General features: G+C 66.6%; 36 protein-coding genes. 16 read left to right on the top strand and 20 right to left on the bottom strand.

What is annotated here, in order from left to right; all coding sequences use genetic code 11:
* Positions 1-1,077: HD-GYP domain-containing protein (locus ZRA01_RS07010; protein ID WP_141350680.1), on the top strand; the 1,077-nt coding region annotated here is incomplete at its 5' end.
* Positions 1,078-1,180: 103 nt separating this feature from the next.
* Here the strand turns inward: ZRA01_RS07010 and ZRA01_RS07015 are convergent.
* The 4 genes from ZRA01_RS07015 to ZRA01_RS07030 all read right to left on the bottom strand — a co-directional run bounded on the left by ZRA01_RS07015 (position 1,181) and on the right by ZRA01_RS07030 (position 4,930).
* A complete protein-coding gene (locus ZRA01_RS07015; RefSeq protein WP_141350682.1) occupies positions 1,181-2,239 on the bottom strand; it encodes an amino acid ABC transporter permease in 1,059 nt (352 codons plus the stop codon).
* The gene (locus ZRA01_RS07020; protein ID WP_141350684.1) at positions 2,236-3,195 is read right to left on the bottom strand and encodes an ABC transporter permease subunit; all 960 of its coding nucleotides are present in this window, start codon (positions 3,193-3,195) and stop codon (positions 2,236-2,238) included. Before ZRA01_RS07020 ends, ZRA01_RS07015 begins: the two co-directional genes overlap by 4 nt.
* A gap of 3 nt (positions 3,196-3,198) precedes the next feature.
* Positions 3,199-4,245 carry an amino acid ABC transporter substrate-binding protein gene (locus ZRA01_RS07025; RefSeq protein ID WP_141350686.1) on the bottom strand — a complete coding sequence of 349 codons (1,047 nt, stop codon included), beginning with the start codon at positions 4,243-4,245 and terminating at the stop codon, positions 3,199-3,201.
* An 82-nt stretch (positions 4,246-4,327) separates the two neighbouring features.
* The gene (locus ZRA01_RS07030) at positions 4,328-4,930 is read right to left on the bottom strand and encodes a rhodanese-like domain-containing protein (RefSeq protein WP_218028669.1); all 603 of its coding nucleotides are present in this window, start codon (positions 4,928-4,930) and stop codon (positions 4,328-4,330) included.
* Positions 4,931-4,974: 44 nt separating this feature from the next.
* Between ZRA01_RS07030 and ZRA01_RS07035 the strand changes: the two genes are divergently transcribed.
* A complete protein-coding gene (locus ZRA01_RS07035) occupies positions 4,975-5,274 on the top strand; it encodes a cytochrome c (protein ID WP_218028670.1) in 300 nt (99 codons plus the stop codon).
* A gap of 23 nt (positions 5,275-5,297) precedes the next feature.
* Here ZRA01_RS07035 and ZRA01_RS07040 read toward each other — a convergent pair whose 3' ends face one another.
* From ZRA01_RS07040 to soxC, 9 genes are all read right to left on the bottom strand, one after another.
* Positions 5,298-5,783 (bottom strand): thioredoxin fold domain-containing protein, encoded by a 486-nt coding sequence (locus ZRA01_RS07040; protein WP_141350688.1) that lies wholly within the window; start codon positions 5,781-5,783, stop codon positions 5,298-5,300.
* 10 nt (positions 5,784-5,793) lie between these two features.
* Positions 5,794-6,765, bottom strand: a complete 972-nt coding sequence (locus ZRA01_RS07045; RefSeq protein ID WP_141350690.1) for an MBL fold metallo-hydrolase — start codon at positions 6,763-6,765, stop codon at positions 5,794-5,796.
* A gap of 11 nt (positions 6,766-6,776) precedes the next feature.
* Complete coding sequence (gene soxB, locus ZRA01_RS07050) at positions 6,777-8,501, bottom strand: thiosulfohydrolase SoxB (protein WP_141350692.1); 1,725 nt, start codon at positions 8,499-8,501, stop codon at positions 6,777-6,779.
* A gap of 14 nt (positions 8,502-8,515) precedes the next feature.
* Entirely contained in the window at positions 8,516-9,166 is a 651-nt protein-coding gene (gene soxX / locus ZRA01_RS07055; protein WP_141350694.1) for a sulfur oxidation c-type cytochrome SoxX, read from the bottom strand.
* A gap of 16 nt (positions 9,167-9,182) precedes the next feature.
* On the bottom strand, positions 9,183-9,989 hold the full coding sequence (gene soxA / locus ZRA01_RS07060) for a sulfur oxidation c-type cytochrome SoxA (RefSeq protein WP_141350696.1): 807 nt from the start codon (positions 9,987-9,989) through the stop codon (positions 9,183-9,185).
* A 98-nt stretch (positions 9,990-10,087) separates the two neighbouring features.
* The gene (gene soxZ, locus ZRA01_RS07065; protein WP_141350698.1) at positions 10,088-10,399 is read right to left on the bottom strand and encodes a thiosulfate oxidation carrier complex protein SoxZ; all 312 of its coding nucleotides are present in this window, start codon (positions 10,397-10,399) and stop codon (positions 10,088-10,090) included.
* 33 nt (positions 10,400-10,432) lie between these two features.
* Positions 10,433-10,900, bottom strand: a complete 468-nt coding sequence (gene soxY, locus ZRA01_RS07070; RefSeq protein ID WP_141350700.1) for a thiosulfate oxidation carrier protein SoxY — start codon at positions 10,898-10,900, stop codon at positions 10,433-10,435.
* 25 nt (positions 10,901-10,925) lie between these two features.
* On the bottom strand, positions 10,926-12,005 hold the full coding sequence (locus tag ZRA01_RS07075; protein ID WP_141350702.1) for a c-type cytochrome: 1,080 nt from the start codon (positions 12,003-12,005) through the stop codon (positions 10,926-10,928).
* Positions 11,989-13,335: a sulfite dehydrogenase gene (gene soxC / locus ZRA01_RS07080; protein WP_141350704.1), complete on the bottom strand. Its 1,347-nt coding sequence runs from the start codon at positions 13,333-13,335 to the stop codon at positions 11,989-11,991. The genes ZRA01_RS07075 and soxC overlap by 17 nt, the downstream gene beginning before the upstream one ends.
* Positions 13,336-13,629: 294 nt before the next feature.
* Here soxC and ZRA01_RS07085 point away from each other — a divergent pair, with 294 nt between their 5' ends.
* The gene (locus ZRA01_RS07085) at positions 13,630-13,944 is read left to right on the top strand and encodes a c-type cytochrome (RefSeq protein WP_141350706.1); all 315 of its coding nucleotides are present in this window, start codon (positions 13,630-13,632) and stop codon (positions 13,942-13,944) included.
* Between the two features lie 14 nt (positions 13,945-13,958).
* Positions 13,959-15,236, top strand: coding sequence for an FCSD flavin-binding domain-containing protein (locus ZRA01_RS07090; protein ID WP_141350708.1), 1,278 nt, complete (start codon positions 13,959-13,961; stop codon positions 15,234-15,236).
* A 74-nt stretch (positions 15,237-15,310) separates the two neighbouring features.
* Here the strand turns inward: ZRA01_RS07090 and ZRA01_RS07095 are convergent, their stop codons facing one another.
* Positions 15,311-16,114 carry an alpha/beta fold hydrolase gene (locus tag ZRA01_RS07095; protein WP_141350710.1) on the bottom strand — a complete coding sequence of 268 codons (804 nt, stop codon included), beginning with the start codon at positions 16,112-16,114 and terminating at the stop codon, positions 15,311-15,313.
* Between the two features lie 117 nt (positions 16,115-16,231).
* A complete protein-coding gene (locus ZRA01_RS07100; protein WP_141350712.1) occupies positions 16,232-17,158 on the bottom strand; it encodes a LysR substrate-binding domain-containing protein in 927 nt (308 codons plus the stop codon).
* Positions 17,159-17,254: 96 nt separating this feature from the next.
* On the opposite strand from ZRA01_RS07100, the gene ZRA01_RS07105 reads away from it, so the two are divergent.
* From ZRA01_RS07105 to ZRA01_RS07145, 9 genes are all read left to right on the top strand, one after another.
* Positions 17,255-17,698, top strand: a complete 444-nt coding sequence (locus tag ZRA01_RS07105; RefSeq protein WP_141350714.1) for a PaaI family thioesterase — start codon at positions 17,255-17,257, stop codon at positions 17,696-17,698.
* Between the two features lie 177 nt (positions 17,699-17,875).
* Positions 17,876-21,277 (top strand): type I restriction-modification system endonuclease, encoded by a 3,402-nt coding sequence (gene hsdR / locus ZRA01_RS07110; RefSeq protein WP_141350716.1) that lies wholly within the window; start codon positions 17,876-17,878, stop codon positions 21,275-21,277.
* Positions 21,278-21,294: 17 nt separating this feature from the next.
* On the top strand, positions 21,295-22,878 hold the full coding sequence (locus tag ZRA01_RS07115) for a class I SAM-dependent DNA methyltransferase (RefSeq protein WP_141350719.1): 1,584 nt from the start codon (positions 21,295-21,297) through the stop codon (positions 22,876-22,878).
* Positions 22,875-23,933, top strand: a complete 1,059-nt coding sequence (locus tag ZRA01_RS07120; RefSeq protein ID WP_141350721.1) for a PDDEXK nuclease domain-containing protein — start codon at positions 22,875-22,877, stop codon at positions 23,931-23,933. Before ZRA01_RS07115 ends, ZRA01_RS07120 begins: the two co-directional genes overlap by 4 nt.
* Positions 23,926-25,248, top strand: a complete 1,323-nt coding sequence (locus ZRA01_RS07125; RefSeq protein ID WP_141350723.1) for a restriction endonuclease subunit S — start codon at positions 23,926-23,928, stop codon at positions 25,246-25,248. The genes ZRA01_RS07120 and ZRA01_RS07125 overlap by 8 nt, the downstream gene beginning before the upstream one ends.
* 57 nt (positions 25,249-25,305) lie before the next feature.
* Positions 25,306-26,655: an AAA family ATPase gene (locus ZRA01_RS07130; RefSeq protein ID WP_141350725.1), complete on the top strand. Its 1,350-nt coding sequence runs from the start codon at positions 25,306-25,308 to the stop codon at positions 26,653-26,655.
* A complete protein-coding gene (locus tag ZRA01_RS07135; protein ID WP_141350727.1) occupies positions 26,652-27,179 on the top strand; it encodes a hypothetical protein in 528 nt (175 codons plus the stop codon). Before ZRA01_RS07130 ends, ZRA01_RS07135 begins: the two co-directional genes overlap by 4 nt.
* Entirely contained in the window at positions 27,176-27,904 is a 729-nt protein-coding gene (locus ZRA01_RS07140) for an RNA ligase family protein (RefSeq protein ID WP_141350729.1), read from the top strand. The genes ZRA01_RS07135 and ZRA01_RS07140 overlap by 4 nt, the downstream gene beginning before the upstream one ends.
* A gap of 13 nt (positions 27,905-27,917) precedes the next feature.
* A complete protein-coding gene (locus tag ZRA01_RS07145) occupies positions 27,918-28,883 on the top strand; it encodes a DUF5655 domain-containing protein (protein WP_141350731.1) in 966 nt (321 codons plus the stop codon).
* 275 nt (positions 28,884-29,158) lie between these two features.
* Here the strand turns inward: ZRA01_RS07145 and ZRA01_RS07150 are convergent, their stop codons facing one another.
* The 5 genes from ZRA01_RS07150 to ZRA01_RS07170 all read right to left on the bottom strand — a co-directional run bounded on the left by ZRA01_RS07150 (position 29,159) and on the right by ZRA01_RS07170 (position 36,950).
* Positions 29,159-31,951 carry an Hsp70 family protein gene (locus tag ZRA01_RS07150; protein ID WP_246093379.1) on the bottom strand — a complete coding sequence of 931 codons (2,793 nt, stop codon included), beginning with the start codon at positions 31,949-31,951 and terminating at the stop codon, positions 29,159-29,161.
* 9 nt (positions 31,952-31,960) lie between these two features.
* The gene (locus ZRA01_RS07155; RefSeq protein WP_141350733.1) at positions 31,961-33,799 is read right to left on the bottom strand and encodes an Hsp70 family protein; all 1,839 of its coding nucleotides are present in this window, start codon (positions 33,797-33,799) and stop codon (positions 31,961-31,963) included.
* Positions 33,796-34,344 (bottom strand): DUF2760 domain-containing protein, encoded by a 549-nt coding sequence (locus ZRA01_RS07160; protein WP_141350735.1) that lies wholly within the window; start codon positions 34,342-34,344, stop codon positions 33,796-33,798. Before ZRA01_RS07160 ends, ZRA01_RS07155 begins: the two co-directional genes overlap by 4 nt.
* 306 nt (positions 34,345-34,650) lie before the next feature.
* On the bottom strand, positions 34,651-36,015 hold the full coding sequence (gene chrA, locus ZRA01_RS07165) for a chromate efflux transporter (RefSeq protein ID WP_141350737.1): 1,365 nt from the start codon (positions 36,013-36,015) through the stop codon (positions 34,651-34,653).
* On the bottom strand, positions 36,012-36,950 hold the full coding sequence (locus tag ZRA01_RS07170; RefSeq protein ID WP_141350739.1) for a chromate resistance protein ChrB domain-containing protein: 939 nt from the start codon (positions 36,948-36,950) through the stop codon (positions 36,012-36,014). Before ZRA01_RS07170 ends, chrA begins: the two co-directional genes overlap by 4 nt.
* 101 nt (positions 36,951-37,051) lie before the next feature.
* Here ZRA01_RS07170 and ZRA01_RS07175 point away from each other — a divergent pair, with 101 nt between their 5' ends.
* The 3 genes from ZRA01_RS07175 (at position 37,052) to ZRA01_RS07185 (ending at position 43,128) form a co-directional block, all read left to right on the top strand.
* Entirely contained in the window at positions 37,052-38,116 is a 1,065-nt protein-coding gene (locus ZRA01_RS07175) for a DMT family transporter (protein ID WP_246093381.1), read from the top strand.
* Positions 38,117-38,592: 476 nt separating this feature from the next.
* Positions 38,593-39,852, top strand: a complete 1,260-nt coding sequence (locus ZRA01_RS07180; protein ID WP_141350741.1) for an MdtA/MuxA family multidrug efflux RND transporter periplasmic adaptor subunit — start codon at positions 38,593-38,595, stop codon at positions 39,850-39,852.
* A gap of 216 nt (positions 39,853-40,068) precedes the next feature.
* Positions 40,069-43,128, top strand: a complete 3,060-nt coding sequence (locus ZRA01_RS07185) for an MdtB/MuxB family multidrug efflux RND transporter permease subunit (protein WP_141350743.1) — start codon at positions 40,069-40,071, stop codon at positions 43,126-43,128.
* The last annotated feature ends 98 nt before the right edge of the window (positions 43,129-43,226 follow it).

The following is a 43,226-nucleotide window of genomic DNA, read 5'->3' on the forward strand; positions in this document are numbered from 1 at the left end:
TTGTCTGATGTCTATGACGTGCACCCGGCCGTCAACGGCCGAGAGGCGCTGCGTTACCTGAACGGGGGCGGGCGCGCCGACCTGATCCTGCTGGACGTGATGATGCCCGAGATCGACGGCTACGAGGTGTGCCGCCGCCTCAAGTCGTCCGAATCCACGCGCACCATTCCGGTTCTCTTCCTCACCGGGCTTGACCGCCCGGAGGACGAGGAGCGGGGGCTGGAGCTGGGCGCCGAAGACTTCATCCACAAGCCGATTTCGCCGCCGGTCGTGCGGGCACGGGTGCGCACCCACCTGGCCCTGTCCCGGGCCACTCGGGCGCTCGAGCGGCGCAACGCCGACCTCGAACTGCTGGTGGCCGAACGTACCGCCGAAATCAGCGCCCAGGCCCGCCGCCTGGTCAGCAGCAAGCAGGAGGTGATCGCCGCCCAGGCGGCTACCATCACCGCCTTCTGTGCCCTCGCCGAAGCCCGCGACAACGAGACCGGCAATCACATCCGCCGCACCCAGCACTATGTGCGCATTCTTGCCGAGGCCCTGCAGGATCACCCCCGCTTCCGCGACCAGCTCGACGACGAGGTGATTCAGCTGCTCTTCAAATCGGCGCCGCTCCACGATGTGGGCAAGGTGGCCACGCCGGACGCGATCCTCCTCAAGCCGGGCAAGCTCACGCCCGACGAGTGGGTCTTGATGAAGCAGCATTGCGAATACGGGCGTAACGCTATCCTGCAGGCCGAAAGCGCGCTCGGCGGCGTCACCGACGCATCCTTCCTGCAGTACGCCGCCGAGATCGCCTATGGCCACCATGAGCGTTGGGACGGCAGCGGCTATCCCCAGGGCTTCGCCGGCGACGCCATCCCGCTCTCGGCGCGCCTGATGGCGATTGCCGACGTCTACGATGCGCTGATCTCCCGCCGGGTTTACAAGCAGCCGATTCCCCACGAAGAGGCGATCCAGATGATGCTGGTCGAGCGTGGGCGGCATTTCGACCCGGACATCGTGGATGCCCTCGAGTCGGTTGCGGCCAAGTTTGCCGAGATCGCCCAGAACTTCCGGGACGAACCCGAAGGCGAGTAAGCCCGTTTTCCGCCCCGCAGCGTCCGGGCGGCCTCTCAAGGAAACTCAGGGCTGCCCCGCGTTTCCACGGGGGACGGGCTCGGAGCCCGGCCCTGGCGGGCGCTCAGAGGCGGGTTTGGTGGCCTTGCCGCCGGGGGTGGGCGTATTCCAGTTGACGGCTGAGCCGGGCCAGCAGCGCGCAGCCAACCCAGTACGTTGCCGCCAGAAATATCCACGCCTCCAGGTAGAACGGGCGCCACTGCGGGTCGCCGGCGAGGGCGAGGCCGAGCGAGCCGGTGAGCTCATAAAGGCTCACGATGGTGACCAGGGAGGTGTCCTTGAACAAGGCAATCGCACTGTTGGCCAGCGAAGGTGCGACGGCCCCCAGCACCTGGGGCAGCACCACATGCCGCTGGGCCTGCCAGGGCGTGAAGCCGAGGGCGGCGGCGGCGTCCAGCTGGCCGGGCGGAATCGCCTGCAGCCCGCCCCGGATGATTTCCGACAGATAGGCGGCGGCGAACAGCACAATGGCGATCAGCACCCGCCACAGCATGTCGAGCGCCATGCCGTCCGGAAAGAACAGCGGCAGCAGAAACGACGCCACGAAGAGCGCCGCAACCAGCGGGATGCCCCGGGCCAGCTCGACGTAGCCGGTGAGGATGCCCCGCAGCACCGGCAGCTGCGAGCGCCGCCCATTGGCCACGGCGACCCCGAGGGGCAACGCACCCGCCATGCCCGCCGTGGTCAGGAGCAGCGTGAGGGGCAGGCCGCCCCACAGTTCGGTGGGTACGCTATCGAGGCCGGCAAATCCGCCGCCGAGCAGCGCCAGCGCGGCCAGCGGAGCCAGGGCCAGCAAGCCCGCCAGCTTGCCGCCGGAGAGCCGGGCAAAGGCCGCCACGAGCCAGCTGCCGGCAATCAGCCCGGCGGCCAGTAGCGGGCGCCAAAGCGCCTCGGCCGGGTAGCGGCCGAGCAGGATGAAGCGGGCCTTTTCGGCCACCACCCCCCAGCACGCTCCCTGGCCCTGGGCGGCCTCGCAGGCGGCTGGGTCGGGCTGGAAGACGGCGTTCACCAGTCCCCAGCGGATGAGCGGTGGCAGGCACACCAGGGCGACGGCGAGCACGCCGAGGCTAAGCATGGCATTGAGCGGGTCGCCGAACAGCTGCCGCAGGCGGGAGCTGATCATCGTGGGGTGCCCCGCAGGCTGCGGGCCTCGAGGCGGTGGCTGAGCGCAGCCGCGGCAAGCGACAGCAGCAGATACACGGCGATCACGATCGACAGGCACTCGATGGCGCGGCCGGTCTGGTTGAGGCTGGTACCGGCCACCGAGACGAGATCCGGGTAGCCGATGGCGACCGCCAGCGAGGCGTTCTTGAACAGGTTGAGGAGCTGGCTCGTGACGGGCGGCAGCGCGGCACGCCAGGCCTGGGGCAGCAGCACTAGCAGGAAGGCCTGACGCGGCGTCATGCCCATCGCCAGCGCGGCGAGGCGCTGGCCCGGGGGCAGCGCCTCAACGGCGGCGCGCAGGGTTTCGGCGATGTAGGCCGCGCTGTAGAGCACCAGGCCGAGCAGCATCGCCAGGTATTCCGGGGTCAGGCGGGCCCCGCCCTCGATGCCGAAACCGGCAATCTCTGGGGGCTCGAAGCCCTGTTCACCCCACCACGGCAGGGCCAGCCCGGACTTGCTGAGATAAACGCCAGGGCCGAGCCGCAGCGCCGCGTCGGCCGCCGGCAGCAGGTCGGTGAGGATGAAATACCAGGCCAGCAACTGCAGCAACAGCGGCACATTGCGGAATACGTCGATGGCGGCGCTCGCCAGCCCGCGCACGAGCGGGTTGTCGCCCATCCGGGCGAAGCCGGTGAGGACGCCGACCGCGAGGGCCAGCAGCACGCCGGGCACCGCCACCCGCAGGGTGTTCGCCAGCCCGGCGGCGAAAGCGCGCAGCGTAGTGTCCTCGGGCTCGAAGGCGAGCAGGCTCTCACCCAGCGCAAAGCCGGCCGGCTCGAGCAAGAAGTCGAAGCCGCTGCGGATGCCGCGCTGGGCGAGGTGCTCGGCGGTCGTCACGGCCAGCAGCGCGGCCAGCCCGAGGAAGGCCGCCAGGATCAGCGCCTGGGCCAGCCTTGCGGTGTTGCGGGGCGTCATCGCTCAGCGCAGCGGCTGGGCGTACAGGATGCCGCCCTTGTTCCACAGGGCGTTGAGGCCGCGGGGCAGCTTGAGGGGCGAATCGGCCCCCACGTTGCGGTTGAAGATCTCGCCGTAGTTGCCCACCGCCTTGACGGCCCGGGCGGCCCACTCGCGGTCGAGGCCGAGGCTCTTGCCCAGGTCTTCGCCGACCCCCAGGAAGCGCTGGATGGCTGGGTCGGGCGAAGCCTTGAGGCCGTCGACGCGGGCCTGGGTGATGCCCAGCTCCTCGGCCTCGATCAGGGCATTCACCGTCCATTTGACGATCGCGAACCATTCGTCGTCACCGCGCCGCACGGCCGGCGCCAGAGGCTCCTTCGAGATGATCTCGGGCAGCACCGTGTAGTCGTCGGCGTTGGGGGCTTCCTTGGCGCGGATGAAAGCCAGCGCCGAGGCGTCGGTGGTGTAGGCCTGGCAGCGCCCGCTGAAGAAGGCCTTGATGGAAGGCTCGAACTTGTCGAAGACCACCGGCTTCACCTTGATGCCCTGGGCGCGGAAGTAGTCGGACATGTTCTTTTCGGTGGTGGTGCCCGACTGCACGCAGATCTCGGCGTTCTTCAGCTGTTTGGCGCTGCTCACCTTCGACTTTTTGGCGACCATGAAGCCCTGGCCATCGTAGTAGGTGACCCCGGCAAAGTGCAGCCCGAGGGCGGCGTCGCGGGTGAGGCTCCAGGTGGTGTTGCGGGACAGGATGTCCACCTCGCCCGACTGGAGGGCTGTGAAGCGCTGCTGGGCGCTGAGGGGCACCCAGCGCACCTTGTTGGCGTCGCCGAGCACGGCAGCGGCGATGGCGCGGCAGACGTCCACATCAAGCCCACGCCAGTGCCCCTGGCTGTCGGCGGCGGCGAAGCCGATCACGCCGGTGCTCACGCCGCAGGCCAGCTGGCCCCGGGACTTGATGCCGTCCAGCGTCTTGCCGGCGTGGGCCGGGGGCGCGAGGCAGGCGAGGGCGGCGATGGCCACGGCGCCCAGGCGGGCGCGGGCAGTCGGGGAAGGAACGAGTCGGTACATGATGGGCAGCAGGAAACACCAATGAGGGCTGTAGCTTAGCGGGCTTCGGCCCCTTGGTGCAAAGCAGCAGGGCGAGCGGGCTTCAGCGCGGGAAGTACATCTTTTGCTTTTCCAGCTTGTAGGTCCAGGGCAGGCCGGCGTTCTTCCAGCCGTTCACGATGCGCTGGCCGGCCTGGGGGCCGTCCTTGGCCGCGTCGCCTTCGAAGCCGTCGGTGATGCTGTACACCTGCGTGTAGCCGGCGTTGGCCAGCAGGTCGGCGGCGCGGGCGCTGCGGTCGCCGGAGCGGCAGATCAGGATCACCCGGTCGGCCTTGGTGAGGCCCTTGGCCTTCAGGCGGCTCTCGGCTTCGGGCAGGAAGTCGCTGTTGGCCATCAGCTGGTACATGTGGCGCCGCTCGTCCCAGTCGGTCATCAGCTCCTGGTGTTCCACGTAGGGCACCAGGCCGTCGGCCATGGTGGGCATGCCCACGTACATCGCCTCGGCCCGGGTGCGCACGTCGAGGAAGAGGGTGTGCGCGGCGTCCTTGCGCATGATCTCGTAGGCATCCTGGGGCGTGAGGTAGAGCTGGAGCTTCGAGCGCTTGATCTCGGGCACGCTGGCCGGGTCAACGTCTCCGGCCAAACCCTGTGCCGGTAGACCCAGCGCGAAGAGCGCGAGCATGGCGCCGGCGGCAAAATGTTTCATACTTCCTCCGTAAGACTCGTTCGGTTCAACCTTCAGAGAGGCTGATGATGAAAATGAAAACCCTGCTGCCCCTCGCCGTCGGCCTGCTGGCTGGCGCGGCCTGGGCGAGCGACCCGGCGCTCGGCGAAAAGATGGTCACCGAGAAGAACTGCTCCGCCTGCCACCAGCGCCTGGTGGGCGGCGATGGCTCGAAGATCTACCTGCGCGATTCGCGCCGGGTCAAGACGCTGCCGCAGCTCGGCGCCCAGGTGAGCTTCTGCAGCAGCCAGCTCAAGACCGGCTGGTTTCCCGAGGACGAGGAACACGTCGTGGCCTGGCTCAACCACCGCTACTACAAATTCTGACCGATCCGCCGGCTGGCCCGGCCTCAATCCCGGCGCGCCCTGGGGATCGCCTCGAGGGCCTGCATGACGCGCTTCTCCAGGTAGCCGCCGTAAAAGCCCACGCTGTCGCCGCCCAGCAGGGGCTCGGCGCGGGGCTGGCCGCCAGCGTCGAGAAACAGCACGGTGGGCGCAAACTTTACCTTCAGGCGCCGGGCCACGTCGGCGTGGCTGGCTTTCTGGCCGTCGAAATCGACGAGCTGTTTTGTGCTGCCGATGCCCACCTCGCGGATGCGCACCCGCTCGCCAAAGCGCGGGTCGTCGGGCAGGGCGGGCAGGTAGGCCTGGCGCACCGCGACACAATAGGGGCAGTCGGGCAGGCTGAACAGCACCACGTAGAGCAGGTCGGGCCGGCCGCCGGCTTCGTGGAGGCTGCTTTGCAGCGCTGCCGGCGGGCCCGCCGCCGCGGTGTGGGTGGCGAGCAGCAGCGCGGCAGTCAGCGCAACAATCCGGGCGCTCAGGCGGGCGAACATGGTGTTCAGCTTACTTGGCGAGGGACTCACGCTCCAGTGTGAGATAGGTGCCGTAGGCGTTGATGCGGTTGGCGGCCTCGAAGGCCGGCACCTTGCTGAAGCGGCGCCAGTCGGTGCGGGCGTAGGCTTCCTCGAAGGGCGTCATCTCGTCGACGGCCTTGCCCATCTGCTCGCGCAGGTACAGCAGGTAGTCGCGGGTGAGTGTGAGGTCGGCGCCGGCGTTGGTGGAGTGGGCGCCGTGGCCGGTGACCAGGATCTTCGGCTTGAGCCCGGCCAGCACGTCGATGGCGGCCAGCCAGCGTTTGCTGTCGGCGCTGCCCACGAAGGGGATGCGGCCGGCAAACAGGATGTCGCCGCAGAACACCACGCCGTCTTCGTCGACGCTCACCAGCAGGTCTTCGGACGAATGGGCGGGGCCGAGGAAGCTGACCCGGAAGTGCAGGCCGCCGGCCTCGAAGCGGGTGTCGCCGTCCAGCCAGCGGTCGGCCTCGATGAGGCGGGTGTGCTCGTCCACCCACGGGAAGAGGTCTGTGCGGCGCTGGGCGAGGCGGGCGGCGGCTTCGCCGCTGGTGAAGTATTCGCGGCCGGCCCGGTGGGCCCACACCTCGGCGCCGGCGGCCTTGAAGGCGGCCAGGCCGTAGAAGTGGTCGGCGTGGTAGTGGGTGAGAATCACCCGGCGGATCGGCTTGTCGCTCACCTGGCGGATCGCCACCACCAGTGCCTCGCCGAGGGGCGGCGTGCCGAGGGCGTCGATGACGATCACGCTGTCGCGGGTCACCACGAAGCCGGCATTCGAGTTGAAGCCCTGGTTGGCCGCCGAGGCCATGCCGCTGTCGCCCTGCACGTACCAGACGTGGTCGGAGACGCGGACGGGTTTGAGGTTCTGCTCCCCGGCCCGGGCCGTCGGCAACAGGGTTGCGAGGATGGCGAGGGTGGCGATGACCCGCAGCCAGGGAACAAATAAGAACTTGCCGCGGGTCATCGTAAGTCTCCTCAGACCATGCCGGGGTTGCCTGCCATGCCCTTCAGGGTGGGCAGGTTTAGGGCCCGCGGGCGGATCACCTTCTGGGCCTTGAGGTAGCGGGCGACAAGGTCCCACACCGGCTCGCCGCCGGCCTTGCTGGCCTCTTCGGACACCGGCGCCCAGCCGGCCACCTTGTAAGTCTTGCCGGCGTCCAGCGGTTTGCCGGCGAGGCGCATGTCGGTGATGCGGGCGCCCATCCGGGCGTTGGGATCGCACACGTACTGCAGGCCGCCCACCCGCACCATGTCGCCGCCCTGCTGGTAATACGGGTCGGGGTTGAAGAGGTTGTCGCAGACGTCCTCGAGCACGGTCTTGATCTGCTCGCCGGTCATCATCGATACCGTGGTCCACGGGTAGGTGATTGCGGTCTGGTCGAGCAGGTGTTCCATGCGGATCGTGTCGCCCGGCAGGAGCGACGTGCCCCAGCGGAAGCCCGGAGAGAAGGCGATCTCGGCGTTCTTCTCGGCCAGCAGCGCGTCGAGGAGCAGCTGGTCCCAGGCGCCGTTGAAGTTGCCGCGGCGATACAGCAGGCCCTCGGTGACGGCGAGCTTCTCGTTCAGCTTGTCCTCGAAGGGGTCGCGCATTTTTTTGATCAGCGCGTCCATCGCCGGGTCGGCGGGGATCAGGTTGGCGAAGACCGGCAGCAGCTTGTAGCGGAAGTCCACCACCTTGCCGCCCTTCACGTCCAGGTCGAGTACGCCGAGGTACTTGCCGTTGGAGCCGGCGTTGGTGACGAGCGTCTGGCCGCCGGCGTTCTTGACCACCACCGGCGCCGGCACGCCGTCGTGGGTGTGGCCGCCGAGGATGGCGTCCACGCCGCGCACGCGGCTGGCCATTTTCAGGTCCACGTCCATGCCGTTGTGGGACAGCACCACCACCACCTGGGCGCCGGCGGCGCGGGCTTCGTCGACGACTTTTTGCAGGTTGTCGTCCTGGATGCCGTAGCTCCAGTTGGGCACCTGCCAGCGCGGGTTGGCGATGGGCGTGTAGGGGAAGGCCTGGCCGACGATGGCCACCGGCACGCCGTTGATGTTGCGGATCACGTAGGGCTTGAACACCGGGTCGCCGAAGTCGGCGGTCTTGATGTTCTGGGCAACGATGTCGACGCTGCCCTTGAAGTCGTTCTCCTCGATCTCCTTGACCCGCGCCTCGCCGTAGGTGGCTTCCCAGTGCAGGGTCATCACGTCCACGCCCAGCAGCTTGCAGGCATCGACCATGTCCTGGGCCTTGGTCCACAGGCTGAGGCCGGAGCCCTGCCAGGTGTCGCCGCCATCCAGCAGCAGCGCGCCCGGCCGGCTGGCCTTGAGCTGCTTGACCAGCGTGGCCAGGTGGGCGAAGCCGCCGACCTTGCCGTAGGTCTTGGCGGCCTTCACGAAGTCGAGGTAGGTGAAGGCGTGGGCCTCGGGCGTGCCCGGGCGGATGCCGAAGTGGCGCAGCAGCTTCTCGCCCACCAGGTGCGGCACCTGGCCGGCCATGCTGCCGATGCCGAGGTTCACGTCCGGCTCGCGGAAGTGGATCGGCAGCAGCTGGGCGTGGCAGTCGGTCATGTGCAGCAGGCTGACCTGGCCGAAGCGCGGCAGCTCGTACATGCGCCCGGCGGCCCTGGCGGCCTCGGACGGGTTGCTGTGCAGCGACAGGCCGCCGGCCGCGGCGACGGCCAGCACCTGGAGGAAATCCCGGCGGTTCATGGACATGCGGAGCTCTCCGTTCAGTCTTTGTTCACGGGCGATTCGGGATCGACCAGGAAGGCGACGATGTGGGTGATCTGCTCCGGCGTCAGCCAGCTGTGCAGCCCGAAGCGGGGCATGTTGGTGCACGCGGTGAAGGCGTTGGAGTTGTAGATCTTGTCGTAGGTGTATTTGACGATCTCGTCACTGGTGCCGCGCAGCTTGCCGAAATGGTGCAGGCTGGGGCCGATGGTGCCGTAGGCGACCTCTTTTTTGGCCAGCTGATGGCAGGCGTAGCAGTTGCCGCCGCGCAGGCGGCCCGGCGGATCGGGCTGGATGAAGCCGATGTGGCCGCCGGTGCCGACGGCGGCGAGCTTCTCGCCTTCCTTCCAGTCGCCGATCAGCTTGCCTTCGACCGGATAGCGGATGGTGGCCATCTGGGCCTTCTCGATCTGCGCGCGCAGCTTGGCCGGCGGGTTGTCGCGGTACTGGCTGCACAGGCGCATGGCCTCGTCTTGGTCGAGGCGGGTCATCCAGTATTTGGGGTTGTCGGCGCGGAAGGAGCTGCGGAAGACCTGTTCGGCCTGGGCGGTGATGTCGTTGTTCGGGGCGTTCTTCTGGGCCTGAGCGAAGCCGGGGAGCAGGGCGAGGCCTGCGGCGGCCAGGGCGATGCGGGCGATGGTTCTGGTCATGGCGCTCGTCCTTTGGTCAGCGTTTGATGCCGGGGGTCTGCATCACCGTGCCGCTGGCGGTCTTCTGGAGGAAGACCTCGAGGGCGATGACGGAGTCGGACAGGTACTTGGGTTCGGGCCAGCGGGCCTGGCGCATGCAGTCGATCAGGCGGCGCTGCATCGTCCATACGGCGCCCTGGGAGACGCGGTACGACGGCCAGTTGCCCATCGCGGTGCCGGCGCCGGCCTGGGTGGTGAGGTTGCCGAGCTCCTGCAGGCGGATGCGCTTGCCCTCCTGGCCGTGGCAGATGGCGCAGGAGAAATCCTGCGGGCCGCTGCGGCGGTAGAAGATCTGCTCGCCGATCTTGGCCATGCGGGCTTCCTCGGGGTGGCGGGCCGGCACGTTGATCTTCTCGCCGTTCGACTTGGCGCCGATGTAGGTGACCAGGGCCTCGATGTCGGAATCACGGCCGGGCTTCGAGAACCAGTTTTTGGTGACGTCTTCTTCCTTGAAGCCCTGCAAGGTAACCATGCAGTGCACCACCCGCGATTCGGCGTCCATCACCTTTTTGGTGTCGGCGAAGTAGCGCGGCAGCTGGGCGTAGGCGCCTTCGAGCTTGCCGGGGCCGAGGCCCATGTCGCATTGCTCCAGGCTGGCGTTTTTCGGGCCGCGGGCTTTCTTCCAGAGATCCTCGCCCTTGGCTTCGAGCAGCTCGGCCGGGTTGCCGTCGGCCAGCATCTCGCGGTATTTGGCGATATCGTCCATCGTCGAGCCCTGGGCCAGCGCGGCGCCGGCCAGCCCGACCGTGGCGGCGGCCAGCGCCGCATGCACGATGCTATGCATGTATGTCTCCTCCTTTGTGGGGTGCTGCTGCCGTCTTCGCGGCGGTCTTGGGGGCAGCGGATTGCACGGGCGAGGGCAGGGCGCCCCCGCCGCGGGCGTCAGGCGATCTGGACTTCGTCGGTCCGCTTGTCGCCCTTGTTGTCCATCCAGGTCACCGCCAGCTTGTCGCCCTTGGCGCCGCCCTTGAACTTGAAGGCCAGGTAGGGGTTCTTCGACACCGCGGTGCCGAACTGCGCCGCCAGCACCTGTTTGCCGTTGTGCTCGGCGCTCACCTCGGTGATGAAGTGGGCCGGGATCAGGGCGCCGGCGGTGTCCTTGCGCTGGCCGGTCTCCATCTCGTGGCTCATCAGGATCTTCACTTCGGTGATGCCTTCTTTCGCGCTGGCGCGAATCTTCATCGGATCTGCCATTTTCTTTTCTCTCCTTGTTCGATTCGCGCGGGCTCAGCCGCCACAGCCGCCGAGGGTGACCTTGATTTCCTTCTTGGTCATCAGGAACTGGCCGCCAACCTTGACCAGCGCATAGACGTCGGAGGTCTGGCCCATCTTGACCCGGGTCTGCACCGCGGCCTCGGTGCCGGCGGGCAGCATGAAGCTGGCGGCCAGCGGGTTGGGGTTCTTCTCGATGAGGATCGCGATGGCCTCGACGCCGGCCAGCGCCGACACCACGCCCACCGGCACCACGGCGCCGTTTTCAGCGATGTCGGGGGCGGTGATCTGCACATCGGCCGAGTTGGCCGGCGCACTGGCGCCGAGGGCCTTGAGGGTCTCCTCGATGGTCTTGGCGTCGAAGGCCGACTTGTTCCATTCGGCGCGGGCCTGGCCCGGGGTGATCAGGCCGGCGGCGGCCAGGAGGCCGAAGAGGCCGAGGCCTCCGCCAGCCTTGAGTGCTTCACGGCGTTGCAGGTTCATGTGTCTCTCTCCTTGGGTGATCGGGTTACTGCGCCTTGGCGCCAGAAAGGATCCACTTGACGAGGCGGCGGGCGTCCTCGTCCTTCAGCTGGGTTTGCGCGGGCATCGGGATGGCGCCCCACACGCCCTGGCCGCCGGCCTTGAGCTTGGCGACGAGCTTCGATTCGGCGTCGGCCTGGCCCTTGTACTTGGCGGCGACCTCGTTGTAGCCGGGGCCGACGATCTTGTTGGCCGTGCCGTGGCAGGCCATGCAGCCGTTATCGGCGGCGAGCTTGGTGGCCGCGGCGTTTTCGCTCAGCGGTGCGGCGGCAGCCGGGGCCGCTGCCTTGCCGCTGGTGTCCTTGCCACGCACCGGGCCGACAGGCCGGTTCTGCTCGGCGATGTTGCCGTGGGCGGCCTCGGCATACACCGGCAGGAGCGAGGCGATCTTCACCTCGGTCTTGCAGTGGCTCATGCAGGCGGTGTTCTTGACGTCGGGCTTGCCGCCGTTGCCGATGCCGTCCCTGGCAGCCGAGGCGCCCGGCCACATGCCGTGGTCGGTGTTCATGCCGTTGCGGTTGGGCATGCGGGCCTGGGCCTCGGCGATGTTCTTGTCGCTGAGGGTGAAGTCGGCGGGCACCACCTCGGCCTGGTTGAGCAGGTAGGCCACCAGCCCGTACACCTCGTCGTTGCTGAGCGACTTCGGCGCGGTGAGCGGCATCGCCCGGTTGATGTAGTCGAACAGTGTGGACACCGTGGCCACCTTCATGATCGCGGTGCGCTGGGGTGCGTCGCCCTTGGCCAGCGAGGCGACGCGGCCGGTTTTGATGTCGTCCTTCGTGGTGCCGCCGATCAGCGGGGTGTGCACCTCGTTGGACTCGCCGAAGCTGCCGTGGCAGGAGGCGCACTTGGCCTCCCAGACTTCCTCGCCCTGGGCGACGCTGCCGCGGCCTGGGCGCAGGCCCTTGAAGTCGGGGCGCACGTCGATGTCCCAGGCGTGGATCTCGGCCGGTGTGGCCGCGCGGCCGACGCCGCTGTACTTGCCGTCGGCCAGCGCACCGGTGACGCCGCCCGCCAGCCCGATCGCCAGGGCGGCCGCCAGAGTGGCTTTAGAGAACCTGGACATTGCTCACCTCCCCGCTTTCGACGACCTTCCAAGACTGGATGGCGTTGTTGTGATAGATCGACTTGGTGCCGCGCACCGCGCGCAGCTGGCCGTAGGCGGGCTGCACGTAGCCGGTCTCGTCCACCGCGCGGGACTGCAGGACCGCCGGCTTGCCGTCCCACGCCCAGTCGATGTTGAAGCGGGTCAGGCACTTGGAGAGCACCGGGCCTTCGATGCGGGCGGGGCGCCAGTTGACGCCGCCGTCGGTGGATACATCCACCCGCTTGATCTTGCCGCGCCCGGACCAGGCCAGGCCGGAGATGTTGTAGAAGCCCTTGTCGAGGAGCAGCTGCCCGCCCGACGGGGTGGTGATCACCGACTTGCACTCCTGGGTGGAGGTGTACTGGCGGTGGCGGCCGTCGGGCATCAGGTCGATGTAGTGGATCGCCTCGTCCTTGGTGGCCCAGGGCTGGTCGCCCACCTCGATGCGGCGCAGCCACTTGACCCAGCTCACGCCCTGCACGCCGGGCACCACCAGGCGCAGCGGGTAGCCGTTTTCGGGGCGCAGCATCTCGCCGTTCTGGCCGTAGGCCACCAGCACCTCGTCGGACTGCACGAGTTCGATGGGGATCGTGCGGGTCATCGACGAGCCATCGGCGCCCTCGGCCAGCACGTATTTGGCCTTTTTCCAGTCGACGCCGCAGTCTTCCAGCAACAGGCGCAGGGGTACGCCGGTGAACTCGGAGCACGACAGCATGCCGTGGCTGTACTGCACGGTGGGCACCGCCACGTTGCCCCACTCCATGCCGGTGTTGGCGCCGCATTCGATGAAGTGCATCCGCGACACCGGCGGCAGGCGCAGGATGTCGTCCATGGTGTAAACCTTGGGCTGCTTCACGAAGCCTTCGTCGGTGCCATGCACCATCAGGCGGTGGCGCGACGGGTCGATGTCGCTCCAGCCCTGGTGGTGGCGCTCGAAGTGCAGGCCCGACGGGGTGATGATGCCGAACAGGCCCTGCAGCGGCGTGAACGCCACCGAAACCTGGGGCATCCGCGTGAGGCCCGGCGACTCGCGGCGCTGCAGGCCCTTTTCGTATTGTGACGGCAGGCCGTAGGGGTGGGCGGCGACGGCCTGGCCCAGGCTGGTCGTCCAGGGCGGCAGGGTGAGGATATTGGGGTCGCCTTCGGCGGCGCGGGCAAGGCCCGGTGCCGCCACCGCAGCGGAGGCGGTGATGAGTGCCTTGCGCAGGAAATCACGCCGGCCTTCCTTGACGGCAGCGATATCCGCCTCGCTCAGGAAGTTTTCGGGCGCAGGACGAATCCGCCCCCGGTGGGTCGGGTGCTCAGCCATCTGGGTTGTCTCCCTCGTTCCAGGTGTCGATATCGGCGGGGTTTTCGCTGCGTCTGTGCGCTTAGCCTGAAAGCTTTGTCGGCCCCCTTGATTTGAAGCAATTTATAACCATAGACTTATATAGTCAATTACTAATATTGGTGCAGTGCACGAAATGGGTAGTTGACACAGGTTATGACATAAAATTGCGTTCTTGATGCTTCGACCGGCTTGTCCAGGTAATCTTTGCCGGAAAACAATAAAAAAGAAGCCCCAGTTTGGTCACCGCCACGGCGGAACTCAGGAGGAGTAGGAATGAAAGTCTCGCAATGGATGGCCGGCATCTGCCTGCTCGGCACCCTCGGTGTGGCCCAGGCGGAAGCCCGGCCCGACCCCGATCTGGCCCGCAACCTGGCGGCCACCTGCGCCAACTGTCACGGCACCAATGGGCGGGCGGTGCAGAGTGCCGGCAACGAGGAGCTGGCCGGTGTCCCCAAGGACAAACTCATGCAGAAGCTCAGGGATTTCCGCTCCGGCGCCAAGCCCGCGACGATCATGCACCAGATCTCGAAGGGCTATACCGAAGCACAACTCGAACTCGTCGCGGCGTACTTCGCCGCTCAAAAGTGAGCGGAGACAACACCATGCTGAATCGACGCGATTTTCTCAAGACGGCCGGCCTGGCCGCCGGCACGCTGGCGCTGCCCAGCCTCACGGGCTGCGCCATGGGCTCGCGGCCCCGCGGCCACGTGGTGGTGGTGGGTGGCGGCTACGGCGGCGCCACGGTGGCCAAGTACCTGCGCATGTGGAGCGACCTGGGTGTGGATGTGACCCTCGTCGAGCGCAACCCGCAGTTCATCTCGTGCCCCATCTCCAACCTGGTGATTGGTGGCGACAAGACGATGGCCGACATCACCATGGGCTACGACGGCCTGCGCAACACCTGGGGCGTGAAGCTGCTGCAGGACACCGTGGTCGGCCTCGACGCCGGCGCCCGCAAGCTCACCCTGGCCTCGGGCGGCGTGCTGGGTTATGACCGGCTGGTGCTGTCGCCGGGCATCGAGTTCATGTTCGACCAGACCCCCGGCCTCGAGACCGACGACGCGCGCCACAGCGTGCTCCACGCCTGGAAGGCCGGCGAGCAGACGGTGGCGCTGCGCAAGCAGCTCGAGGACATGCCGGACGGCGGCGTGTATGCGCTGGCCATCCCCAAGGCGCCCTACCGCTGCCCGCCGGGGCCCTACGAGCGGGCCTGCCTGGTGGCCAACTACTTCAAGAAGGCCAAGCCGAAGTCCAAGGTGCTGGTGCTCGACGCCAACGAGGAGATCACCTCCAAGAAGGCGCTGTTCACCAAGGCCTTCGAGAAGTACGCCGGCATCCTCGAATACCGCCCCAACAGCGAGCTGCGCGAGGTCGACGCCGCCAACCGCACGGCGATCCTCGAGTTCGACAAGGTCAAGGCCGACGTGCTCAACGTGGTGCCGCCCCAGCGCGCCGGCGACATCGCTGCAAAATCGGGCCTCAAGCTCATCAACAACCGCTGGGTGGACATCGACTGGCTCACCTACGAGTCGGTGAACACCCCGGGCGTGCATGTGCTCGGCGACGCGATCTTCCCGGCGCCGACCATGCCCAAGTCGGGCCACATGGCCAACCAGCACGCCAAGGTGGCGGCGGCGGCCATCCTGCGCCTGCTGGCCGGCGAGGCGCCCAACCTGACGCCGGTGGTGATGAACACCTGCTACAGCTTCGTCGACTCGAAGAACGTCATCCACGTGGCCTCGGTGCACCAGTACGACGCAGCCAAGAAGGTCGTGCTGCCGGTGCCGGGGGCGGGCGGCGTGTCGATGGCGGCCAACGAGCTCGAAGCCAAGTTCGCCCTGGCCTGGGCGAAGAACATCTGGGCCGACATGCTGGTCTGATCCGGCAGCTTCTTGCAGCGCTTTGCCGCCAGCACACCGGGCCACCCGCGGGTGGCCCGATTATTTTGGGCGCTTCAGCCCAGCGTCGCCACGAAATCGCGGACGAGTTCGATCACTTCCGCCTCCTTCTCCCGGTGGGGGACGTGGCGGGTGTCGGCCATGATCTCGAGCCGGGCGCCGCCGCCGACGGCCTCGGCGATCTGCCGCGGATGCTTGGGCGAGCCGTACTCGTCGTCGATGCCGTGGATCACCAGGGCGGGGCACTGCACGCGGGGCAGGGCAGGGGCGAGGGACCACCCGGCGAAATCCGGGTGCAGCCACGAGCCGATCCAGGCGTCGAGCACCCAGCGCGTCCTGTCTCCGTGGTATCGCTTCAGGCGTTCGAACTGGCCCGCGTCCTTGAAGAGCTCCCGGGCCTCCTCGATGCCCTGCACCGTCCGGTCTTCAACGAAGGTCTGGGCGGATTCGGTGATCAGCGCCACGCAGGCGTCGCCGCAGTGGGCTGCGCAATTTACCGCCATGCCGCCGCCGACGCTGTGGCCGAACACCACGAAGCGCCCGATGCCCAGCTGTTGCCGGACGGCCGCAAAGTCGTGCTCGGCCTCGCTGGCCACGAAGCCCAGCGCCAGCTTGCCCGGGTGCGCGTCCGACTTGCCGAAGCCGAGGCGATCATAGGCCACCACCTGCCTGCCGGTGGCCGCGCACAGCGCCGCCGGAAACCCCCGCCACAGCTCGACGCTGCCGAGGGAATCGTGCAGCAGGATGATCGGCGCCCGGCCTGTGGCCGCCGCGGGCGACCAGACACGGGCAAAGAGACGGCCGCCGTGGCCGTCGACCCAGGCGTCTTGAACCGCTGGATGTTGGTTTTGTGTGTTCATGCGTGCAGGGGGGGCTTCCCGGATGGAGCGGGCTGCCCGCGGGGCGAATGATGTCGGCCCACATTCGACCGTGCGTTGACGTTCACGTCAATACCCCGCTGCGCCCGGGCGGCCGCCTCACGCCTCCAGCAGTGCGTCGGTGAGCTGCGCTTCGGCGATGATCCAGTCGATCAGCGCCTGTGTTTCGGCGGATGGCGCCGGGTCGCGCTGGAGCAGGCAGAACAGCTTGTTCGAGCTGGGGCCGGGCCGAGGCGTCGCCAGCCGCACCAGCCGGCCGTCGCTCAGCATCGGGCGGATGAACTGGCTCCGCCCGAGGGCGATGCCCTGGCCAGCGATGGCGGCGTGGATCATCTGGTCGAACAGGTTGAAGCGGATCACGCCCTTCGGCTTGACGCCGGCCCAGCCCTGCATCTCCAGCCAGGCGTCCCAGCGCCACCAGGGCGATGTGTCGCCCTCGAACTCGAGCAGCACCGAGCGCGCGATGATCTCCGGCGCATCGAGCCGGGCGATGCCGAGGCTGGGGTGGGCCACCGGGAAGACCGTCTCGCCGAACAGCCGCCGGGCACCGGCCGGCATGGCGTCGGCAGCGCAATAGCGGATCGCCATGTCGAGCCCCTCCTGGCGCAGGTCGACGATGTTGTTGTTGGCCGACAGGCGCACCTCGACCTCGGGGTGCTGCTGCTGGAAGCTCGGCAGGCGGGGCAGCAGCCACAGGCCGACGAACGAGATGCTGGCCGTCAGCGTGACGGGGCGGGGGCCGGCCCGGCTGGCCTGGAGCGCGCCGAGGGTGTCCTGCAGCTGCTGCATCGCGCTGTCAGCCACCAAAAACAGCCGCTCGCCTTCGGGGGTGAAGTGGATCGCGCGGTGGGCCCGCTCGAACAGCTTGATCCCCAGGGCCGACTCCAGCCCGTGGATCTGCCGGCTCACCGCCGACTGGGTGAGGAACAGATCCTGCGCGGCGAGGGTGATGCTCATGCGCCGCCCCACGGCGACAAAGCCACGCAGGAGCTCGATCGAGGGAATCCTGGCAAGCGGAACTGACATTCTTTGTGCTCATGTGAAGCGCCCGAAAACTCGCTTGAACGGCGCCGATCCATGAATTCTAATGCAGTCACCCACCCCACCCCGGAGACATCGAGCATGGCCCCCATTGCCGACCCCCATTTCGTCGAGCGCGTCCGTGCCAGCTTTGCGCGGCAGCACGCGATGCACCTCATCCAGGCCACCTTGCCCGTGGTCGAGCAGGGCCGTACCGAGATCCACCTGCCCCACTGGCAGGGCGTCGAGCAGCAGCACGGCTTCGTGCATGGCGGCGTGGTCGGCATGATCGCCGACTCGGCGGCCGGCTACGCCGCGATGACCACGGTACCGGCCAACGCCTCGGTGCTCACCGTCGAGTTCAAGATGAACCTGATGGCCCCGGCTGATGGCGAGAAGCTCATCGCCCGCGGCGAGGTGGTGCGCGCCGGCCGCACCCTGATCGTCACCCAGGCCCAGGTCTTCGCCGTCAAGGACGGCAAGGAAACCCTGTGCGCGCTGATGCAGCAGACCATCATGGTGATGCACGGCAAGGGCGAGAAGTAAAAGGCCGCGATCGACCGCTAAAGCTGGCTGGCACCCAACGGGCCCGCGAGGCGCTGGTGGCCCGTTGCCCGTGGATGCGTCACGCGTGCCGTGTTTGAGGGGTCGACCAGGTGAAATGGGTATCAATGGCTGTAGTATCGGTACCCCTGATCTCCTTGAATCCGGTAGTGGCCATCCATGCCCAGTGTTCGCTGTCAAAGCAATTTTTCCCAGCTCAAGGCTCACGACGAGCAGCTTGAGCGATTGGGTTTGCTCGCCGAGCGATACTTCGCCGATGACCCGAATACCTGTCTCATCAAGCTTCGCCAACTCGCCGAGGGCATGGCCCAGGCGGTGGCTTCACGAGTCGGCATGTATGCTTCGGCGAATGAAAAGCAGATCGATCTGCTGCGTCGCCTCCAAGACCACGGCATCTTGCCCCGTGAAGTCGGCGGGCTATTCCACGAAATTCGCAAAGCTGGCAACGACGCAAATCACAATCTTGCAGGAAACCATCGTGCCGCCCTGATGGCGATGCGCCTGGCCTGGCAGTTGGGTGTCTGGCTTCATCGTACCTTCAAGGATCCTGGGTTCAAGTCCGGCCCCTTCATTCCGCCGCAAGCATCGGCTGATCAAGGCTTCGGGCTCAAACCAGAACTTGAGGCCCTGCAGCAGGAGCTGGACGCTTTCCGTGCCGCCCATCAGGATGCAAGCCTGGCGTTGCAGGCACGTGTGCAGCAATCGGAAGAAGAGCGCGCCATCTGGGAAACGATGGCCGCCGAGGCCGAGACGGCCAAACATGAACTGGCGCAGCGTCTGGAGGCGATTCAGGCGCAGGCCAGTGCCCAGCCGCAGCAGGCTGCGGCGCGACTGGTCGAGGCAGCCAACCGCGCCGCGACCACGCTCGAATTGAGCGAAGCCGATACCCGCAAGATCATCGACGAACAGCTTGCTGCTGCCGGCTGGGCCGTTGATTCAACCCACCTGACCTTCAGCGCGGGCGCCCGGCCACAACGCGGCCAGGATATGGCGATCGCCGAGTGGCCAACCGAAACCGGGCTGGCAGACTACGTGCTGTTCATTGGTCTGCAGCCGGTCGCGGTTGTCGAAGCCAAGCGCAAACACCTCGATGTTTCCGCCGCCTTGCAACAGGCAAAGCGCTACAGCCGTGGTTTCAAACCATCGCCCGAAACCGAGCTGCCGCCGGGCAACTATGGCACCGATGGTGCTTTTCGCGTGCCATTCGCCTTTTCGTCCAACGGCCGTCCTTACCTGCGCCAGTTGGCGCAGCAAAGCGGTGTCTGGTTCTGTGACCTGCGCTGCCCGGAAAACCTGAGCCACGCCTTGGACGGCTGGTACACGCCCGAAGGTCTCAAGGCGCTGCTGCTGCAAAACCCGGCCCAGGCGCATGCCGAACTCGATCGCACCACCTTCGGCTATGGCTTCCCCTTGCGCCCCTATCAGGAGCGAGCCATCCGCGCTGCCGAGGCAGCCATCGGTGACGGCCAGCGCGCCATCCTGCTGGCCATGGCCACCGGTACCGGCAAAACGAAAACCTGCATCGCGCTCATCTACCGCCTGCTCAAGGCCCGGCGTTTTCGCCGCATCCTGTTCCTGGTCGATCGCTCTGCCCTCGGCGAACAGGCGGCCAACGCGTTCAAGGACACGCGCATGGAGAAGCTGCAGACCTTCGCCGACATCTTCGGCATCAAGGAGCTGGAGCATCCGCAACCGGACGGCGACACCGCCGTGCATATCGCCACCGTGCAGGGCATGGTGCAGCGTGTTCTTTATACGGCGGAAGATGGCACTCCGCCACCGATCGACCAATACGACTGCATCGTCGTCGATGAATGCCATCGCGGCTATCTGCTCGACCGCGAGCTATCGGAAACCGAACTGAGTTTCCGTGGCTACGACGACTACATTTCCAAGTACCGGCGCATTCTCGACTACTTCGACGCGGTCAAGATCGGCCTCACCGCAACCCCCGCGCTGCACACCACGCAGATTTTCGGCGCGCCGGCCTACACCTACGGCTACCGCGAAGCGGTGATCGACGGCTACCTGGTGGATTACGAACCGCCGGTGCAAATTTATACCGAGCTGTCCACCCAGGGCATGACCTGGCGGGTCGGCGAGCAGGTCAAGGTCTATGACACCGGTCGCCAGCAGATCGAGCTCTTCAAGGCGCCCGACGAGATCAGGCTCAAGGTCGAGGACTTCAACCGCAAGGTCATCACCCGGGCCTTCAACGAAGCCGTCTGTGACTATCTGGCCCAGGAGCTGGACCCGGCGTCACGCCGCAAGACACTGATCTACTGCGTCAGCGACAGCCATGCCGATCTGGTGGTTGACCTGCTCAAGCACGCCTTCAACAAGCAATACGGCAGCGTTGACGACGACGCAGTGATCAAGATCACCGGCGCTGCCGACAAGCCCCTGCAATTGATCCGTCGCTACAAGAACGAGCGCCAGCCCAATGTCGCGGTCACCGTGGACCTGCTGACCACCGGCGTCGACGTCCCCGAGATCTGCAACCTGGTCTTCCTGCGTCAGGTGAGCAGCCGCATCCTGTTCGACCAGATGCTCGGGCGTGCCACCCGCCTGTGCGACTTCGGCGGCGCCGAGGATAAAGAATCCTTCCGTGTCTTCGACGCCGTGCGCATCTTTGAGGCCCTTGGAAACATGACCGCCATGCAGCCGGTGGTCGTCAATCCCAAGATCGGCTTTGCCCAGCTCGCCCAGGAACTCGCCACCCTCAAGGACGCCGCAGCCGCCGCGTTGGCGCGCGACCAGTTTCTCGCCAAGCTGCAGCGCAAGAAGCGCCACCTGTCGGCGCAGGATTGCCAGGCTTTCGAAGCCATGGCGGGCATGGCGCCACAGGATCTCATCGTGAAGCTGAAAGCCTTGCCGCTGGCCGACGTGACCAACTGGTTCATCCGGCATCCCGGCCTGGGCGAACTGCTCGACCGTCAATCCGGCGGCACGCCCCGCACCATGTATGTCTCCGATCACCCGGACCGCTTCGAGCGTACCGAGCGCGGCTATGGCAAGGCGCACAAACCGGAAGACTACCTGCGCGAGTTCGGCGACTACCTCAAGAGCCACGGCAACGAAATCCCCGCCTTGCTTACCGTGCTCACCCGACCGCGTGACCTGACCCGCGCCCAGTTGCGCGAGCTGGTGCTGGCGCTCGACACCGCCGGCTTCACCGAAACCCGCCTCGCCACCGCCTGGCGCGAACTCACCAACCAGGACATCGCCGCCCGCATCGTCGGCTACATCCGCCAGGCCGCGATTGGCGACCCCTTGCTGCCCTACAGCGAGCGGGTCGACCGCGCGCTGCAGCACCTGCTGGCTCATCCGCCCGGCGGCATGCCCTGGAGCATACCGCAACGGGACTGGCTCAAGCGCATCGCAGCCCAAACCCGGGCCAACGTGCTGGTAGACTGCGCCGCGCTCGACGACCCCGACCTCATCTTCAAACGCGAGGGCGGCGGTTTCAATCGACTCGACAAGATCTTCAACGGCCAGCTCCAGCCCGTGCTGGCCGCATTCAATGACGCGCTTTGGGCCGCTCAACCCCAATCTGCGTAAGACCCGTCTTCAACGCCATGACCAACCGCACAGCCGCAATCGATATCGGCGCAAAACTCTGGTCGCTCTGCCACGTGCTGCGCGACGACGGGGTGACCTACCACCAGTACCTCAGCGAGCTCACTTACCTGCTGTTCCTCAAGATGATGAAGGAGACCGGCCGGGAGGATCGGCTCAAGGTCTGGAAGCGGCCGAAAAAAAACGAAGCCCCGGTCGAACAAGCCGGCACCCGCTGGGACGACCTGCTCAACGCCTCCGCCCCCGAGCGCCTGGACACCTACAAGGAAATGCTGCTGGATTACGGTTTGCACGGCCGCGGCGCGGTGCAGGAGGTGTACGCCAATGCCAACACCTTCATCACCAAGCCCGCCACACTCAGCAAGCTGGTGACAGACATTGACGCGCTGGACTGGTACAGCGTCGACCGCGACGATCTGGGCGACCTCTACGAAGACCTGCTGGAGCGCAACGCCGGCGAGAAGAAGAGCGGCGCAGGGCAGTACTTCACCCCCCGTCACCTGATCGACAGCATCGTTGCCGTGATGAAGCCGCAACTCACCGACGTGATCCAGGACCCGGCAGCTGGCACCTGCGGATTTCTGATCGCCGCCAACAATTACCTGCGCCGCCACAACGACTTCGACAGCCTCGACGACGCCACCCAGCGCCGCTATCGCCATGCCACCTTCCACGGCATGGAGCTGGTGCAGGACACCCACCGGCTGGCATTGATGAACATGATGCTGCACGGCATCGAGGGCGGCGTTGCCTACGGTGACACCCTGAGCGACGACTACAAGCAGCTCCCCCCGGCGACGCTGGTCCTGTCCAATCCCCCCTTCGGCACCAAGAAGGGCGGCGGCCTGCCCACCCGCGGCGACCTCACCCATGTCACCAGCAACAAGCAGTTTGCCTTCCTGCAGCACATCTACCGTGCCCTCAAACCCGGTGGCCGTGCGGCCGTGGTCCTGCCCGACAACGTGCTTTTTGAAAGCAACGTCGGCACCGACATCCGCCGCGACCTGATGGACAAGTGCAATCTGCACACCATCCTGCGCCTGCCCACCGGCATCTTCTACGCCCAGGGCGTCAAGACCAACGTGCTGTTCTTCACCCGCGGCGAGACGGACAAGGGCAACACCCGCGAAGTCTGGGTCTACGACATGCGCGCCAACATGCCCCAGTTCGGCAAGCGCACCCCCTTCAGCCGCGACTATTTCCGCACCCCGGCCGATGCCCCCGCCGATACCCCGCGCGACAAGTTCGAGGACGTCTTCGGCGACGACCCTCAGGGCGGCCCCAAGGCACTGGCCCGCCGCGTGGACACCGGCGAAACCGGCCGCTGGCGCAAATACACCCGCGAACAGATTGCCGCCCGCGGTGACAACCTGGACATCAGCTGGCTCAAGGACGACAGCGCCGAAACCGCCGAGGCCCAGCGCGACGAGCCCGCCCTGGTCGCCCGGCTCGCCCTGCGCGAACTGAACGCCGCCGTCTCCGAACTGCGTGCCCTGCTCGACGAACTGGGTGAAGACCCCGATCTGGCGCTGGACGACATCCTGCCCGGCGACGCCGAAAGCGACAGCGGAGCCGCAGCATGAGCGAGCAGGCATCAACCCTGGCACCTCCGCTCGACCCCCTGCATGGCGAGCTGCGCGACCTGATCGCCGCCAGCCGCCAACGCCTGGCGGCCACGGTCAATGCCGAACTCACGCGGCTCTACTGGCGCATCGGCCAGCGTCTGGCAAGCGAAGTGCTGCGCGGCGAGCGCGCCCGCTACGGCGCCCAGTTGATGGACCACCTCGGCGAACGCCTGGCCGGCGAGTTCGGCCGCGGCTTCGAAAGCAAGAACCTGCGCCGCATGGTGCAGTTTGCCCAGGCCTTTCCAGACACCGAAATTGTCGCATCACTGATGCGACAATTGAGCTGGACCCACTTCCTGCAGTTGCTGCCGCTCAAGACCGAGCCCGCCCGCCACTTCTACGCCCGCCAGTGCATGACAGAGCGCTGGAGCGTGCGCGAACTGCACCGGCAGATCGAACGCAAGGCCTTCGAGCGCAGTGAAATCGCCAGCGCACAAGGCCCCGCGCTCCCCGCCCCGAGCACAGCCGAAGCCAACCCGGCCGTCGTCTTCAAGGACCCGTACTTCCTCGACTTCCTCGGCCTGCGCCAGGGACACGACGAAGCAGACCTCGAAACCGCCATCCTGCGCCAGCTCGAAGCCTTCATCCTCGAACTCGGCCGCGGCTTCGCCTTTGTCGAGCGCCAGAAACGCATGGTCATCGACGGCGAGGATTTCTACCTCGACCTCCTCTTCTTCCACCGCCGCCTGCGCCGGCTGGTCGCCATCGAGCTCAAGCTCGGCCGCTTCAAGGCCGCCCACAAGGGCCAGATGGAGCTCTATCTCAAATGGCTGGACAAATTTGAGCGCCAGCCCGGCGAAGAAACTCCCATCGGCCTGATCCTCTGCGCCGAATCCAGCCGCGAACAGGTGGAGTTGCTGCAGATGCACAAGGACGGCATCACCGTCGCCGAATACTGGACCGAACTGCCGCCCAAGGCGGAACTGGAGCAGCGCCTGCACGCGGCACTGGTAGAGGCCCGGGAGCGGCTGGCGAGGCGGGGGGTTTTGTTGGAGGGGGGCGAGGATGATTGAAATTCCGACCTCGTGGTCGTGGTCAACCATAGGTGAATTGACCCAATACATTCAGCGAGGAAAGTCTCCCAAGTACGTCGAGCATAGCGAGCTGCCGGTTATCAACCAGAAATGCATTCGTTGGAACCAGCTCCAGCTCGAGCACCTGAAGTTCATTCACCCTGAGCAGTTCGCGGCCTGGGATGAGGCTCGTTACATTGAGCCTGGAGACATCCTTTGGAATAGCACGGGGACTGGCACGGTCGGGCGGGCCTATCTTGTGACCGAGAAAGACTGTGTGCCGCCCAAGGTGGTGGATTCGCACGTCACCATCGTAAGGCCCGCTCCCGGTCTTGACGCGCGCTACTTGTATAACTGGATAAAGGGGCCAGTAGTTCAAAGCAAAATCGAAGAGATGTGCGACGGCACAACGAATCAAATCGAATTGAGCCGAACCGCCATAGCGGCGACACGTATCCCTTTGGCACCTGTTGCCGAGCAAACCCGCATCGCCGACCAACTCGACAAACTGCTCGCCCGTGTCCGGGCCTGCAACGATCGCCTTGATGCCATTCCCGCTTTGCTCAAGCGGTTTCGGCAGGCGGTGCTGGCCGCAGCTACTTCAGGGAAATTGACTGATAGTGATGACCTCGGGGCCACTTCGGGAGAGACCACTATTGGCTCAATCGCCGTCGATCTACGCTACGGAACCTCCAAAAAATGCGGATACACATCCACCGGCACGGGTGTCTTGCGTATTCCAAACATCGCTGATCATGGCCGCATAGATATTGGTGATTTGAAGCGTGCAGAGTTCGATAGCAAGGAAATAGAAAAATTAGCGTTACGTGAGGGTGACCTGTTGGTGATTCGTTCCAACGGTAGTGTCGAATTAGTAGGCAAAACCAGTCTTGTCTCAACCACTGAGGCGGGTCTGCTCTTCGCGGGCTACCTCATGCGTCTGAGGGTTGACCAATCTCGGGCGTTGCCGGCTTTCATCCAGTTGTGTTTGTCTGCACCGGCTCAGCGTAGCCATATCGAGCGAACAGCAAAATCCACCAGCGGGGTCAACAATCTCAACGCAGAGGAATTGCGAGCTTTGTTGCTTCGACTTCCGTCGCTGGCGGAACAAGCTGAAATCGTCCGCCGCGTTGATGCCTTCTTCAAACTCGCCGACCGCATCGAAGCCCGCTACAAAGCCGCTTGTGCCCAGGCCCAGCGCCTTACCCCGCTACTGCTGGCCAAAGCCTTTCGCGGCGAGTTGGTACCGCAAGATCCCGATAATCATTTGGCCAATATGCTGCCAGAGTGCATCAATGCACTGAATACGCCGTGACAGGACAAAGAATACGTCTTTGCCGTAAGCTGTATTGCTAAAATTTTAGGAATATCTATGTTCACCCAATTGTCCCTAAAGAATTTCAAAGCTTGGAGAAACGTCGAAAAGGTAGATTCGTCCGGCCAGTCCCATTTTGGCAGAATAGATATCCCGTTGGCGCCGGTGACCATGCTTCTGGGTACAAATTCGTCAGGTAAGTCGTCACTGCTGCAGGCGTTGTTGTTGTTAAAGCAAACAGCTGTATCGCCAGATCGGAGCGTTCATCTCAATCTTGGTGGCAATGAGGCTAACGACTACTTTAATTTCGGGCACTTTGACGATGTATTGACTCATAACGCCTCGCCACGCTTGTTCGAACTTGGCTTCAAGTTTCGCCGCCCCGATTCCGCGTCGGCAAGTGAGACACGACGCCTGCAGTCGGGAGAGTTTCTCGCAACGTACAGCAAGACATCGGCAGGCGCTACCGTTGTTCAGGAGTTGGCCCTAAGAAGTGATGCTTCGTTCTATCGCGCTATTCGGCGTGACAAGGGCGCATATTCGATCATGGTCGGAGACGAAACTCAGCCACGAGGGAAAAGTCGGGCGTATGCGCCAGAGCGTTCGATTGCTCTCCCTGTCGAGGCAGTTCAGTTGCTGGCAGCTGATGGCCCCATGGTCGAAGACATTAGTTTGGCGGTCCGGCGCGAACTCGAAGGTATCGCATACTTGGGGCCGCTACGCCGCAAGCCAGAGCGGGATTACCCCTGGAACAAGAGTAGACCAGGAGAGTTAGGAATAGACGGATCCGGAGTCATCAATGCCCTGTTAGCAAGCGCTCTTTCTCGATCGAAAGACGACGATACAGCACAGATCATCCAGAAGGTCTCTGTTTGGCTTCAGCGGATGGGAGTTGCGGAAAAAATTGAGGTCAAGCAGTTGGGGCATTCCACCCGTTATGAGGTTGTCGTTCACAAGGATGGGATCTCAGCTAACTTGAGGGATGTTGGCATTGGAGTGTCACAGGTACTTCCGGTCATTACACTGGCTTTTTTTGCTCCACCCGGGGCTACCGTTATCCTTGAGGAGCCAGAGATTCATTTGCACCCGCTGGCACAGGCAGTTCTTGCTGAACTGTTCGTGGAGGTGAGTCGCGATCGACAAGTTCAGTTCATAGTGGAAACGCACTCCGAGCACCTTTTTCGTCGTTTGCAAACCCTGGTTGCACGAGACGCTGGTACGCGTGACCAGTGCTTGCTCTATTTTGTTGAGCGTGCGGGGGCTGACGCAAAATTAAAGCCATTGCTGCTGGACTCCTTTGGTCGCGTTAATGAATGGCCTCCTATGTTCTTCGGTGATGCGATGGGTGAAACTCGTGAGCAAGCTCGACTCATGTTCGAACGGCAGCGGAGTGGGAGTGGCAAATGAAAGAGCGTTATGTTGTTGATACTAATGTCTTGATTGCTGCCAGCGCCGTTGATGCCAATTCTCCGATTGAGCGTGAGGCGACGCCAGATGACCCAGACCTGCGACAGAAGATCTGGCAGTGGTTATATGACTTTCAGCAGTCGGGAAGTTTTCTTGTTCTAGACGGGCAGGGTGGAATTGAAAAAGAGTATGGTAAAAAACTCGGATTTAATGATTTCGGAAGACAAGTTGTGAAGTACAAGTGGGATACTTGCGCGGTGGATCAGGTGAGCGTTGATTATGATCAAAACGGCGACGGTATTTTGGAAGAGCCGCTGCAAACGGTCGTACATGATCGCCAAGATCGCAAAATGGTGGCCGCGGCACTCGATGCTTTGGCGACTTACGGAGAGTCTACTATCGCCTTCGCCGGTGACACAGATTGGCATGGGTGGAAACCTCAGTTAGAGGCAGTTGGGCTTTGCTTGGAGCCAATTATTGGGGAGTGGTCTGAGGCTAAATTTAAAGAGAAAAACCAGAAGTGAGCGAGTTTTTCCGATTTCCCCACACCCCGCATCTTGCCTGGCTTGGCAAAGGCGAGCCGCGTGACGACAAGGTGTTGAGTCAGGCGGAGGCCAAGGCTTTTCTGGCCGGCCCGGTTTTGCTCGAAGAAAAGGTCGATGGCGCGAATCTTGGGTTTTCCGTGGGACGTGACGGTCTGCTCCGGGCTCAGAATCGCGGCCAGTACCTGACCCGTCCCTTGACCGGGCAGTTCGCCCGGCTGAACGACTGGTTGGCGATGCACGAAGAGGATCTGTTTGATGTGTTGGGCGAGTCCTTGATCCTTTTCGGCGAATGGGTCGCGGCAGTACATAGCCTCGAGTATCCCGACCTGCCGGATTATTTTCTGGTTTTCGATGTGTACGACCGCAGTGAAAAGAAATTCTGGAGTTCGGCCCGGCGCGATGCGCTGGTCGCGAAGCTGGGGCTGTGTCGCATTCACGAGATCGGGAGAGGCCATTACCCGTTGGGCGTTATCGAGCAACTGCTGCGTTCTTCGACAAGTGCCTATCGCCACGGTGCTTGCGAAGGCGTCTATCTGCGACGGGAAGACGACAACTGGCTGATTGCCCGCGCCAAGCTTGTTCACCCGGATTTCGTGCAAAGCATCGGCGAGCATTGGCGTTCGCGCGCATTGCGTTGGAATGTTGTGAGGCCAGCGCCACCCTCATTCGGGGAATGTCATTCCAATGGTGGAGCAGGTAGCTGAACCGAGTTTATCCATGAGCGACATCAAACTTTTCCGCCTCTCTTCCGGCAAAGCCACCGAACTCCTGGGCGATGCTTCCGATCTCGAGAAGCCGCTGCAAACCCTGATCGAGGCCAACCTCGAACCCCTGCTCGGCATCCGCTTTCTGGCCACGGAATACTCCACCGGCAAGACGCACGGTGGGCGCATCGATTCCCTGGGGCTGGACGAGAACAATTGCCCGGTGATCCTGGAGTACAAGCGTTCGGTGGGGGAGAACGTCATCAACCAGGGCTTGTTTTATCTCGATTGGCTGATGGACCATCAGGCCGAGTTCAAGCTGCTGGTGATGGACAAGCTTGGCAATGCGGCGGCAGATGCCATCGACTGGAGTGCGCCGCGCCTGGTGTGCATTGCGGCCGACTTCACCAAGTACGACGGCCACGCGGTGCAGCAGATCAACCGCAATATCGAGCTGATACGCTACCGCCGTTTCGGCGACGAGTTGTTGTTGCTCGAGCTGGCCAATGCGACCAGCGGCGGTAACGGCAGGCCGACCGGCGGCAGGGCGCTAAAGGCGGCCGCAATCGAGGCCACCCCGCTCAAGCCGGCGGCCCGTGATCGTTCCTTTGCCGAGTGGTTGCCCTTGCTTCCGGCACATTTGGCCGAGCTGTTGTCGTCACTGGAGGACTATGTGATGTCCCTGGGTGACGATGTGCAGCGCAAGGAGCTGCGCCTTTACCTGGCTTTCAAGCGCCTCAAAAACTTCGCCACGGTGGTGGCGCAAAAGAACCGGCTGCTTCTGTACCTGCACCTGAACCCCGCCGACCTGGGGCCATTGCCTGCCATGGGCCGCGATGTCAGCCAGCAGGGGCATTGGGGTACGGGGGACGTGGAATTGTCTCTCACCAGCCAGGCAGACCTGGACACGGCAAAGCCGTTGATCTCCATGTCCTATCTGGGGCGCAGCACGACGGGCCAGGGCCGGTCGGATGCCTGAAGGTGTGCGGTGATCGCCCACTCGGCCCCCGAGGCAAAGCGCGCGGCCTTCTCGCGGATGCGATCGGCGGGCCGCCACGTCGGGCGCCGAGGCCACCACCACCAGCGCCGGTAGTGCGCCCCACACCGCACTGATCCGTCGCTTCACCGGTTTTCTCACCGGGTTGTTGATGGGGAGGCTTAGCGCCGCGGCGCATCCCGTGGGGATACCGCCGCCTCGGCTGCACGAGCACACTGCGGCGCCGGACAGGCCGGCCATCTGTCGGCAGGGTGTGCTCAGGCGACGTCGATCAGCCGCAGCCCGGGCGGCAGCGCTTCGCCGAAGCTGCGGCGCTGGTCGGCGTCATCCAGCCGGCCGCCGTCGCGCACCAGGGCGATCCAGCTTTCGGGGGCGCGGCTTGCGGCGAGGCGGCGCACCACGCTGTCGCGCAGGGCGTCGGGCAGGTCGAGGCTGCGGTCGCCGGTGAGGCGGGCGATCTGGGCGGCGGCGAAGGCGGCGGGCTCGATGCGCTTCCAGTCGAGGGCCAGCACGGCCTCCAGCCAGCCCGCGGCGATCTCGGCCGGCACCACCGTGTGGGCGCTGCCGTACAGCGGCCGGCGGGCGCCGACGCGGCCCAGCGCCCACCAGGTGTGGGGTTTCTCGGCGGGGCGCTGCAGGCGCTCCAGCAGCCACTTGCCAACCTCGATGCGGTGCAGCGCCGGCACCTGCTCGAGTGACGCGGCGAGGCGCACCATGTCGTCGTAGGCGTCGTGCACCGGCGCCCGGGCGCGCTTGCCGTCGGACAGCGTCTCGAGGTGGCCGGCCAGCACTTCGAGGATCTCCAGCTGGGCGGCCTCGGGCAGGCCGCCGGCGGCGCGACGCCACAGCGTCCACCACTCGGACCAGTTGCGCCCCTCCTGCTGGTACTGGATGCCCTGGCCGAAGAGCCCGAAGAGCCGCTCGATGCGCCACTCGTCGAGGGCCGCGCCGAGGCCCGGGCGCAGCGTGTAGCCGGCCAGGTTGAGCCAGGTCCGCTCGTGTTCGGCGGAGCGGCGGCGCCGGCCGGCGCGCTCCATCAGGGCGTCGAAGAGGGCCCGCAGCAGCGGCAGATCCCAGCCTTCCCGCGGGCCCAGCAGGCGTTCGAGGCGGGCGCGCAGGCCGCGCACCTCGCGGGCATCCACCTGTTTCGACTGCCCGCCGAAGACGCGCTCGATCTCGGCGAGCGCGGCGGGCAGGCGGGGGTGTTCGGCGGCGGCGGGCGGCTCGGGGCTGGCGGCAGCCTCGCCGCGCAGCTGGAAGGCCAGCAGCCAGCGCCGGCCTGGGTCGTCGGCGCTGACGCAGTGCATCTCGAGGGTGCCGACCTCGGTCATCGTGGCGGTGAGCTGCACCACCACGTCGCGGCGGCCGGCGCCCTCGGCGGCGGGCAGTACGGTGGCAATGGGCGGCAGCCAGACGCAGCCTTCGCCCAGCGCCTCGACCAGCTCGCCGGCCTGCCAGGGCGTGTCGCCCACCGACGAGACGAGCTGGAAACGCACCGCCTGCCCCAGCCGCAGCGCAAAGCTGCGGCCGGGCAGATGCACCTCGTGGCCGGCCTCGGTGCCGCGGGGCAGCACGCACACGCCGCGCCGGGCGTCGCCGCCCTCGTCGAGAAGCAGAAAGTAGCTGCGCGCCGAGCCGCCGCCGATCGCCGGCCCGCTGCCCCGCGTGCGCGCCAGCCCCCAGGCCACCGCGCCGCGGGCCACGGCGAGGTCGGGGGCGTCGTTGTGGAGCACCCGCAGCGGGGCGCCGCGCCAGCGGGCGAGGGTGGCCTCCAGCCGCTGGGCGATGGGCCTGGCGCGGAACACGCCACCGTTCAGCAGCAGGGTGTCGGGCAGCGGGAGGCTGCCGTCGGCCGGCGCCGCATCGCCCAGCGCGGCGCGGGCGGCGCCGGCGTGGCGCTGCAGGAAGGCCGCCAGATGGCGAGTGATCGCCGCATCGGACGGGTAGGGCAGGCCGAACTCGACGATGCCGGCGCGCCGCCGCTGGGGGAGTTCGTCGGCGCCGACCGCGGGCAGGAAGCCATCGACGACGAGCGCCTCGACCTCAACCCGGGTGAGCTCCACCGAGCGCGCCGCGCCGATCAGCTTCGAGCCGCCGCCGAGCAGCGTGAGCGTGACCCGCTCCGGCGCGCCGGGGGCCAGCAGTTGCTCCTTGGCCACGCGGCAGCGCTGCACGAGCTGGGAGAAGCGCGCCGCCGACAGGCGCTCGCCGCCGCCCAGGCGCTGCTCGGCCAGGTGGGCGAGGGCCAGGTCCATGTTGTCGCCGCCCAGCATCAGGTGGTCGCCCACGCCGATGCGGGTGAGTTTGGGCGGGCCGCCGTCGGCGTCAGGCTCGACCTGCACCAGCGTGAGGTCGGTGGTGCCGCCGCCCACGTCGCACACCAGCACCAGCCGGGCCGATGCCAGCTCGGCGGCGAGGGTGGCGCGGTGGCGGAAGATCCAGTCCTGGAAGGCGGCCTGGGGTTCTTCGATCAGGCGTAGCCGCGGCAGGCCGGCGAGGCGGGCGGCCTCGACGGTGAGGGCCCGGGCGCCTTCGTCGAAGGAGGCCGGGATGGTGAGCACGATGTCCTGCTCGGCCAGCGGGTGGCCGGCAAATTGCGCGTCCCAGGCGGCCCGCACGTGGGCCAGGTAGCTGGCGCTGGCGGCGAGGGGTGACACCTTGGCGACGTCGTCCGGGGCGCCCCAGGGCAGGATCGCCGCGCTGCGGTCGACGCCCGGGTGCGACAGCCAGCTCTTGGCGCTGGCCACCAGCCGGCCGGGCACCTGGGCGCCGAGGTCACGGGCGTAGCGGCCGATCACCGCTCCGGTGTCGCTGGGCCACGGTAGCGTGAGCGAGGCCGGGTCGAGCTCGCCCGGCGCCGGGTGGTAGCGCACCGAGGGCAGCAGCGGCTGCGGGGCGACCTCGCCGGGGCCGCTGAGCTGGGGGATCTCCAGCAGCTGGACGGCGTCGCTCCCCGCCGCCACCTCCGCCACGTAGGCGACGACGGTGTTGCTGGTGCCCAGGTCGATGCCGACGAGGTGGCGGCCCATGGCGGTGTTCGCGCTGCCCATGCCCGTCCGTCAGGCCTGGCCGCGCACGTCGAATTCCACCTTCCAGCGCTCACTGCCGCCCACGGGCAGGGCTTCGAGCTGGAGGGTGCCGGTCTCGGTGATGCGGGCGTGCAGGTGCACCGGCACGATGTCGCCGGCACGGCGGCCTTCGGCGGGCAGGCTGGCCTCGATCTCCTCGAGCTCCTGGAGTTCGTCCGGCGCCCAGAAGTCGAGCAGGGTGCCCACCTGGTCGTGGCGGCGCACCGACGAGCCGAAGAAGCGGAAGCGCACCGGCTCGCCCACCACCAGCCCGAACTGCTGGGGCGGCAGCGCGGCGTCGGAGCCTTCTTCCATGCCGAAGGGGGCGAGGCACAGGGCCTGCACCGGCGGCTCCATGCCGGGGATGGCCGGCATCGCCGACTCGACCGCCACGTAATAGGCCTGGGCCGTGCCGCCGCGGATGCGCACGCCGCGGCCGCGCCGCACGTAGCCGTAGTAGGCCGCGCCGCGGGCCACCGCTAGGTCGAGGTCGGTGCCGCCCAGGAGCCGCGCCGGGGCCGCGCCCTCGGCGGTCAGCCAGCGGTTGATGAGGCCCAGCAGGCGCTCGGCGATGAGGCCGGATTTGAGCACGCCGCCGTTGAAGAGCACCGCGGTGGGGTGCAGGAAGCTCGCCTCGCCGGCCGCTTCGGCAAAGCCTTCGAGCTCGGCGGTGGCGCCGCGCTGGCGGCTCAGGAAGGCGCCCAGGTGGCGGGTGATGGCGGCGTCCTGGGCGTAGGGCAGGCCGAGCTGGGTGAGGCCGCCGCGGGCCCGGCTGACCGGCGCATCCGACACGGCCACCTCGGGGAAGAAGCCGTCGAGCAGGCTGCGGGTGAGCTCGTCGCGGGTGACCTCGGTGCGGATGCTGCCGCCGATGAGCCGGGAGCCGCGGCTCGGCACGACCACCGGCACCGCGTCGATGCTGGCGTCGCCCAGCAGGGTCTCCTTGGCCACGCGGCAGGCGTGGGCGAGGGCGCGGGTCTGCCACGGGTCGAGGGTGGTGCCCTGGCCGGCGAGCTTCTTTGCCACGCCGTAGGCGAGGGCCAGGTCCATGTTGTCGCCACCGAGCAGGATGTGCTCGCCCACCGCCACCCGGTGCAGCTCGAGGTTGCCGTCGCGCTCGAGCACGGCGATCAGCGACAGGTCGGTGGTGCCGCCGCCGACGTCGACCACCAGGATGATGTCGCCCTTGCGAACCTCTTTGCGCCACGCGCCGGCGCTGTGCTGGATCCAGCTGTACAACGCGGCCTGGGGCTCTTCGAGCAGGGTGATGGGGCCGTAGCCGGCGGCCTTGGCAGCTTCGGCGGTGAGCTCGCGGGCGGCCGGGTCGAAGGAGGCGGGGATCGTCACGGTGACGTCCTGCTCCGCAAAGGGGGCGTCCGGGTGGGCGGCGTTCCAGGCCTCGCGCAGGTGCGACAGGTAGCGGATCGAGGCGGTGAGGGGCGAGATGCGCGCCACCTCGGGCGGAGCCTCGGCGGGCAGGATGGCCGCGCGGCGGTCGACGCCCGGGTGGCACAGCCAGCTCTTGGCGCTCGCCACCAGGCGGATCGGCGTGGCGGCGCCGCGCGTACGGGCGAACTCGCCGGCGGCGAAATCATGGCTGGCGGCCCAGGGCAGGGCCAGGTCGCCCGGGGCGAGTTCGCTCTCGTGGGGCAGGTACAGGAAGGAGGGCAGCAGCGGGCGCGCCTCGACGGCGCCGGGGCCGCTGAGCTGGGGGATGGCCAGCACCTGCTGGGCGGCCTGCTCGCCGTCGCTGGCGCTGACATCCACGTAGGAGAGGGCGCAGTGGGTGGTGCCCAGGTCGATCCCGATGGCGTAGCGCGGCGTGCTCACAGTTCCACCTCGGCCTGGGCGAGGATGGCGGCGTCGTGGCCGGCGGCGAGCTTGGGCAGGCGGGTGTCGGTGGCGCGCCAGCCGCGGTGGCTGAGGGTGCCGGTGAAGGGCGCCTTGCCCACCACGTTGCCGGTGACGCGCACCGCGGCGGCGTCGAAGCCCTCGGGCAGGGTGAGGCGGCTGCCTTCGGTTTCGGAGCGCAGGGGCTGGATGCTGAAGTGCTCGCGAAGCACCTTGCGGCAGCCTTCGTGCACCACCCGCGCGGCGGCGCCGATGTCGGCGTCGGAGTAGGCCTTGACGTCTTCCTCGATGAAGTCGATGAAGCGGGCGTCCCGCTGCAGCAGGCCGAGGAGCTGCAGCGCGGCCTCGTGGGGGGCTTCGCGCAGCGGCGGGGCCGGCGGTGCGGCGGTGGCGGGCGAGGGAGCCGGGGCGGGTGCGGCGACGCCGTCGCGCAGGTCGCGGAGACGGGCGGCCAGGGCGGGCTGGAAGAGCACAGAGACGGCGAGGGCGAGCCGGCTCAGCAGGGACGGGTTGGGTCGGGTCATGGGGATTCCTTGTGTCGTCTCGGGCGCGGTGCAAGAACCGCGGAGGGAGCGCCAGGGCGGCGCCGGGCCGCGTGGCAGGGGGCTTTCCGGCAGGGAAAGGCCGCCCGGGCAGGGCGGCGCTTTCAGCGTACAGGCCGAATCTTACCGGGCTGCGGGCCGGGCGTTAACCGGAAGGCAGCGCCGGGCCGGGGCGGGGAGGGCGGCGAGTGGCCGGGAGGGGCGCAGAATGGGGTATCCGGATGAACCTGGAAACGGTAGTTGGCCGCGCCCGATGGCGTGATTGACCGGCAGCCCGCTGGTCGAGTCTCAAAGGATGAAGGTCTTCACCAGAAAGCCGATTGCCGCACAACCGGCAATGACGTGGATGACGTTTGCCTTGAAGCGGAACAAGGCAATGGCGGCACCCAAGGCGATGAGCGCCGACACCCACTCGAACGAAGCTGCGAACCCCTTCGGCCACAGCACGTGGTAACCGAAGAACAGCGCCAGGTTCAGGATGACACCGACCACCGCCGCCGTAATCGCGGTCAGTGGGGCCGTGAACTTGAGGTCGTTGTGGGTCGTCTCGACGAAGGGCCCGCCGATCAGGATGAAGACGAAGGACGGCAGGAAGGTGAACCAGGTGACCAGCGTGGCCGCAACGGCACCTGCCAGGAACAGGCTGTCCGGGCCGAACACGGCCTTGACGTAGCCGCCGACGAAGCCGACGAAGGTGACCACCATGATGAGCGGCCCCGGCGTCGTTTCGCCGAGCGCCAGCCCATCAATCATCTGGACTGGCGTCAGCCAGCCATAGCCACCGACCGCGCCCTGGTAGACATAGGGCAGCACGGCATACGCGCCGCCAAAAGTCAGCAGCGCAGCCTTGGTGAAGAACCAGCACATCTGCGTCAGGGTATGTTGCCAACCGTAACTGGCGGTCAGCATCCCCATCGGCACCAGCCACAACAGCCCACCGATGAGTGCGACTTTGACCATCTTGGTCCAGGCAAACAGGGCATGTTCGGGCGTTGGGGTATCGTCATCGATCAACGCCCGGCCGAAGGACTTGTCTGCCTTGCCGTGCCCACCACCGGCCTTGAACTTGTCCGGCGCGATGCGCCCGCCGAAGTAACCAATCGCTGCCGCCGCCGCGACGATGGCCGGGAACGGCAGATTGAGGGCAAAGATTGCGACAAAGGAAGCGGCGGCAATTGCCCACAGCGCATTGTTCTTCAGGGCTCGGGAGCCGATGCGGTGCGCCGCCTGCACGACGATGGCGGTGACCGCCGGCTTGATGCCGTAGAACAGGCCGGCTACCAAGGGCGCGTCGCCAAAGGCGACATAGACCCACGACAGCCCGATCAGGATGAACAGTGAGGGCAGCACGAACAGCCCACCCGCAATGATGCCGCCCCAGGTGCGGTGCATCAGCCAGCCGATGTAGGTTGCCAACTGCTGGGCTTCGGGGCCGGGCAGCACCATGCAGTAGTTGAGCGCATGCAGGAAGCGGCGCTCGGAAATCCAGCGCCGGCGCTCCACCAGTTCCTGGTGCATGATGGCAATCTGCCCGGCGGGGCCGCCAAAGCTGATGAAGCCGAGCTTCAGCCAGAACTGGAAGGCCTGCCAGAAGCAGACGTCTGCGGGGCGGTCATCGAGCGTTTCAGAGGTTGCTGGCAGGGGCGTATTCATGCTTTCGGGCCTTTCTCAAAGGAGGCCAGGAGTCCGTCGAAGATGTTGCTGGCCAAGGCCAGCAGCTGGTCGTCGTCGAGGATGGTGTCGCGCAAGCCGGCCAGCACACTTTCGATACCCACCGCCTCCGGCACTTGTACGCCGCCCACGTCCAGGAAGTGCACCAATGCGCCAAACCTTTGCAGGGCGGGGGTTTCCAGGCCGAAGCTGGCAAGCAGCACCTCGAAGCTGACCCGGGCACCGACATGGGTGAATGTGGCGCCGTCGAAATCGAAACCCAATGCATTGCTCGGGCAATCGGCCGGTGTCGCCAGCCAGAGCAACTTGGCTTGCGGGTCGATGTGGCGACGAATCAGCCAGGCACATGCCAATCTATCCACCCAGGGGCGCTGGCGCGTTGCCCATAGGCGCCCCTGGTAGTCCGGGATGCTCAAGCGGGCGATGGCGTCATTCACCGGATGTGGTTCATCGGGTGACAAGGCCCAGGCTGCTCGCTGTTCCAGGTCCCGCAAGGCCTCGTCGGCTTGTTTCCGGGCTTCGCCGGGGAAGAAGTCGATGACTGCCAGGTTGGTGAATGCCTTGCGCAGCTTGCGGGCTTGCTTCAAGGCATCGTTGGCCGAGTCAGGGCTCAGCCCCTCACGGGCCGTCGAAATATCGCCCAACAGGTTGGCGAACTCGGCACTGCGATCGAACAGTGCAATGAAGTTGCCGTCGGTCGGCTCTTCGAGACGGACGACCAGCGCCGTTCCTTCCGCCGCGCGAACATCCGTGGCGACGCTATCCAGCGTGTTTCGGCAATCCTCCCGCTCCGGCATCAGATAAACGCCATCCCGCAGGACGGCGGCCCCCGAGGCCTTGAGGCTGCGCCAGGCGCGCATGCGGGCCGTGGCGTTCTCGGTGGGGAGGCTGGTAATGAGTGCAATCCATGTGTTCATGAATACACTCTACAATATTGTAGCGAACGCTACAGAAATGTTCATGGGCTACAGATGATGTGGGTGCCTCAGGCTCATGCCACAATCAGCGTGCTGTTTTCATGCCCACCGCCATGAGTCCTCGAAGTTCTGTCTTCCATCCGGGCGTTGTCGCTGCCCTCGTCGCCGCCTTGCTGTTTGGGGCCAGTGCGCCGGTTGCCAAGTGGCTGCTCCAGGATGTCAGCCCCTGGATGCTGGCCGGGCTGTTCTACCTGGGTTCCGGGATTGGTTTGAGCGTTTATCGGCTGGTCACCCATGCCCAACCGGTCTCCCTCCAATCCGGAGAGGCCGGTTGGCTGGCCGCCGCGGTCCTGATCGGAGGTGTTGCCGGGCCGGTCCTGCTCATGTTTGGCCTGAACGGGATGCCGGCCTCGGGCGCTGCGCTCCTGTTGAATGGCGAGGGCGTGCTGACTGCACTGCTCGCCTGGGTGGTGTTCAAGGAGAACTTCGACCGGCGTATCGCTATGGGCATGCTCGCCATAGCCGGCGGCGCAGTGATTCTGAGCTGGCCCGGTGAAGCCCGGTTTGCTGGTGCGCTGCCCGGCTTGGCGATACTGGGCGCCTGCCTGTGCTGGGCTATCGACAACAATCTTACCCGCAAGGTGGCGCTGGTCGACGCCACCTGGATTGCCGCAGTCAAAGGGACTGCGGCAGGCAGCGTCAATCTTGCCTTGGCCTGGGGGCTGGGTGCCGTACTGCCCGGGTGGTGGACAGTGCTATCTGCCATGGTGGTTGGCCTGCTGGCCTATGGGGTGAGTCTGGTACTTTTTGTTGTTGGCATGCGCCATCTTGGTACTGCGCGGACTGGGGCCTATTTCTCAATCGCACCGTTCTTTGGCGCTGTCCTGGCCGTGTTGAGTGGAGACCAGGTCACGTTGCCGCTGCTGATTGCAGGCGCACTGATGGCGCTGGGTATCTGGCTGCACCTGACTGAGCAGCATGAGCATCAACATGCACACGAAGAGATGGCGCATAGCCATGAGCATTCTCATGATGAGCACCATCAGCACAGCCATGAATTCCTGGTAGAGCCGGGTGAAAAACACACCCACCGCCACCGGCACGAGCCGATGGTGCATATCCATGCCCATTTTCCAGATGCACACCATCAAAACCATAGCCACTAAAGTCCGACCTTACTCGGCAGCTTTCGACTGTCCGCTAGTTGGCTTGTGTCAGACATTGCAGCACCCAGGATGGAAGGTCTCCTGAGCGCCCCCGCCTCTCGAAATGTGGTTCTATGGCGAAGAGCGATGATTGGCACTGGCCGAACTCGTACCCACACGATCAATCCATCATGCGTAGCAGGGCACCGCTCAATCCGGATTCCCAAAGATCCACTCCCCGGCCGGGATCCTTTCGCCCTGCGCTTTGTCCGAAGGGCGACCGCCGGGGGCTTCGTGTAGCATTGCCGGCGTCGATTCCGGCCCTGACACCTTCAGCCGCTAAAATGCAGCCACCGGGCGGCGCACCCTGACCTGTAGGGGCGACTTCAGTCGCCCGCGGAGGCTAAAAAGGGGGTCTGCCCCGGTTTGCCGGCCGAGCCTGACAGCGCCCTGATTAGCCGGCCCCGCGGGGCCGTTCGCGTTCCGGAAACCTCCCCATGTCCAGCCCTTCCCCGTCGTCCAGTTCCTCCCTCATCCAGAAAAAACGCCGCCTGTGGCCGTGGGCCGTCGGCCTCGCGCTGCTCGCCGCGGGGGGCTGGTATGCCAGCCAGCGGGGCGCGGCGCCGGAGGGCGAGGGCGGCGGCAAGAGCGCCACGGGCCGCCCCGGCGGGCCGGGGGGGCGGGGTGACCGGCCGACGCCGGTGAGCCTCGCCAGCGTGGGCACGGCCGACATCCGGGTGCAGGTGCCGGCGATCGGCACGGTGGTGCCGCGCAACCAGGTGACGGTGCGCGCCCGGGTGGACGGCCCGCTGCTGGAGGTGGCCTTCACCGAGGGCAAGCCGGTGGCCGCCGGCGAGGTGCTGGCCCGCATCGACCCGGAGCCCTTCAAGGCCGCGCTGGCCCAGGCCCGGGGCCAGCTCGCCCGGGATGCGGCGCTGCTCAAGAACGCGCAGATCGACCTCGACCGTTACAAGGGCCTGTTGGCCCAGGACTCCATCGCGAAGCAGCAGGTGGACACCCAGGCGGCGCTGGTGCAGCAGTACAAGGGCACCGTGCAGGCCGACGAGGCGGCGGTGCGGAGCGCCGAGCTGCAGCTCTCCTACACCACCCTGCGAGCGCCGATCGCCGGCCGCGCGGGCCTGCGCAGCGTCGACCCGGGCAACATCGTGAAGGCCTCCGATGCCACCGGCCTGGTGACGATCGCCCAGCAGAGCCCGATCACCACGGTCTTCGCGGTGCCGGAGGACCGCCTGCCGGCGATCATGCAACGCCTGCGCGGCGGCCAGGCCCTGCGCGTCGAGGCCTGGGACCGGGACATGCAGACCCGCCTCGCCGAGGGCCGCCTGTTGGCCGTCGACAGCCTCATCGACAGCACCACCGGCACCGTCAAGCTGAAGGCCGAATACGCCAACCGGGACGGCGCGCTGTTCCCCAACCAGTTCGTCAATGTGCGCCTGCTCCTCGACACCCTGGCCGGCGTCGTCGCGGTGCCCACCGCCGCGGTGCAGCAGGGGGCCAAGGGCAGCCATGTGTATCGGCTGGGCGCCGATGGCACGGTGGCGGCGGTGCCGGTGAAGCTGGGGCCGGTGGATGGCCCGCTGGCGGCGGTCGAGGCGGGCCTCGCGGCGGGCGACAAGGTGGTGGTCGACGGGCTCGACAAGCTGAAGGATGGCGTCAAGGTCGAGGCCATCGACCCGAAGGCCGTCGACGCGCCGGGCCGCGAGTCGAAGCGCGGCGCCGGCCGGCCGGGGCACTGAGGTGATCGCCGGCAGTCGCGCGTGCCAGACCCCCCTGTCCCCCCTTTGCAGGGGGGGACGATGCTGGGCGAGCCGTGGCTCTTCTCCTTCTCTTGATTTTCGCGCCCACCCGCGCGGCCAGGTTCGGGGGCGGTGCTGGGCGAGCAGCGCCTTTTCTCCCTCCCCTGAAAAGGGGAGGGCCGGGGAGGGGTTTGGGGGCCTGGGAGGCCGACCGCGATGAACCCCTCGCGCCTTTTCATCCTGCGCCCGGTGGCCACCTCGCTGCTGATGGTGGCGATCCTGCTGGCTGGGCTGGTGGCCTACCGTCTGCTGCCGATCTCGGCACTGCCGGAGGTGGATTACCCGACCATCCAGGTCCGCGCGCTCTACCCCGGGGCCAGCCCCGACGTGATGACCTCGGCGATCACCGCGCCCCTCGAGCGCCAGTTCGGCCAGATGCCGGGGCTCGACGACATGTCGTCGGTGAGCTCGGGCGGGGCCTCGGTGCTCACGCTGCGCTTTGCTCTCAGCATGCCGCTCGACGTGGCCGAGCAGCAGGTGCAGGCGGCCATCAACGCCGCCGCCAACCTGCTGCCCACCGACCTGCCAGCGCCGCCCACCTACAGCAAGGTGAACCCGGCCGACACGCCCATCCTGACCCTCGCGGTCACGTCGCCCAGCCTGCCGATCACCCGCATCCACGACCTGGTGGAGAGCCGGCTGGCCCAGAAGATCTCCCAGGTGCCCGGCGTGGGCCTGGTGAGCATCGCCGGCGGGCGCCGCCCGGCGGTGCGGGTGCAGGTGAACCCCACCGCGGCGGCGGCCTACGGGCTCAGCCTCGAGGACATCCGCAGCGCCGTCGCCAACGCCAACGTGACCCAGGCCAAGGGCAGCTTCGACGGCGCCCAGCGTTCCTCCACGATAGACGCCAACGATCAGCTGCGTTCGGCCGACGAATACGCCCGCCTGATCGTCGCCTACAAAAACGGCAACCCGGTGCGCCTCACCGACGTGGCTACCCTGGTCGATGGCGCCGAGAACCTGCGTCTCGCCGCCTGGGCCGACCGCAGCGACGCGGTGATCATCAACGTGCAGCGCCAGCCCGGCGCCAACGTCATCGAGGTGGCCGACAAGGTCAGCAAGCTGCTGCCCCAGCTGGGCGCCAGCCTGCCGGCCTCGCTCGAGCTGCGGGTCATCAACGACCGCACCACCACCATCCGCGCCTCGGTGCGCGACGTGCAGCACGAGCTTTTGATGGCGGTGGCGCTGGTGGTGATGGTGATCTTCCTGTTCCTGCGCAGCGTGTCGGCCACTCTCATCCCCAGCGTGGCGGTGCCGCTGTCGCTGGTCGGCACCTTCGGGGTGATGTACCTGGCCGGCTTCAGCCTCAACAACCTCACGCTGATGGCGCTCACCATCTCGACCGGCTTCGTGGTGGACGACGCCATCGTGATGATCGAGAACATCGCCCGCTACGTTGAAGAGGGCGAGACGCCGATGGCCGCAGCCCTCAAGGGCGCCCGGCAGATCGGCTTCACGATCATCTCGCTCACCATCTCGCTGATCGCGGTGCTGATCCCGCTGCTCTTCATGGCCGACGTGGTCGGGCGGCTGTTCCGGGAGTTCGCGATAACGATGGCGGTGGCGATCCTGATCTCCGCCTTCGTCTCCCTCACCCTCACCCCGATGATGTGCGCGCGCCTGTTGCGCCACGTGCCCGAGGCCGAGCAGGGCCGCTTCTACAAGGCCAGCGGCGCCTTCTTCGACCGGGTGATCGCCCGCTACGGGGTGATGCTCGAATGGGTGCTGGCGCGCCAGGGGCTCACGCTGATCGTCGCCGGTGCCACGCTGGCGCTCACGGTGCTGCTCTACGCGCTGGTGCCGAAGGGCTTCTTCCCGGTGCAGGACACCGGGGCGATCCAGGGCATCACCGAGGCCGGGCAGGCCATCTCGTTTGCCGCGATGGCCGAGCGCCAGCAGGCGGTGGCCGACGTGGTGCTGCAAGACCCTGCGGTGGCCGGCCTGTCGTCATTCATCGGCGTGGATGGCAGCAACGCCACGCTCAACAGCGGGCGCATGCTGATCAGCTTGAAGCCGCTGGCCGAGCGGGACGCCAGCGCCTCCGAGGTGATCCGCCGCCTCGGCCCCGAGCTCGAACGGCTGGCCGGCATCCGGCTCTACATGCAGCCGGTGCAGGACTTGTCGATCGAAGACCGGGTGAGCCGCACCCAGTACCAGTTCTCGCTGAGCTCGCCGGACGCCGACGCGCTGGCCACCTGGGTGCCGCGCCTCGTCGAGCACCTGCGCGGCCTGCCCCAGCTCGCCGACGTGGCCAGCGACTGGCAGGACCAGGGCCTGCAGGCCTGGCTGCAGATCGACCGCGCCGCCGCCAGCCGCCTGGGGGTGAGCACCGCCGCCATCGACAACGCCCTCTACAACGCCTACGGCCAGCGCCTCATCTCGACGATCTTCACCCAGGCCAGCCAGTACCGGGTGGTGCTGGAGGTGGCGCCGGCGTTCCGCCGCAGCCCGGAGGCCATCGCCAAGCTCTACGTGCCCGGCACCGGCGGCGTGCAGGTGCCGTTGTCGGCGGTGGTGCAGGTGAGCGAGCGGCCGGCGATGCTGGCGGTGAACCATGTGGGGCAGTTCCCCGCGGCCACCGTCTCCTTCAACCTCGCGCCGGGCGTGGCGCTGGGCGAGGCGGTCGACGCGATCCGCGCCGCCGAGGCCGGGCTGGGCCTGCCGGTGAGCATCGAGACCCGCTTCCAGGGCGCCGCGCTGGCCTTCCAGGCCTCGCTCACCAGCACGCTGCTGCTGATCCTCGCCGCGGTGGTGACCATGTACATCGTGCTCGGCGTGCTCTACGAGAGCTACATCCACCCGATCACCATTTTGTCCACGCTGCCCTCGGCCGGCGTCGGCGCGCTGCTGGCACTGCTGGTGGCGCGCAGCGAGCTGGGTATCGTGGGGATCATCGGCATCGTGCTCCTGATCGGCATCGTCAAGAAGAACGCCATCATGATGATCGACTTCGCCCTCGAGGCGCAGCGCCACGACGGCCTTACCCCCCGCGAGGCGATCTTCCAGGCCTGCCTGCTGCGCTTCCGCCCGATCCTGATGACCACCCTGGCGGCGCTGCTCGGCGCGCTGCCCTTGATGCTGGGCACCGGCGTGGGCTCGGAGCTGCGCCAGCCGCTGGGGATCACGCTGGTGGGGGGGCTGCTGGTGAGTCAGGTGTTGACCTTGTTCACTACGCCGGTGATTTATCTGGCGTTTGATCGGGTGGGGAGGAGGTGATGGCGTTCCCTGGCCGGGGGGGCTTTGGCCTTGTTTGCTTTTCGTTGATGGGGACCAACGGCTTTCCGTTATTTGATGTTTCGTCGGCCGGGTCCCGG

Source organism: Zoogloea ramigera (assembly GCF_006539865.1).
GTDB classification, from domain to species: domain Bacteria; phylum Pseudomonadota; class Gammaproteobacteria; order Burkholderiales; family Rhodocyclaceae; genus Zoogloea; species Zoogloea ramigera.

What these genes read in the sequence shown, in the direction of transcription:
- ZRA01_RS07160 (WP_141350735.1), bottom strand. Translation starts at nt 34,344, where the DNA reads ATGACCCGACCCAACCCGTCCCTGCTGAGCCGGCTCGCCCTCGCCGTC.
- ZRA01_RS07075 (WP_141350702.1), bottom strand. Translation starts at nt 12,005, where the DNA reads ATGTCCAGGTTCTCTAAAGCCACTCTGGCGGCCGCCCTGGCGATCGGG.
- ZRA01_RS07185 (WP_141350743.1), top strand. Translation starts at nt 40,069, where the DNA reads ATGAACCCCTCGCGCCTTTTCATCCTGCGCCCGGTGGCCACCTCGCTG.
- ZRA01_RS07145 (WP_141350731.1), top strand. Translation starts at nt 27,918, where the DNA reads ATGAGCGACATCAAACTTTTCCGCCTCTCTTCCGGCAAAGCCACCGAA.
- ZRA01_RS07150 (WP_246093379.1), bottom strand. Translation starts at nt 31,951, where the DNA reads ATGGGCAGCGCGAACACCGCCATGGGCCGCCACCTCGTCGGCATCGAC.
- ZRA01_RS07045 (WP_141350690.1), bottom strand. Translation starts at nt 6,765, where the DNA reads ATGACCCGCGGCAAGTTCTTATTTGTTCCCTGGCTGCGGGTCATCGCC.
- hsdR (WP_141350716.1), top strand. Translation starts at nt 17,876, where the DNA reads ATGCCCAGTGTTCGCTGTCAAAGCAATTTTTCCCAGCTCAAGGCTCAC.
- ZRA01_RS07025 (WP_141350686.1), bottom strand. Translation starts at nt 4,245, where the DNA reads ATGTACCGACTCGTTCCTTCCCCGACTGCCCGCGCCCGCCTGGGCGCC.
- ZRA01_RS07105 (WP_141350714.1), top strand. Translation starts at nt 17,255, where the DNA reads ATGGCCCCCATTGCCGACCCCCATTTCGTCGAGCGCGTCCGTGCCAGC.
- ZRA01_RS07035 (WP_218028670.1), top strand. Translation starts at nt 4,975, where the DNA reads ATGATGAAAATGAAAACCCTGCTGCCCCTCGCCGTCGGCCTGCTGGCT.
- soxY (WP_141350700.1), bottom strand. Translation starts at nt 10,900, where the DNA reads ATGAACCTGCAACGCCGTGAAGCACTCAAGGCTGGCGGAGGCCTCGGC.
- ZRA01_RS07130 (WP_141350725.1), top strand. Translation starts at nt 25,306, where the DNA reads ATGTTCACCCAATTGTCCCTAAAGAATTTCAAAGCTTGGAGAAACGTC.
- ZRA01_RS07040 (WP_141350688.1), bottom strand. Translation starts at nt 5,783, where the DNA reads ATGTTCGCCCGCCTGAGCGCCCGGATTGTTGCGCTGACTGCCGCGCTG.
- ZRA01_RS07135 (WP_141350727.1), top strand. Translation starts at nt 26,652, where the DNA reads ATGAAAGAGCGTTATGTTGTTGATACTAATGTCTTGATTGCTGCCAGC.
- ZRA01_RS07120 (WP_141350721.1), top strand. Translation starts at nt 22,875, where the DNA reads ATGAGCGAGCAGGCATCAACCCTGGCACCTCCGCTCGACCCCCTGCAT.
- ZRA01_RS07175 (WP_246093381.1), top strand. Translation starts at nt 37,052, where the DNA reads ATGCCCACCGCCATGAGTCCTCGAAGTTCTGTCTTCCATCCGGGCGTT.
- chrA (WP_141350737.1), bottom strand. Translation starts at nt 36,015, where the DNA reads ATGAATACGCCCCTGCCAGCAACCTCTGAAACGCTCGATGACCGCCCC.
- ZRA01_RS07090 (WP_141350708.1), top strand. Translation starts at nt 13,959, where the DNA reads ATGCTGAATCGACGCGATTTTCTCAAGACGGCCGGCCTGGCCGCCGGC.
- ZRA01_RS07180 (WP_141350741.1), top strand. Translation starts at nt 38,593, where the DNA reads ATGTCCAGCCCTTCCCCGTCGTCCAGTTCCTCCCTCATCCAGAAAAAA.
- soxA (WP_141350696.1), bottom strand. Translation starts at nt 9,989, where the DNA reads ATGCATAGCATCGTGCATGCGGCGCTGGCCGCCGCCACGGTCGGGCTG.
- ZRA01_RS07095 (WP_141350710.1), bottom strand. Translation starts at nt 16,114, where the DNA reads ATGAACACACAAAACCAACATCCAGCGGTTCAAGACGCCTGGGTCGAC.
- ZRA01_RS07030 (WP_218028669.1), bottom strand. Translation starts at nt 4,930, where the DNA reads ATGAAACATTTTGCCGCCGGCGCCATGCTCGCGCTCTTCGCGCTGGGT.
- ZRA01_RS07170 (WP_141350739.1), bottom strand. Translation starts at nt 36,950, where the DNA reads ATGAACACATGGATTGCACTCATTACCAGCCTCCCCACCGAGAACGCC.
- ZRA01_RS07115 (WP_141350719.1), top strand. Translation starts at nt 21,295, where the DNA reads ATGACCAACCGCACAGCCGCAATCGATATCGGCGCAAAACTCTGGTCG.
- soxX (WP_141350694.1), bottom strand. Translation starts at nt 9,166, where the DNA reads ATGACCAGAACCATCGCCCGCATCGCCCTGGCCGCCGCAGGCCTCGCC.
- ZRA01_RS07125 (WP_141350723.1), top strand. Translation starts at nt 23,926, where the DNA reads ATGATTGAAATTCCGACCTCGTGGTCGTGGTCAACCATAGGTGAATTG.
- soxC (WP_141350704.1), bottom strand. Translation starts at nt 13,335, where the DNA reads ATGGCTGAGCACCCGACCCACCGGGGGCGGATTCGTCCTGCGCCCGAA.
- ZRA01_RS07100 (WP_141350712.1), bottom strand. Translation starts at nt 17,158, where the DNA reads ATGTCAGTTCCGCTTGCCAGGATTCCCTCGATCGAGCTCCTGCGTGGC.
- ZRA01_RS07085 (WP_141350706.1), top strand. Translation starts at nt 13,630, where the DNA reads ATGAAAGTCTCGCAATGGATGGCCGGCATCTGCCTGCTCGGCACCCTC.
- ZRA01_RS07015 (WP_141350682.1), bottom strand. Translation starts at nt 2,239, where the DNA reads ATGATCAGCTCCCGCCTGCGGCAGCTGTTCGGCGACCCGCTCAATGCC.
- soxB (WP_141350692.1), bottom strand. Translation starts at nt 8,501, where the DNA reads ATGTCCATGAACCGCCGGGATTTCCTCCAGGTGCTGGCCGTCGCCGCG.
- soxZ (WP_141350698.1), bottom strand. Translation starts at nt 10,399, where the DNA reads ATGGCAGATCCGATGAAGATTCGCGCCAGCGCGAAAGAAGGCATCACC.
- ZRA01_RS07020 (WP_141350684.1), bottom strand. Translation starts at nt 3,195, where the DNA reads ATGACGCCCCGCAACACCGCAAGGCTGGCCCAGGCGCTGATCCTGGCG.